At 69.9% G+C, this 55,132-nt stretch carries 56 protein-coding genes and 1 tRNA gene (1 of these 57 cut by a window edge); 24 read left to right on the top strand and 33 right to left on the bottom strand.

Going from position 1 to position 55,132, the window contains the following annotated elements; all coding sequences use genetic code 11:
- Window positions 1-295 carry the beginning of a xylose isomerase gene (gene xylA / locus ABZX61_RS42475; protein WP_355202799.1) on the bottom strand. It extends 857 nt beyond the left edge of the window, so 295 of the gene's 1,152 nt are visible here — the first part of the coding sequence; it begins with the start codon at window positions 293-295; its stop codon lies beyond the left edge, outside the window.
- Between the two features lie 88 nt (window positions 296-383).
- Here xylA and ABZX61_RS42470 point away from each other — a divergent pair, with 88 nt between their 5' ends.
- Together ABZX61_RS42470 and ABZX61_RS42465 are read left to right on the top strand one after the other, a co-directional pair.
- Window positions 384-1,496, top strand: a complete 1,113-nt coding sequence (locus tag ABZX61_RS42470; RefSeq protein WP_355202796.1) for an ROK family transcriptional regulator — start codon at window positions 384-386, stop codon at window positions 1,494-1,496.
- A gap of 23 nt (window positions 1,497-1,519) precedes the next feature.
- Window positions 1,520-1,957, top strand: coding sequence for a GNAT family N-acetyltransferase (locus tag ABZX61_RS42465; RefSeq protein WP_350732657.1), 438 nt, complete (start codon window positions 1,520-1,522; stop codon window positions 1,955-1,957).
- Here ABZX61_RS42465 and ABZX61_RS42460 read toward each other — a convergent pair.
- The 3 genes from ABZX61_RS42460 to ABZX61_RS42450 form a co-directional block, all read right to left on the bottom strand.
- Window positions 1,951-2,466, bottom strand: coding sequence for a DinB family protein (locus tag ABZX61_RS42460; RefSeq protein ID WP_350732659.1), 516 nt, complete (start codon window positions 2,464-2,466; stop codon window positions 1,951-1,953). The genes ABZX61_RS42465 and ABZX61_RS42460 overlap by 7 nt on opposite strands.
- A gap of 86 nt (window positions 2,467-2,552) precedes the next feature.
- Window positions 2,553-3,005: a VOC family protein gene (locus ABZX61_RS42455; RefSeq protein ID WP_355202792.1), complete on the bottom strand. Its 453-nt coding sequence runs from the start codon at window positions 3,003-3,005 to the stop codon at window positions 2,553-2,555.
- 111 nt (window positions 3,006-3,116) lie between these two features.
- On the bottom strand, window positions 3,117-4,136 hold the full coding sequence (locus tag ABZX61_RS42450) for a LacI family DNA-binding transcriptional regulator (protein WP_350732663.1): 1,020 nt from the start codon (window positions 4,134-4,136) through the stop codon (window positions 3,117-3,119).
- A gap of 165 nt (window positions 4,137-4,301) precedes the next feature.
- Here ABZX61_RS42450 and ABZX61_RS42445 point away from each other — a divergent pair, with 165 nt between their 5' ends.
- Entirely contained in the window at window positions 4,302-4,976 is a 675-nt protein-coding gene (locus tag ABZX61_RS42445; protein ID WP_355202789.1) for a polysaccharide lyase family 7 protein, read from the top strand.
- A gap of 56 nt (window positions 4,977-5,032) precedes the next feature.
- Window positions 5,033-6,001 (top strand): DUF2332 domain-containing protein, encoded by a 969-nt coding sequence (locus tag ABZX61_RS42440; RefSeq protein WP_355202786.1) that lies wholly within the window; start codon window positions 5,033-5,035, stop codon window positions 5,999-6,001.
- A gap of 11 nt (window positions 6,002-6,012) precedes the next feature.
- Here the strand turns inward: ABZX61_RS42440 and ABZX61_RS42435 are convergent, their stop codons facing one another.
- Together ABZX61_RS42435 and ABZX61_RS42430 are read right to left on the bottom strand one after the other, a co-directional pair.
- Window positions 6,013-8,346 carry an FtsX-like permease family protein gene (locus ABZX61_RS42435; RefSeq protein WP_355203277.1) on the bottom strand — a complete coding sequence of 778 codons (2,334 nt, stop codon included), beginning with the start codon at window positions 8,344-8,346 and terminating at the stop codon, window positions 6,013-6,015.
- Complete coding sequence (locus tag ABZX61_RS42430) at window positions 8,346-9,077, bottom strand: ABC transporter ATP-binding protein (protein ID WP_355202784.1); 732 nt, start codon at window positions 9,075-9,077, stop codon at window positions 8,346-8,348. Before ABZX61_RS42430 ends, ABZX61_RS42435 begins: the two co-directional genes overlap by 1 nt.
- Window positions 9,078-9,167: 90 nt before the next feature.
- Between ABZX61_RS42430 and ABZX61_RS42425 the strand changes: the two genes are divergently transcribed.
- Window positions 9,168-9,776 (top strand): response regulator transcription factor, encoded by a 609-nt coding sequence (locus ABZX61_RS42425; protein ID WP_355202781.1) that lies wholly within the window; start codon window positions 9,168-9,170, stop codon window positions 9,774-9,776.
- Here ABZX61_RS42425 and ABZX61_RS42420 read toward each other — a convergent pair.
- Window positions 9,773-11,722, bottom strand: a complete 1,950-nt coding sequence (locus ABZX61_RS42420; RefSeq protein WP_355202778.1) for a histidine kinase — start codon at window positions 11,720-11,722, stop codon at window positions 9,773-9,775. The genes ABZX61_RS42425 and ABZX61_RS42420 overlap by 4 nt on opposite strands.
- Before the next feature lie 48 nt (window positions 11,723-11,770).
- A complete protein-coding gene (locus ABZX61_RS42415) occupies window positions 11,771-12,787 on the bottom strand; it encodes a hypothetical protein (RefSeq protein WP_355202775.1) in 1,017 nt (338 codons plus the stop codon).
- A 252-nt stretch (window positions 12,788-13,039) separates the two neighbouring features.
- Here ABZX61_RS42415 and ABZX61_RS42410 point away from each other — a divergent pair, with 252 nt between their 5' ends.
- Together ABZX61_RS42410 and ABZX61_RS42405 are read left to right on the top strand one after the other, a co-directional pair.
- Window positions 13,040-14,953: an amino acid transporter gene (locus ABZX61_RS42410; RefSeq protein ID WP_355202773.1), complete on the top strand. Its 1,914-nt coding sequence runs from the start codon at window positions 13,040-13,042 to the stop codon at window positions 14,951-14,953.
- Window positions 14,954-15,171: 218 nt separating this feature from the next.
- Entirely contained in the window at window positions 15,172-15,591 is a 420-nt protein-coding gene (locus ABZX61_RS42405; RefSeq protein ID WP_355202770.1) for a hypothetical protein, read from the top strand.
- Between the two features lie 4 nt (window positions 15,592-15,595).
- On the opposite strand, the gene ABZX61_RS42400 is transcribed toward ABZX61_RS42405, so the two are convergent.
- From ABZX61_RS42400 to ABZX61_RS42385, 4 genes are all read right to left on the bottom strand, one after another.
- Window positions 15,596-16,486, bottom strand: a complete 891-nt coding sequence (locus tag ABZX61_RS42400; protein WP_355202768.1) for an alpha/beta hydrolase — start codon at window positions 16,484-16,486, stop codon at window positions 15,596-15,598.
- 27 nt (window positions 16,487-16,513) lie between these two features.
- The gene (locus tag ABZX61_RS42395; RefSeq protein ID WP_350732681.1) at window positions 16,514-17,278 is read right to left on the bottom strand and encodes an SDR family oxidoreductase; all 765 of its coding nucleotides are present in this window, start codon (window positions 17,276-17,278) and stop codon (window positions 16,514-16,516) included.
- A gap of 101 nt (window positions 17,279-17,379) precedes the next feature.
- Entirely contained in the window at window positions 17,380-18,009 is a 630-nt protein-coding gene (locus ABZX61_RS42390) for a metalloregulator ArsR/SmtB family transcription factor (RefSeq protein ID WP_355202764.1), read from the bottom strand.
- A complete protein-coding gene (locus tag ABZX61_RS42385; protein WP_350732684.1) occupies window positions 18,009-18,500 on the bottom strand; it encodes a cupin domain-containing protein in 492 nt (163 codons plus the stop codon). Before ABZX61_RS42385 ends, ABZX61_RS42390 begins: the two co-directional genes overlap by 1 nt.
- A 144-nt stretch (window positions 18,501-18,644) precedes the next feature.
- On the opposite strand from ABZX61_RS42385, the gene ABZX61_RS42380 reads away from it, so the two are divergent.
- The gene (locus tag ABZX61_RS42380) at window positions 18,645-20,900 is read left to right on the top strand and encodes a hypothetical protein (RefSeq protein ID WP_355202760.1); all 2,256 of its coding nucleotides are present in this window, start codon (window positions 18,645-18,647) and stop codon (window positions 20,898-20,900) included.
- Here ABZX61_RS42380 and ABZX61_RS42375 read toward each other — a convergent pair.
- Entirely contained in the window at window positions 20,897-21,538 is a 642-nt protein-coding gene (locus ABZX61_RS42375; protein ID WP_355202758.1) for a leucine-rich repeat domain-containing protein, read from the bottom strand. The two genes, ABZX61_RS42380 and ABZX61_RS42375, sit on opposite strands and share 4 nt — an antisense overlap.
- A 511-nt stretch (window positions 21,539-22,049) precedes the next feature.
- Here ABZX61_RS42375 and ABZX61_RS42370 point away from each other — a divergent pair.
- Window positions 22,050-22,571: a hypothetical protein gene (locus ABZX61_RS42370; RefSeq protein ID WP_355202755.1), complete on the top strand. Its 522-nt coding sequence runs from the start codon at window positions 22,050-22,052 to the stop codon at window positions 22,569-22,571.
- A gap of 216 nt (window positions 22,572-22,787) precedes the next feature.
- Here the strand turns inward: ABZX61_RS42370 and ABZX61_RS42365 are convergent, their stop codons facing one another.
- The 7 genes from ABZX61_RS42365 to ABZX61_RS42335 form a co-directional block, all read right to left on the bottom strand.
- A complete protein-coding gene (locus ABZX61_RS42365) occupies window positions 22,788-23,453 on the bottom strand; it encodes an SDR family NAD(P)-dependent oxidoreductase (RefSeq protein ID WP_355202752.1) in 666 nt (221 codons plus the stop codon).
- 174 nt (window positions 23,454-23,627) lie between these two features.
- A complete protein-coding gene (locus ABZX61_RS42360; protein WP_355202749.1) occupies window positions 23,628-24,185 on the bottom strand; it encodes a hypothetical protein in 558 nt (185 codons plus the stop codon).
- Between the two features lie 109 nt (window positions 24,186-24,294).
- A complete protein-coding gene (locus tag ABZX61_RS42355; RefSeq protein WP_355202747.1) occupies window positions 24,295-25,092 on the bottom strand; it encodes a hypothetical protein in 798 nt (265 codons plus the stop codon).
- Entirely contained in the window at window positions 25,089-25,850 is a 762-nt protein-coding gene (locus tag ABZX61_RS42350) for a GntR family transcriptional regulator (RefSeq protein ID WP_355202744.1), read from the bottom strand. Before ABZX61_RS42350 ends, ABZX61_RS42355 begins: the two co-directional genes overlap by 4 nt.
- Window positions 25,851-25,925: 75 nt before the next feature.
- The gene (locus ABZX61_RS42345; RefSeq protein WP_355202741.1) at window positions 25,926-26,756 is read right to left on the bottom strand and encodes a phosphotransferase; all 831 of its coding nucleotides are present in this window, start codon (window positions 26,754-26,756) and stop codon (window positions 25,926-25,928) included.
- A 118-nt stretch (window positions 26,757-26,874) separates the two neighbouring features.
- Window positions 26,875-26,948: transfer RNA gene (locus tag ABZX61_RS42340), tRNA-Pro, on the bottom strand.
- 64 nt (window positions 26,949-27,012) lie between these two features.
- Window positions 27,013-27,876: a metallophosphoesterase gene (locus tag ABZX61_RS42335; protein ID WP_350732739.1), complete on the bottom strand. Its 864-nt coding sequence runs from the start codon at window positions 27,874-27,876 to the stop codon at window positions 27,013-27,015.
- 98 nt (window positions 27,877-27,974) lie between these two features.
- On the opposite strand from ABZX61_RS42335, the gene ABZX61_RS42330 reads away from it, so the two are divergent.
- Window positions 27,975-28,430, top strand: a complete 456-nt coding sequence (locus ABZX61_RS42330) for a GatB/YqeY domain-containing protein (protein ID WP_350732699.1) — start codon at window positions 27,975-27,977, stop codon at window positions 28,428-28,430.
- Window positions 28,431-28,687: 257 nt separating this feature from the next.
- Here ABZX61_RS42330 and ABZX61_RS42325 read toward each other — a convergent pair whose 3' ends face one another.
- Window positions 28,688-30,934, bottom strand: a complete 2,247-nt coding sequence (locus ABZX61_RS42325) for a transglycosylase domain-containing protein (RefSeq protein ID WP_355202738.1) — start codon at window positions 30,932-30,934, stop codon at window positions 28,688-28,690.
- Between the two features lie 243 nt (window positions 30,935-31,177).
- Here ABZX61_RS42325 and ABZX61_RS42320 point away from each other — a divergent pair, with 243 nt between their 5' ends.
- Window positions 31,178-31,474, top strand: a complete 297-nt coding sequence (locus ABZX61_RS42320; protein WP_090771382.1) for a WhiB family transcriptional regulator — start codon at window positions 31,178-31,180, stop codon at window positions 31,472-31,474.
- A 51-nt stretch (window positions 31,475-31,525) separates the two neighbouring features.
- Here the strand turns inward: ABZX61_RS42320 and ABZX61_RS42315 are convergent, their stop codons facing one another.
- Complete coding sequence (locus tag ABZX61_RS42315) at window positions 31,526-32,653, bottom strand: ArsA family ATPase (RefSeq protein WP_350732701.1); 1,128 nt, start codon at window positions 32,651-32,653, stop codon at window positions 31,526-31,528.
- Complete coding sequence (locus ABZX61_RS42310) at window positions 32,650-33,651, bottom strand: ArsA-related P-loop ATPase (protein WP_355202734.1); 1,002 nt, start codon at window positions 33,649-33,651, stop codon at window positions 32,650-32,652. The genes ABZX61_RS42315 and ABZX61_RS42310 overlap by 4 nt, the downstream gene beginning before the upstream one ends.
- Before the next feature lie 149 nt (window positions 33,652-33,800).
- On the opposite strand from ABZX61_RS42310, the gene ABZX61_RS42305 reads away from it, so the two are divergent.
- Genes ABZX61_RS42305 through ABZX61_RS42290 form a run of 4 tightly spaced genes read left to right on the top strand, consistent with a single transcriptional unit; the run spans window position 33,801 to window position 36,021 of the window.
- On the top strand, window positions 33,801-33,956 hold the full coding sequence (locus ABZX61_RS42305; protein ID WP_211370275.1) for a hypothetical protein: 156 nt from the start codon (window positions 33,801-33,803) through the stop codon (window positions 33,954-33,956).
- The gene (locus ABZX61_RS42300) at window positions 33,953-34,411 is read left to right on the top strand and encodes a RidA family protein (protein WP_355202730.1); all 459 of its coding nucleotides are present in this window, start codon (window positions 33,953-33,955) and stop codon (window positions 34,409-34,411) included. The genes ABZX61_RS42305 and ABZX61_RS42300 overlap by 4 nt, the downstream gene beginning before the upstream one ends.
- 6 nt (window positions 34,412-34,417) lie before the next feature.
- Complete coding sequence (locus ABZX61_RS42295; RefSeq protein ID WP_355202727.1) at window positions 34,418-35,236, top strand: NUDIX hydrolase; 819 nt, start codon at window positions 34,418-34,420, stop codon at window positions 35,234-35,236.
- Window positions 35,233-36,021, top strand: a complete 789-nt coding sequence (locus ABZX61_RS42290) for an MBL fold metallo-hydrolase (protein WP_355202724.1) — start codon at window positions 35,233-35,235, stop codon at window positions 36,019-36,021. The genes ABZX61_RS42295 and ABZX61_RS42290 overlap by 4 nt, the downstream gene beginning before the upstream one ends.
- Here the strand turns inward: ABZX61_RS42290 and ABZX61_RS42285 are convergent.
- Together ABZX61_RS42285 and ABZX61_RS42280 are read right to left on the bottom strand one after the other, a co-directional pair.
- Window positions 36,003-36,638: a Crp/Fnr family transcriptional regulator gene (locus ABZX61_RS42285; protein ID WP_225965682.1), complete on the bottom strand. Its 636-nt coding sequence runs from the start codon at window positions 36,636-36,638 to the stop codon at window positions 36,003-36,005. The two genes, ABZX61_RS42290 and ABZX61_RS42285, sit on opposite strands and share 19 nt — an antisense overlap.
- A gap of 230 nt (window positions 36,639-36,868) precedes the next feature.
- Complete coding sequence (locus ABZX61_RS42280; RefSeq protein WP_350732713.1) at window positions 36,869-37,309, bottom strand: hypothetical protein; 441 nt, start codon at window positions 37,307-37,309, stop codon at window positions 36,869-36,871.
- Between the two features lie 86 nt (window positions 37,310-37,395).
- Between ABZX61_RS42280 and nth the strand changes: the two genes are divergently transcribed.
- Together nth and ABZX61_RS42270 are read left to right on the top strand one after the other, a co-directional pair.
- Entirely contained in the window at window positions 37,396-38,118 is a 723-nt protein-coding gene (nth, locus tag ABZX61_RS42275) for an endonuclease III (RefSeq protein WP_355202721.1), read from the top strand.
- A 70-nt stretch (window positions 38,119-38,188) separates the two neighbouring features.
- Window positions 38,189-38,806 (top strand): CoA pyrophosphatase, encoded by a 618-nt coding sequence (locus ABZX61_RS42270; protein WP_355203272.1) that lies wholly within the window; start codon window positions 38,189-38,191, stop codon window positions 38,804-38,806.
- Here the strand turns inward: ABZX61_RS42270 and ABZX61_RS42265 are convergent.
- On the bottom strand, window positions 38,803-39,315 hold the full coding sequence (locus ABZX61_RS42265) for a HEAT repeat domain-containing protein (RefSeq protein ID WP_355202718.1): 513 nt from the start codon (window positions 39,313-39,315) through the stop codon (window positions 38,803-38,805). The two genes, ABZX61_RS42270 and ABZX61_RS42265, sit on opposite strands and share 4 nt — an antisense overlap.
- 81 nt (window positions 39,316-39,396) lie before the next feature.
- On the opposite strand from ABZX61_RS42265, the gene ABZX61_RS42260 reads away from it, so the two are divergent.
- Window positions 39,397-40,587, top strand: a complete 1,191-nt coding sequence (locus ABZX61_RS42260) for a MarP family serine protease (protein WP_350732719.1) — start codon at window positions 39,397-39,399, stop codon at window positions 40,585-40,587.
- A 10-nt stretch (window positions 40,588-40,597) separates the two neighbouring features.
- On the opposite strand, the gene ABZX61_RS42255 is transcribed toward ABZX61_RS42260, so the two are convergent.
- The 3 genes from ABZX61_RS42255 to ABZX61_RS42245 are packed head-to-tail and all read right to left on the bottom strand — an operon-like array spanning window position 40,598 to window position 42,388.
- Window positions 40,598-41,041: a DUF309 domain-containing protein gene (locus ABZX61_RS42255; RefSeq protein ID WP_355202715.1), complete on the bottom strand. Its 444-nt coding sequence runs from the start codon at window positions 41,039-41,041 to the stop codon at window positions 40,598-40,600.
- Complete coding sequence (locus ABZX61_RS42250; RefSeq protein WP_350732722.1) at window positions 41,038-41,958, bottom strand: alpha/beta hydrolase; 921 nt, start codon at window positions 41,956-41,958, stop codon at window positions 41,038-41,040. Before ABZX61_RS42250 ends, ABZX61_RS42255 begins: the two co-directional genes overlap by 4 nt.
- Window positions 41,948-42,388 carry a phage holin family protein gene (locus ABZX61_RS42245; RefSeq protein ID WP_192789404.1) on the bottom strand — a complete coding sequence of 147 codons (441 nt, stop codon included), beginning with the start codon at window positions 42,386-42,388 and terminating at the stop codon, window positions 41,948-41,950. Before ABZX61_RS42245 ends, ABZX61_RS42250 begins: the two co-directional genes overlap by 11 nt.
- Here ABZX61_RS42245 and ABZX61_RS42240 point away from each other — a divergent pair.
- Complete coding sequence (locus tag ABZX61_RS42240; RefSeq protein WP_355202711.1) at window positions 42,387-42,518, top strand: hypothetical protein; 132 nt, start codon at window positions 42,387-42,389, stop codon at window positions 42,516-42,518. The two genes, ABZX61_RS42245 and ABZX61_RS42240, sit on opposite strands and share 2 nt — an antisense overlap.
- Before the next feature lie 174 nt (window positions 42,519-42,692).
- Here ABZX61_RS42240 and acs read toward each other — a convergent pair whose 3' ends face one another.
- Window positions 42,693-44,666 carry an acetate--CoA ligase gene (acs, locus tag ABZX61_RS42235; protein ID WP_350732726.1) on the bottom strand — a complete coding sequence of 658 codons (1,974 nt, stop codon included), beginning with the start codon at window positions 44,664-44,666 and terminating at the stop codon, window positions 42,693-42,695.
- 311 nt (window positions 44,667-44,977) lie between these two features.
- On the opposite strand from acs, the gene ABZX61_RS42230 reads away from it, so the two are divergent.
- The 5 genes from ABZX61_RS42230 to ABZX61_RS42210 all read left to right on the top strand — a co-directional run bounded on the left by ABZX61_RS42230 (window position 44,978) and on the right by ABZX61_RS42210 (window position 51,315).
- A complete protein-coding gene (locus ABZX61_RS42230) occupies window positions 44,978-45,760 on the top strand; it encodes an oxidoreductase (protein ID WP_355202708.1) in 783 nt (260 codons plus the stop codon).
- Between the two features lie 1,210 nt (window positions 45,761-46,970).
- Window positions 46,971-48,011 (top strand): septum site-determining protein Ssd, encoded by a 1,041-nt coding sequence (ssd, locus tag ABZX61_RS42225; RefSeq protein ID WP_350732730.1) that lies wholly within the window; start codon window positions 46,971-46,973, stop codon window positions 48,009-48,011.
- Window positions 48,008-49,192 (top strand): TadA family conjugal transfer-associated ATPase, encoded by a 1,185-nt coding sequence (locus ABZX61_RS42220; RefSeq protein ID WP_355202705.1) that lies wholly within the window; start codon window positions 48,008-48,010, stop codon window positions 49,190-49,192. Before ssd ends, ABZX61_RS42220 begins: the two co-directional genes overlap by 4 nt.
- 19 nt (window positions 49,193-49,211) lie before the next feature.
- Entirely contained in the window at window positions 49,212-49,922 is a 711-nt protein-coding gene (locus ABZX61_RS42215) for a type II secretion system F family protein (protein WP_355202702.1), read from the top strand.
- Window positions 49,923-50,520: 598 nt separating this feature from the next.
- Window positions 50,521-51,315, top strand: a complete 795-nt coding sequence (locus ABZX61_RS42210; RefSeq protein WP_355202699.1) for a type II secretion system F family protein — start codon at window positions 50,521-50,523, stop codon at window positions 51,313-51,315.
- A 462-nt stretch (window positions 51,316-51,777) separates the two neighbouring features.
- Here ABZX61_RS42210 and ABZX61_RS42205 read toward each other — a convergent pair whose 3' ends face one another.
- The 3 genes from ABZX61_RS42205 to ABZX61_RS42195 all read right to left on the bottom strand — a co-directional run bounded on the left by ABZX61_RS42205 (window position 51,778) and on the right by ABZX61_RS42195 (window position 54,425).
- Window positions 51,778-52,179, bottom strand: coding sequence for a hypothetical protein (locus ABZX61_RS42205; protein ID WP_355202696.1), 402 nt, complete (start codon window positions 52,177-52,179; stop codon window positions 51,778-51,780).
- 975 nt (window positions 52,180-53,154) lie between these two features.
- Entirely contained in the window at window positions 53,155-53,802 is a 648-nt protein-coding gene (locus tag ABZX61_RS42200; protein ID WP_355202693.1) for a hypothetical protein, read from the bottom strand.
- 317 nt (window positions 53,803-54,119) lie between these two features.
- Window positions 54,120-54,425, bottom strand: a complete 306-nt coding sequence (locus ABZX61_RS42195; protein WP_355202690.1) for a hypothetical protein — start codon at window positions 54,423-54,425, stop codon at window positions 54,120-54,122.
- Between the last annotated feature and the right edge of the window lie 707 nt (window positions 54,426-55,132).

The following is a 55,132-nucleotide window of genomic DNA, read 5'->3' as shown; positions in this document are numbered from 1 at the left end:
CCTTGAAGACCGGGTGGGTGAAGAGGTTCGTGGTGGCCATCGGGACCTTCATGCCGGTCTCGTCCAGGGCCTTCCTGAACGCGGCGATGGCCTTGTCCCGGTCGGGCTCGACGGCGAGCAGGTCGTCGTCGTGGAACGTGACGCCGTACGCGCCGAGCTCCGAGAGCTTGTGGACGGACTCCACCGGGTCGAGCGGCGCCCGCGAGGCGTCGCCGAAGGGGTCGCGCGCCTGCCAGCCGACCGTCCAGAGGCCGAAGGTGAACTGGTCGGTCGGGGTTGGGATGAAATCGGTCATTTGGGGTGCTCCTCGGTTTAGTCCATAATCTGTACATAATCCTGAGGAGGTAGGCATGGCGGCGTCAAGAGGGGTTCGGCATGATTCCATGCGCGCCCGTAACCTGGCCGTAGTCCTGGGCGCCATCCACCGATCAGGACCGCACACCCGGGCCGCGCTCGCCGAGATGACGGGGCTCACCAAGACCACCGTGTCCAGCCTCGTGTCCGACCTGATCGAGGCGGGAGCGGTGGCCGAGGGCGGGGCCGTGCGGGGCGGCGAGCGGGGGCGGCCGGGCGTGGCCGTGAGCCTGAGCGGCGACCGGGTCGCCACGCTGGGGCTGGAGATCAACATCGACTACCTGGCCGCGTGCGTCGTCGATCTGACCCGGGAGGTGCGGCTGCGCCGTACCCGGCCGGCCGACAACCGCAACTCCGACCCCGTGGACATCCTCGGGAGCCTGCGCGACCTGGTGAAGGAGACCACGGCCGAGGCCGAGCTGGGCGGGCTGCGGGTCATCGGCGCCGCCCTGGCCGTGCCCGGGACGGTCGAGGGCGAGGTGCTGCGCAACGCGCCGCATCTGGGCTGGCGGGACGTACGCGTGCCGGACCTCGTCGACCTGCCCTTCGTCATCGACAACGAGGCGAACCTGGCGGCGCTCGGCGAGCTGTGGTTCGGCTCGCGGGAGACGGACTTCCTCTACGTGTCCGGCGAGATCGGCATCGGGGCCGGGCTCGTGGTGGACGGCACCGTGTTCAGGGGGACGTTCGGGCTGGCGGGCGAGCTCGGCCACGTGGTCGTGGTGCCGGACGGGCCCGCCTGCAGGTGCGGCGGGCGGGGCTGCCTGGAGGTGTACGCCGGTCAGGACGCCCTGCTGGGGCCACTGCCCTCGGTGTCCGAGCTGGTCACGCGGCTGGAGTCGGGGGAGCGCCGGGCGCTGGAGGCGTGCGGGCGGGCCGGGCACGCGCTCGGCGTGGCGCTCACCTCGGCCGTGCACCTGCTCGACCCGGGCCGGATCGTGCTCGGCGGGATCTACGCGCCGCTCTTCCCCTGGCTCGAAGGGCCGGTGGCGGAGGGGTTGGGCACCCGGCTGGGCCACATGCGGGGCATGCCGCCCGCTCTCGTGGTCTCCGGCATCGGCGCGGACGCCGCCGTGCTGGGCGCGGCGGGGCTGATCATCCAGCAGGTCATCGCCGAGCCCGCCCAGATGCTCGGCCTGTAAGGGGCGATCTCTACCATATCGGCATGCTGATCGAAGAGCGGGCCGCCGAGGACGGCGAGCTGACCGAACTGCTCGACGCGGCGTTCGCGGAGCTGGTGGCGCGTTACGGGCCCGAGGGGCGCTCGCATGTCAAGGAAGGCGCGAGGTTCCTCGTGGCGTCGGTGGACGGCCGGGCCGTCGGCTGCGGCGCCGTGCAGCCCGTGGACGACCTCACCGGGGAGCTCAAGCGGATGTTCGTGCTGCCCGAGTATCGCGGGCGCGGCATCGCCACGTCGATCCTGGGCGCGCTGGAAGGGCTGGCCTGGGACCTGGGCTACCGGCGGCTGCGGCTGGCGACCGGGCTGCGGCAGCCCGAGGCCATCGCGCTGTACGAGCGGTGCGCGTACCGGCCGATCGAGCCGTACGGGAAGTACGTGGACGCCCCGCTGACCCGCTGCTACGAGAAGCCGCTGGCTCAGTAGTAGCCCTTGGCGCCGTCGAGCAGCTCCCTGACCGTGTCGAGGTGGCCGACGTGCCTGGCGGTCTCCTCGACCATGTGGATCAGGATCCAGCGCAGGGTGGCGGCGTTGGAGCTGAAGCCGGGGAACTCGCCCACGTCGTCGAACGAGTGGGCGGCGACGATCTCGTTGGAGACCGCGCACTGCTGCTCGAACTCGTCGAGGAGCCGGGCCAGCGGGACGCCCTCGACCCGCATGTCGAGGTCCTCCGCCGTCTCGTCGAACTGCGGATTGGGGGCCGAGTCGCGGCCCAGGAAGAGGACCTCGAACCAGCAGTGCTCGGTCCAGCGCATGTGGGAGACCAGGCCCGCCACCGTCATGAGCGGCGAGGTCGGCAGGACCGGCCGGTGGGCGTCCTCCTCCGACAGGCCCTCGCATTTCCACCGCACGAGCGCGCGCTGCAGGTCGAGCCAGCCGATGAGCTGGGTACGTTCGTCTGCGACGGCGGGAGGGCGTACGCGCGAGAGGCTCATGGCCGCCGACGCTACTTCAGTGATCGTCCTGCCCGCACCGCATTTTCCCGGCGGTGGGCGGACCGGGACGGCCCGCCCACCCGCGCCTAGCCGTTGGCCGCGTTCTCCAGGCCCTGGACGTCGATCTTCCTCATCCCCATCATGGCCTTGACGGCGCGCTGCGCCCGCTCCGGGTCGGGGTCGCCGATCAGCTCCTGGAGGCGGCGCGGGATGATCTGCCAGGACAGGCCGTACCTGTCCTTGAGCCAGCCGCACTGCGACTCCTCGCCGCCCTCGGTGAGCTTCGCCCACAGCTCGTCGACCTCCTCCTGCGAGTCGCAGTCGACGTAGAGCGAGATGGCCTCGGTGAACGTGAACTCCGGGCCGCCGTTCAGCGCGATGAACCGCTGCCCGGCCAGCTCGAACGTCACCACCATGGCCGCCCCGGTGGGCCCGGGCGTGACCTCGAGGACGCGCGAGTCCTTGAAGAGCGAGGTGTAGAACCCGGCGGCCTCCTCGGCCTGGTCGTGGAACCAGAGGAACGTGGTGATCTTCTGCATGGCGTTTCCTTCCTACGAGGTCTCTCGCCAACGCGTCGAACTCCCCTGGGCCGGATCGACAGACCAGACACCGGATTTTCGTTTTTTTTCTGACACGCCACCCGCAGGCCGCTAACCAGGCGCCGGCGCGGTGCTCTCGCGGATCACCAGGCTGGTCGCCAGCTCGACCCGCGGCGTGTCGGGCTCCTGGCCGTTGATGAGCTGGATCAGCATGCGGGCGGCCATGGCCGCCATGTTGGCCAGGGGCTGGCGCACGGTGGTGAGCGTGGGGGCGATCCACTGCGCGAAGGACAGGTCGTCGAACCCGACCACGCTCAGGTCCTCCGGCACGCGCAGGCCGCGCGCGTGGGCCGCCCGGTACGTCGCCAGCGCCTGAATGTCGTTGCCCGCGAAGACGGCCGTGGGGCGGTCGGGCAGGTCCAGCAGCTCCATGGCGTGGTGGTAGGCCGGCTCGTGGCTGTAGTCGCCGTGCCGGATCAGGGCCGGGTCGACCTCGATGCCCACCTGGTCGAGCGCGGCGCGGTAGCCGTCGAGCCGGGCCCGCGAGGTCAGCCGGTGCGCGGGGCCGGTGATCATCGCGATCCGCCGGTGGCCGAGCTCGATCAGGTGCCTGGTCGCGGTGAAGCCGCCGTTCCAGCTGGTCGAGCCGACCGACGGCACGTCGGGGCCCTCGTCCACGGACGGCTGCACCACCACGAACGGGATGCCCAGCCGCCGCAGCTCGCGCTCCTGGTCGGCCGAGAGCTCGGAGATGACCAGGATCGCGCCGAGCGAGCCGCGCGTGCCGAGATCGTCGAGCCACTGGCGGGCCAGGTTGCTCCGCTTGTGCACGGCCGAGACGACCAGGCCCATGCCCTCGGCCTGCAGCGCCTCCTCGGCGCCGCGGATCAGCTCCACCGCCCAGGGATTGTCCAGCTCGTTGATGACGAACTCGATCAGGCCGCCGGGATGCTCGTAGCGGCCGGGCAGCGAATAGCCGTGCTGGCCGAGCAGCCGCTGGACCTTGCCCCTGGTCTTCGCGGAGACATCCGACCTCCCGTGCAGCACCTTGGACACGGTCGAGACCGAGACGCCGGCCTGAGCCGCGATGTCGGCCATCGTGCTCCGCCGCTCCGTCGTGATGTCGTCCACTGTTCACATCCTCCCGTCCCCTAAGTCTGCCGTCTCGGACAAGCCCTTGACGACATCCGACGTTTCGCCTACGTTTCCGGCAGATTGATGTTTCGCAACCTTTCGCAAATGCACCAGGAACCCGCCCGCTCCGCCGTACTCCGGCTCCACACCTAGGAGGAACGCATGGATCACGCACCCAGCCGCCGCGCGGTGCTCGGCGGCACGATGGCCGGCCTCGCCGTCCCGCTCCTCGGCGGCGCCCCGGCGGCCCGGGCCGCCACCGCCCAGGCGGCGGGCCCCATCGGCTCCGGCTGGACGGAGATCTTCCCCACCTACTCCGTCCACCAGCCGCCCGACAGGACCCGCCACACGTACGACGCCGCCACCGGCGAGCACCACTTCTGGGTGTACGACACCGACCCCAGCACCTTCCCCGGCCAGGACTCGGGCCCGCGCAGCGAGCTGCGCTTCCACAACGACTACACCTCGGGGGACGCGCAGTTCGAGTGCGACATGAAGATCGGGGCGGGCACGCACCGGATGTGCGTCATGCAGGTCTTCGGCGGTGCGACGTCGGCGACGGCGTTCATGACGCTGGCCATGAACACCGACAGCATCAACTACTACGACTCCACGACGCAGATCTACGCCCCCGTGTACGACAAGTACATCCGGCTCAACGTCGTCCACGAGACCGGCATCGGCAAGATCCACATCTTCGTCAACCGCCAGTACCGCACCAGCTTCAACGATCGCGGGGCGGCCACCCACTACTTCAAGGCCGGCCTCTACGGCCGGGCAGGGATGTCGGCGCGCAGCGACAACTACCTCAAGAACATCCACATCTATCGCAAGTGACACCCGGCCGGCCCGCTCCGTTCCCAGGGGCGGGCCGCCTCGTTAGAGTGCCGATCATGGAGCCGACGACCGCGGAACAGTACCGGCGCTTCGCGTCGAGGGAGGCCCGCGGCTCGTCGCCGCTGTACGAGCAGCTCGCCTCCGGGGTGGCCGACGACCCCGACCTGATCGCGCTGCTGTCCGGCCTCCCGCCCGCCAAGCGGCAGCCCAACCTGCTGTTCGCCGCCGCCCGGTACGTCGCGGGGACGCCCGCCGGCTATCAGGAGTTCCGCCGATCCGTGCTCGACCACCGCGACGCGGTCGTCGCCACGATGCTCGCCCGCCGTACCCAGACCAACGAGGCGGCCCGGTGCGCCGCTCTCTACCCGCTGCTCGCCTCGCTCCCGCAGCCGCTGGCGCTGCTGGAGGTCGGCGCGTCGGCCGGGCTGTGCCTGCTGCCCGACCGCTACGGCTACGACTACGACGGGCGCCTGGCCGGGGACGTGGACAGCCCGCTACGGCTGCGCTGCCGCACCGAGGGCGAGTCGCCCTTCGCCGAACCGGGCGGCGCGGTGACCGTCGCCTGGCGGGCCGGCATCGACCTCAACCCCCTCGACGTCACCGACCCCGACGACGTCCGGTGGCTGCGGACGCTGGTCTGGCCCGGACAGCACGACCGCCTGCGGCGCCTGGACACCGCCATCGACGTGGCGCGCCGGGATCCGCCCCGCATCGTGCGGGGAGACCTCAACGCGCTGGTCGGCGAGGTGGCCGCCCAGGCGCCCGCGCACGCCACGCTCGTCGTCTACCACACCGCGGTCCTCTACTACGTTCCGGACGACGGGCGCGCCACGTTCGTGGAGCAGGTCCGGCGGCTCGCCGGCCACTGGATCGCCCAGGAGGACCCGGGAGTCCTACCCGGCGTGGACGCCCGGCTCCGCGAGCGGCCGCCGGCGGACGTCCTCACCTACGCGCTCGCGCTCGACGGGCGTCCCGTCGCGTTCTCCGCGATGCACGGTGGCTGGCTCCGCTGGCTGCCCGCCTGAGACCTGGCCCCTCACTCGCGCGCCGCGAGCGTGTCCGCCGGACGGGAGCTCAGCGCGAACCTGCCCGGGACGGCCGTGGCCACCAGCGCCAGGGCCGCCACGGCGGCGACCACCGCGAGGTACGCGACCGGCGGCACGTACGGCAGCGCCGACCCCGTCATCCCCGCGCTGAAGGCGACCAGCGTCACCAGCGAGATCGCCGTCCCGAGGGCCACCGCCACGACCGTCGCCGTCAGTGTCTCCGCACGCAGCATCCGCGCCGCCTGCCGCCGCGTCGTGCCCACCACCCGCAGCAGGGCGAGCTCCCTGGACCTGGCCAGGGTGGACATGGCCAGCGTGTTGACCACGGCGATCGCGCAGAAGGCGATGATCAGGCCCATGGCGACGTACGTGACCGCCGCGTTGGGGCTCTCCACCTGCGCCGTTCCGGCCCCGTCGAGCACCGGCACGCCGGACGCCCGCCGGAGCGCCTCCCGGTCCCCGCCGGAGACCAGGACGGTGCCCCGCGGGTCGTCCACGTGGCCCGCGACGAGCCCGCGGGAAAGGGTCAGGTCGCCGAAGCCGAGACCGCGGGCGTAGATCGCGACGACCCGCACCTCGGCGGGGGTTCCGTCGCCGAGCACCAGCTTCAGCCGGTCTCCCAGGCCGGCGTCCAGGCGGTCGGCGGCGGTGCGGCTGATCGCCGCCGACGTGTCGCCGAGCCCGTCCAGCGAGCCCGCCACCACGTCCAGGTCCATCGTCCGGTCCAGGCCGCCGGGCGTGACGGCCTGGACGGCGTACTTCTCGAGGTCGATCCTGACCGACGTGCGCAGCACCTCCGTGACGGCACGCACGCCGGGCACCTGGCGCGCGGCGGCGGCGGAGGCGCCGGGCCCGAGCACGTGGTCGGCCCTGACACCCGCGCTCAGCTCGCCCTGCGCGGCGTGTCCCATGGTGGTCTGCACGAACAGGATCGTGCACGTCATCGCGGTCATCAGGGTCAGCGGCACGATCACCGAGGCCAGCCGTCCGGTGCCGGCGCGCAGGCTCTTGCGCGCGAGGTAGCCGGCCACGCCGGGCGCGCGCAGCGGCAGCGCCGTCACCGCCCGCGCGACCACCGGCCCGAGCAGGGCGACCGCGATCGTCCACACCAGCGCGGTCAGCATGGTGACCGGGCTGGAGGCCGCCTCCGTGTTCAGGCCGGACAGCACGATCGTCAGGACCACGCCGCCGGCCAGGGCGAGCAGGCCCGCGACCAGCCGCACCGGCGGGATCCCGGCGGCGGGCATCGCCGTCTCTCCCAGCGCCTCCACCGGCCTGATCCGCGCCGTACGGCGGGCGGAGACGCGCGCCGCCACCCACGCGGCCACCAGCGTGGTCAGGACCGCGACGATCGGGGGGAACGGGCTGACCACCAGTCGCAGGTTCGCCGGCATCGCGCCCAGGTCGACGAACCTGGACCGCAGCCAGAACCCGAGCAGGATCCCGGCCCCGGAGCCGAGCGCCCCGGCGACCGCGCCGATGAGCAGGGCCTCGCCGCCGACAAGCCTTCTGACCTGCCCGGGGAGGGCGCCGACGGCCCGCAACAGGGCGATCTCACGCCGGCGCTGCTGCATGGACAGCGCGAACGTGCCCACCACGACGAGGATCGCCACCAGCAGCGAGGTGCCGCCGAGCGCGCCGCCCAGGCTGATGAGCTTGACCCGGGCGTTCTCCGCCTCGGGGAACTCGACCGCGCCGCGCTCGTCGCCGGTGTAGGCCACGGCGCCCTTGACGGCGACCTCGATCCCGGGCCAGACGCCGATCGCCGTCACCAGGCCCGCGCGTCCGGCCAGGCGGCGGGCCTCGCCGGTGGCGAAGAAGATCGTGTCCTGGCCGGGCAGCGCCTGCGCGGTCACCCCCACCACGCGGTGGCCGGGGATCGCCCGGCCGGCGTGGCGGGCGTCCACGACCACCTCGTCCGCGGCCTTGGGGGCGCGCCCCTCGGCGAGCGTGAACGGGGTGAGCGCGGCCGACTCCCAGCCGTGGGCGGTGAACCCGGCGTAGGGGAAGGTCACCTCGGTGACCACCTTCGTCACGCCGGGCTCGCGGGCGAGATCCTGCGCCAGGGAGGCCGGGATCCACCTGCGCTCGGACAGGAGCTTGGCCTTCTCCTTGCCGCTCTCCTTGGCCTGCCGGACATACTGGTCGCCCGCCACGATCACGGGGGCGCCGGCGTACCGCTCGGGCGCCACCCCGCCGCGCAGGCCCGTGTCCAGCAGCATCCCGCACGCCGTCACCAGAGCCGCCGCGCACAGCAGGGCCACGAACGCGCCGGCGAACCCGGCCTTGCGGTGGCGGAGCATCCTCAACGCGAAGGAGATCATCAGTTCCACGCCCCCAGCCCGGTCATGCGCCCGGCCACCTTCTCGGCGGTGGGAGCCGCCATCGCGTCCACGATCCGGCCGTCGGCCAGGAACAGCACGTTGTCGGCGTACGAGGCCGCCACCGGGTCGTGGGTGACCATCACCACGGTCTGGCCCAGCCCGGAGACCACCTCCCGCAGGAGGGTCAGCACGTCGCGGGCGGTCATCGTGTCCAGCGCGCCGGTCGGCTCGTCGCCGAACACCACCTCCGGCCTGGTCACCAGCGCCCTGGCGATCGCCACGCGCTGCTGCTGGCCGCCGGAGAGCTCGGCCGGGCGGTGCCCGGCACGGCCGTCGAGGCCCACCCGCTGCACGACCTCCCGCAGCCAGCCCTGGTCGACCCGGGCGCCGGCCAGCATGAGCGGCAACGTGATGTTCTCCGTCACGGTCAGCGCGGAGACCAGGTTGAAGGCCTGGAACACGAAGCCGACGCGCTGCCGCCGGAGCTCGGTCAGCGCGTTCTCGTCCATGCCCGCCAGGTCGGTGCCGCCCAGCCGTACCGATCCCGAGCTCGGGACGTCGAGCCCGGCCGCACAGTGCAGGAACGTGCTCTTGCCCGAGCCCGAGGGGCCCATGACGGCGGTGAAGGTGCCCCGGGGGATGGCGATCGACACCTCGCGCAGGGCCGCCACCGCGCTCCGGCCCCTGCCGTACACCTTGCTCACCGCGTCCAACCGCACTGCCTCTGTCATGCCTCAAGCCTGCTGATCTGCGCTTTCAGCCACCAGAGAGCCGGTCACCACCCCGCCATGACCTCATCATGATCCGGACATAATGGTCAGGTGATCCGCATTCTCCTGGCCGAGGACCAGCACGTCATCAGGGAGGCACTCGTGGCCCTGATCAGCATCGAGCCTGACATCGAGGTGGTCCAGGCGGTCGAGTCCGGGGACGCGGTGGTCTCCGCCGCCCTGGTCCACCAGCCGGACGTGGCCGTCCTGGACGTCGACATGCCCGGCGCGATCGACGGCCTCGACGCCGCCGGCGAGCTGCGCGCGAAGCTGCCGGGCTGCCGCACGCTCATGCTCACCGGCCACGGCAAGCCGGGCCACCTCCGCCGCGCGCTCGCCTCCCAGGTGGACGGCTTCCTCCTGAAGACCGCCTCGCCGGAGGAGCTGACGGGCGCGATCAGGAAGGTGGCGCGGGGCGAACGGGTTCTCGACCCGTCGCTCGCCAGCACCGCGTGGAACCTGGCCGACAACCCGCTCACCTCGCGCGAGGCCGACGTCCTGCGGCTGGTCGCGGCGGGCGCCGAGGCGACCGAGATCGCGGGCCAGCTCTTCCTGACCGCGGGGACCGTCCGCAACTACATCACCGCGATCGTCGCCAAGCTCAACGCCCGCAACCGCACCGACGCCGTACGCATCGCCACCGAGGCGGGCTGGATCTAGATCGGGACCGTGGCGGTCAGCTCGAAGCAGCCGTCCTCCTGGGACACGGCCAGCCGCCCGTCGAGGGCCGTCAGCCGGGTGGTGAGGTTGCCGATCCCGGCCGAGCCGCGGCGTCCCTCCGCGGCCCGTGCCCCGTCGTTGCGCACGCTCAGCCGTACGGCGCCGTCCCGTACGGACGTCGTGATCGTGCACCGGCGGGCCGAGCTGTGCCGCAGGACGTTGGTGACGGCCTCCCTGAGCACGATGCCGAGCGTGGTGTCGGCCTCCCCGGCGAGGGTGTCGTGGCCCAGGTCGAGCAGGACGTCGATGCCCGCGGTCGCCAGCAGCGAACGGGCCGACTCCGCCTCGGTGGCCAGGGACAGCTCCCGATGCCCGCCCGACACCGTCCGCAGGTCCCGCATCGCCTGCTCGGTCATCGACAGGACGTCGTCCAGCTCCTTGCGTGCCCGCTCGGCGTCGAGGCGGCGGGCGAGCTCGCACTTGAGCAGGATCGCCGCCAGGGTGTGCCCGAGGAGGTCGTGCAGGTCCCGGGCGGCGCGCAGGCGTTCCTCGACGACGGCCGCGCGGGCCGGGCCGTCCCGCGACTCGTGCAGCTCCCTGGCCAGCTGGGCGAGCTTGAACAGCCCGTACACGACCAGGCCGGTCACGACCGTGCTGATCGGGTAGTTGACGATCAGCGGGACCGGCAGGCCGAGCAGCACGCCGGCCGCCGCGACCACCGCGACGATGGCCGCCACCAGCGGCAGCGCCGCCGCCCACGGGAAGGCCAGCAGGATCGGCCCCGCCAGGAACCCCGCCACTCCCAGCCATGCCTGCCCGAACAGCGGGATCGGCGCGAACGTCAGCACCGCCATGATCGACAGCGCCACCGGGTGCCGCCCCTCGACCGATCGCAGCTGCATGAAGACGATGACGGCCAGCGGGATCGCCGGCCACGGCGAGCCGGCCACCAGCAGCGCCTTGGCCGAGAACCCCACCAGCACGGCCGCCAGCAGCGCCATCGGCAGCACGCTGCCACCCGGGTCGGGCACGGGCTCGGTGACCGTGGCGGGCAGCCTCGCCTCCACCGTCACCAGGGCCTCGTCGGTGAGCCCGACGGTGAGCGTGCCGCCTGCCTCCTCGACCTGGGCCGGCAGGTCGCCCAGGCTCTCGTCGCCGGCCGTGCGCGCGCCGTCGTGGGAGACGCGCAGCCGTACCGTGCCCGCCTCCGTGAAGGTCTCGATGCGGCAGGTGGTGGCCGTGCGCCGCCGTACGATCTCCGTCACGGCCTCCCGGAGCACCGCCGCCAGGAGCGCTCCCGCGGGACCCAGTGGCTCGGCGTGCCCGACGCGCACGTCCACGGTGACGCCCGCGGCGGTCAGCATTGCTTTGGCGGTGGTGGTCTCGGGGGCCAGGGACATGGCCCGGTAGCTCGCCGCCGCGGCCCTGGCCTCGGCCAGCGAGCGGCGGGCGGTCTCCACGTCGGGCTCGCCCGTCCGGGCGCCGTCGGCGATCGCGGCCAGCGCCCTGCCCAGGCCCGCGCTCAGCTCGGCGGCGATGCGCAGCCGCTCCTCGGCCGCCGCCGTCACCGCCAGCGCGAGCCTGGCCGCGTGCACCTCGTCGATCCGGTCGATCATCTTCGTCAGGCCGTAGACGACCAGGGAGATCAGCACCATGCTGATCACCGGGTCGGCGGGGCCGAGCAGCGCGGCGCTCGCCGCCACCGCCAGGGCGAGCGGCCACAGCCGGGTCAGCAGCAACGTCCCGCCGACGAAGCCGAGCACGCCGACGGAGGAGCCGGACAGCAGGACCGACCCGTACGCCAGGACGGCCTGGAGGGGGACCAGCCACCACGACCGCCACCGGGCGAAGGCGACCTGCACCCCGAACACGGCCAGCGCCAGGGGCGAACCGGCGGCCACGTAGATGCTCGCGAAGCCCGCGAACACCACGACAACGATCAGCATCGCCCGCTTGTGCACCCGAGCAGCCTAGGAGACGCCGGGTGCCGGGGATCAGGCGGAGGTCCCGACCGCGGCGGCGGGGACGCGCGGCCCGGCCGACGCCCTGGGCCTGCGGGCGGAGACGGCCAGGACCGCGGCCGCGCAGACCGAGACCAGCCCGGCGAGAGCGGCGGCGGCGCCGAGCGTCGACGCGTCGGGGTGGACGAGGGCCTGCCCGCGCTGCGCCTGCCACAGCACCAGCCCCGTGAGCCCCGCGTACCCGAGCGCGGAGACGACCACCAGCGCGGTACGGGTGCCGGCGCCCGCGAGGACCGGGAAGCGCCGGGCGAGCAGGCGCAGGCCGATCGCGATCAGCGGGAGCACCTGCAGGGCGTGCAGGCCGACGAAGTGCGCCACCCGCAGGTCGCCCGCGCCGGTCTCCCACCCGGTGACCGCCATGCCGGCGCCGCCGTCGGGCGCGCCGACGCTGTGCGCGCCGATCGTGGTCAGGCTCAGCCCCCTGGCCAGCCCTTCCGCCTGGCCGGGGGTGGGAGCGGTCATCAGGTAGCCGACGGACATGCCCGCGAGCGAGATGGCCAGCCCCAGCGGGATCGCCCACGCCATCGCCAGGTCCAGGCGGCGCTGCGCCATCAGGAGGATCCCCATCGCGAAGGTCAGCAGCCAGCCCAGGTACGCGGCGCCACCCATGATCATGAACACCGTCTCGTCCAGCCCGGTGGCGAAGTTGAAGTGGCTGCGCACGCCCCGTGCCGCCTGGAAGGTGATGGCCGTGATCTCCGGGAGGAGGAAGCCGCCCACGGTCACCGTGCCCAGCCACCACAACGTCCGCCGCCACCGCCGGGCCTGGCCGATCATCCAGGCCAGCGTGAGCGCGTAGAGCCCGAGGGAGATCGCGAACTTGATCGGCTTGAGCCACACCCCCTGGCCCATCAGTGTCCGCCCGTCCACCGCGAGCCCGATCGCGCAGCCGACGGCCAGCACCGCCATCGCCGCCGCGCAGTAGCTGAGCGGACCATGCCACGCGGACGTGGCCTTGCGAAAGTCCCGGCGCTGTAGCAGGGCACCCATGACGACTCCTTCACATCGACTGAGTGCAACTCTGCTGGTCAGCGGCCTGCCTAACCAGAGACGTGATCACCGGCCGGGCATGACCTCGTCACGAACCGGGCATCTTGTTACGGCCGGGCCGATAGTGCCGAGACGGTACTGGTCAGTCTCCGATTTATACGTTTTCTTGACGCCCTGACCAGGCTAATCACCTCTTTGGCCTGGATAGTGTGCGATGCGTATTTATGCGGCCATTTCGGAGGGGTGACCGTTATGGTGCTGGCGAAAAAGCCGGCCCCCACGGAAGGGACGCTGCGTTCCTGGTTGCTGGAGGGTTTGCAGACCGACCGGAAGCAGATCGAGCACGGTCCTCATGTGAAGCACCCGTGGTGGCGGGTGATGTGCCTGACCGGCGTGGACTACTTCTCCACGCTGGGCTACCAGCCGGGCATCGCGGCGCTGGCGGCCGGGCTGCTCTCGCCGCTGGCCACGTTGTTCCTGGTGGCGCTCACGTTGCTGGGCGCGCTGCCGGTCTACCGCCGGGTCGCGGTCGAGAGCCCGTACGGGCAGGGCTCGATCGCGATGCTGGAGAAGCTGGCGCCGCAGTGGTGGGGCAAGCTGTTCGTGCTGGTCCTGCTCGGCTTCGCGGCCACCGACTTCGTGATCACGATGACGTTGTCGGCGGCGGACGCGACCGCCCACATCCTGGAGAACCCGTTCGTGCCGGGCTTCCTGGCTGGGGAGCGGGTCATCGTGACGCTCGTGCTGCTGGCCCTGCTCGGCGGCGTGTTCCTGATGGGCTTCACCGAGGCGATCGGCATCGCCGTGGTGCTCGTCTTCGTCTACCTGGCGCTGAACGCGGTCGTGGTCTCGACGGCCATCGTGCACGTGCTGGAGGCCCCTCAGGTGGTCGTCGACTGGAAACGTGCGCTGAGCCTGGACTTCTCCAGCCCGCTGGCCATGATCGGCCTGTCTCTTGTGGTCATGCCGAAGCTGGCGCTGGGCCTGTCCGGGTTCGAGACCGGTGTCGCGGTGATGCCGGTGGTCAAGGGCGAGATCCAGGAGCGGATCAAGGGCACCAGGCGGATGCTCACCACCGCCGCGCTGATCATGAGCGTCTTCCTGATCTTCTCCAGTTTCGTCACCACCGTGCTCATCCCGCATCAGGAGTTCGAGCCCGGCGGCAAGGCGAACGGCCGGGCGCTGGCCTACCTGGCGCACGAATTTCTGGGCAACTGGTTCGGCACCGTGTACGACATCTCCACGATCGCGATCCTGTGGTTCGCCGGGGCCTCGGCGATGGCCGGGCTGATCAACCTGGTGCCGCGCTACCTGCCCCGGTACGGCATGGCGCCGGAGTGGACGGGCGCGATCCGGCCGCTGGTGCTGGTGTTCTCGGTCATCGCGTTCGCCATCACGATCATCTTCGACGCCGACGTGGACGCCCAGGGCGGCGCGTACGCCACCGGCGTGCTCGTGCTCATGCTCTCGGCCGCGGTCGCGGTGACGCTGTCGGCCGGGAAGCAGGGCCAGCACAAGGCCATGGCCGGGTTCGCGCTCATCTCGTTCGTCCTGGCCTACACCCTGATCGACAACGTCTTCGAGCGGCCGGACGGCGTCAAGATCGCTTCGTTCTTCATCGCGAGCATCGTCGGCCTCTCGCTGATCTCCCGCGCCACCCGCTCCACCGAGCTGCGGGTCACGGCGGTCCACCTGGACCCGCTGGCCGAGCAGTTCGTCAACGAGGCGGCGTGCGGCGAGATCCACGTGATCGCCAACGAGCCGCACGAGCGGGACCAGGCCGAGTACAACGACAAGTTGCGCGAGGCGTGGGTCACCCACCGGCTGCGTCCCGCGGAGCCCGTCCTGTTCGTGGAGGCGACGGTGCCGGACGCCTCCGAGTTCGAGTCGGAGCTGCACGTCAAGGGGGAGGAGCGGTTCGGCCACAAGATCCTGTCGGTCGAGACCTCCGCGGTGCCGAACGCGCTGGCCGCGCTGCTGCTGCATCTGCGCGACCGGACCGGCTCCGTACCGCACATCTACTTCCACTGGACCGAGGGCAATCCGGCCGTGGCGATGCTGCGCTACCTGGTCTTCGGCGGCGGCGACGTGCCGCCGGTGACCAGGGAGGTGCTGCGCCAGGCCGAGCCGAACCCGGAGCTGCGGCCGCGCGTCCACGTGGGCTGACCATGGGGCGGCGGCTTCAGCCGCCTGCCCGCCCAGGATCACCGCGGCGACCACGACCGCCGTCACGCGCGCCCCGACCGCCGCGCCCCCGACCGGCCGCCGCACTGCGTGAATAACGCGTCAACGGCCGTGGCGAGTGCGAAGTAATGCCGTAGAAGATATCGCCCCCGCGGGCCCGGGCGGGTTTTATGAAATTGCTCCCACAGAAAGGATGGTCGATGCGCGGGCGTCCTGTGGAGATGCTGCTTCCGGCCGGGTTCGTGTGGGCGGTCGGCGCTTGCGTCGTCGCCGCGCTGGCTTTCTCCGAGGCCACGGCACGCATCATCGTGATGGCGGTGGCGGTCGGCGTGTTCGGCGCCTGGGTGCGGCGCTATTTCGCCGCACTGGCGACGGGCGCGATGTCGTGGTGTTTCGCAACGGGCTTTCTGGCGCATCCCCAAGGCCAATTGGCCTTCGGAACCGACGACCTGCTCCGGCTGGCCGCGTTCACCGCCGTGGCGCTCGTGGGCTGCGCCTGGGGATACGTGTGCGGCGCCCGCCGCCGGCACCGCCTGATGCGGGCGGACCTCCGTCGTGCCCCCGTGATCCTCGGGCGATTACACGGGCGTCCCGAGGAGCTGCCGCACGAGGCGCAGTGACGGTTCAGACCTTCTCGATCAGGTCCTGGATGCCCTTCAGGACGGCGTCGGCCCCTTCGATGTGGATCCAGCTGTGCGAGGCGTTCTCCAGCACGCGGTTCTCGCCGCGGGAGACCGAGGCGGCCAGGTCGGTGTACATGGCGCGCTTGGCCTCGTTCTGCCGGTGCAGCATCTCGGCCGGCAGGTACAGCTCCTGGCCGGGGTCGATGCCCTGGGCGGTGAAGGCGATCAGCGGCACGTCGGGCACCTGGCCGCCGTTCCTGACCTCCTCGGCCAGCTCGGCGAGGTTCGCGCGCTCCCGCATGCCGTCGGCGAACGCGGCGGGGTCCAGGTGCCGGGCGACGAGGGCCTCGCGGGTGTCCGCAGGCCAGCTCGCGAACATGCCGTTGAGCAGGGCCCGCGCGCCTTCGACCAGCTCGGCCGGGATCTCGGTGACGGTCTCGTCGAGCGCCTGCGCCTGCGTGAGCCGGAACGGCTCGGGCACGTAGGCGTCCCACTCCTCGTAAAGGATGTCCAGGGCGACCAGCCCGGCCACCTCGTCGGGGTGGAGCTGGGCGAAGCGGCGCGCGTGCAGCCCGCCCAGGGAATGCCCCACCAGCACGTACGGCCCCGGAACGCCGGCGACCCGCAGCAGGTCGTACAGCTCGTCGGCGGCCTCGGCGGCGGTGCGCGGCAGCCGGGTGGGGTCGCTCCAGCCGGTGCCGCCGCGGTCGTAGATCACGCTGGTGGTGAACTTGCCGACCTGCTGGTGGAGGTTGAGGTAGTCCAGGCCCATGGCGGCCGCGCCGGGCAGGATGACGACGGCGGGACCGCCGGCGCCGGCGCGGTCGAGGAACAGCTGCCTGCCTCCGACCTCGTAGCGGCGGCCCAGCGGGGGCGTGATGTTCTGGCTCATGAGAACTCCTGTGGTCGAAACGCCAGGTCAGGTGAGAGGGCCGAGGTACGTGCCGCCGGACACGTCGATGGTCTGGCCGGTCACCCACCGGCCCTGCGGCCCCGCCAGGAAGCCGACGACGTCGGCGACGTCCTCCGGCTCGCCGAGCCGCCCGAGCGCCGTGATCGACTCCAGCCCGGCCACCACCTCGGGGATCGAGGTGTAGCCCGCGGTCATGTCGGTCCGCACCGCGCCGGGGGCGACCGTGTTCACCGTGATCCCGCGGCTGCCGAGCTCGTTGGCCAGGGTCGGGGCCATCGACGCGAGCGCCGCCTTGCTGATGGTGTAGCCGATCTGCGTGGTGACCGCGAAGCGGCTGGCCGTCGAGCCCATGTTGATGATGCGGCCGCCGTCGTTCAGCAGCGGCAGCGCGCGCTGGATCACGAAGAACGGCGTGCTGACGTTGATCGCCAGCACCCGGTCCAGCTCCTCCGGGGTGGTCTGCGAGATCGGCTTGGCCGGGCCGATGCCCGCGTTGTTGACCAGGACGTCCAGCCCCCGTCCCGCGAGCCCGGCGGCCAGCCCCTCGAACAGCTCGTCCACCGCGCCCGCCTCGCCGAACCGGGCGCGGACGGCGAACGCCTGGCCGCCCGCCTCCTCGATCCGGCCCACGGTCTCCTTGGCGGCCACGTCGTTCCCGCCGTAGTGGACGGCGATCAGAGCGCCCTCGGCGGCCAGCCGCAGCGCCACCGCCCGCCCGATGCCTCGCGACCCGCCCGTGACCAGCGCCGTCTTGCCCGCCAGAACGCCCATCTTCTGCTCCTTGCCAGCGGCCGGTCCTCGGTGCGGATCCGGCGATGGCTCAACCCTGGCGGCACCGCCTCACCGCGTACTCACCGCACGCTCACCACGCCTCACCGCCATTGCCAGCTGGGGTAGCCGCCGTCGAGGGCGCGGGCCGCGTAGCCGTGCTCGCTCAGGACGCGTACGGCCTCCGAGGACACCGCGCAGTACGGCCCGCCGCAATACGCCACGATCTCCCTCTCCCTGGGCAGCTCGTCCAGGCGTTCGCGCAGCTCGGCCATGGGCAGGGAGATCGCCCCCGGCACGTGCCCGGCCGCGTGGTCGGCGGCCGGGCGCACGTCCACGACCAGCGTGCCGGGATCGGCCAGGCGGGAGGCCAGCTCGTCGGCGGTCACCCCCTCAAGGGGCCCGAGCCGGGTCCGTACGGCGTCGCGCAGCTCGGCCAGCCGCCCCTCCGCGAACCCCCGCAACTCCGCCAGGAACCGCGACACCCGCTCGTCCGCCAGCCGGTAGTAGACCCGCTGGCCGTCCTTCCTGCTGGTCACCAGATGGACGGCCCGAAGCTGCTGGAGCTGGGCGGAGGTGTTCTTGAGCGCCACCCCCGCCGCCTGGGCCAGCTCCTCGACCGTGTGCTCGCGCCGGCCGAGCACGTCCAGCAGGCGCAGCCGCACCGGGCTGGCCAGGGCCTTGCCGATGCGGGCCAGCTGCTGGTAGATCGGCTCCTCCGGGGACTCGGACATCAGACCATGTACTGGTCGTGACGCAGGTACAGCTCGGTCCACTCCTCGGGGCCGAGCTCGCGGCCGGTGTTGGAGATGTCGGCGAGCTCCTCGAAGTACGCCTCGCGGGGCGCGCCCGGGGTGAAGAGGATCAACATGGAGGCCGGCTCGCCCGATTCGTTGCGGAAGGCGTGCACGCCGCCCTCGGGCACGTACAGGAAGTCGCCGGGCTTCCCCTCGGCCCACTTCTCGCCGTTGAAGAGCCTGATGGTGCCGGACAACACGTAGAACGACTCGGTCATCGTGCGGTGGAAGTGCGCGCCGGGACCGGACGGGCGCGGGCCCATCTCCCATCGGTACAGGCCGAACGCGCCGTTCGTCGAGCCGCCCGTGCCGAGGTAGTGCACCTGCGTGCCACTGGCCATCGACAGGTCGGGCGGGGTGTCCGCCGTGCGCAGGACACCACTGTGCTCGCCGGACTCTGCCAGGTATCGGGGCTCGGGGTAAGACATGTCCACTCCTTCTCATGTTCTAAGGAACCTTAGAATATCTCCTTCACTCCCGGCCGGCCAGATCACGATTTGGCGAAGCGCGCCGCGCCTCAGTGATCACGATCACTAGGTTCTGACCGAGCGCGAGGAGAGGAACAGCGCCCGATGCCGCTCGATCTCACCGCACTGTACGAGGCGGAGCTCCTGCGCGGCGCGCTCCGCGGGCCATGGCCACCGGCCGTCCTCCGCGCCTGCCGCCGGGCTCTCCCGCGCCTCCTCGCTCTCCCCGGCCCCGAACGGCTCGAGTTCCTGCGCGCGACCGCCGCGGCCGAGGAGCCGGAGGCCCTGGCGGCATTGGCCGCGGCAGGGCCGGGGACGTGGGCCCTGGCGTGGGAGACCGGCGAGCGGCCCACGGCCTTCCACGTGTGCCCGGCCCGGCACGACGGCCCGGTCCGGGCGGTGGCGGTGGGCGAGTTCGGGGGCCGTACGTTCGTGGCCAGCGGCGGCGACGACCACGTGGTACGGCTGCGCGACGCGTTCGACCAGTCGGGTCCGGACCTGGAGGGCCTTACGGCGAGCGTCCGCGCCTTGGCGTTCGGCGTGGTGAACGGCAGCCCAGTGCTGGCCGGCGGCGATCACGACGGCACCATCCGTACGTGGGACCCGCTCACCGGAGCGCGCGGGTTCGCCCGAGAGACGACCGCGGGCCACCCGTCGGCCCTGGCCTTCGTCGCGGCCGAGAGCGGGCGGGTGCTGCTCGCCGTGGCGATCGGGTACGACGATGACGAGATCCTGGCCGCCGACCATGACGGGCGCGTCGACCTGCTGGATCCGGTCACCGGCGAGCTCGTACGCGAGCTGCGTGCGGAGTGGGACGAAACGGTGCTCGACCTCGCGGTGGCGAAGCTGGGCGAGCGTACGGTGCTGGCCTCCCTGGGCTACGACACGCTGTACGTGTGGGACCCGGCCACCGGCGAGCGGTTGGGCACCGCCGGACTGAACGATGTCTGGCCGGACCTGGAGAACGACGGGTTCGCTCCGCCCCTGCTCGTGGGCATGTGGAACGGGCGGCCCGAGATCGGCGTGGTGGTCCGGATCGAACACCCGCCGGACTACACGGTGCAGAGCCGCGAGTCGGTCTACCTGAAACTGGAGAACCTCGGCGACCGGGCCCGCGGCCGGGGGTTCGACCGCGACCAGGGTCCGGTGGCCATGACGACCCACGCCAGGCAGAACGTGATGCTCGTGGCGAACCACACCGACACCGGCCGGGCGTGGGAACGGCCCGCGAAGGCCGTGATCACGTACGTGGGCGACGGGACGGACGTGCATCTGGACGCGGACACCCGCCTGATCACGGCCGCCGCGTTCGGGAGCCTGGAGGGCGGCCTCTGCCTGGCCACGGCCGGGCTCGACGGAACGGTGCAGCTCTGGGACGCGCAGACGCCGCACCGGCACCGGCGGACCGGCTACGGCGGGTCGGGGCTGGCGCTGTTCACCACGGCGCAGGGCGCGCCCGCCCTGGCCGTCGGCACGCACAGTGACACCGTGCTCGTCGTGGACGCGGTGAGCGGAGAGAAGATCGGCTCGGTGGGCTGCCGCCAGAGCGGCCGCGGCCACGACTGCGACCTCTCGCCGTACGACCACTGCTGCCGAGGGCTCGCGGCCGGGAACGCGGCCGGTCGGCCGTACCTCGCGAGCAGCGGCTGCGCCGCGTACGGCACCATGCTGTGGCAGCCGCTGAGCAAGATCCGCGGGATCGCGCGGAAGGACGATGCCACGGGCGGCCGGGTCACCTTCGGCACCAGCGGCCACGCCTCACCCACCGCTCTCGCCTTCGGCGAGGTAGACGGCCGCGTGCTGCTCGCAGCCGGGGCCGAGGTGTGGGACCCGGTCACGCAGGAGTGCGTGGCCAGGCTGCCCAGGTGGGGGTTCGCGCTGAGCGAGAGCGCCTTCGGCAGGGCCGGGGACCAGCCGGTGCTGGCCACCCGGCGCGACAACGAGGTGGATCTCTGGGATCCGCTGACCGGCCGCCATCTCCAGGCGCTCGACGTGGACGACACCGGCGAGGGGCTGGCCATGGGCCGGATCGCCGACCGTGACGTGCTCGCCGTCGCCAGCGGCAGGTACGTGCACCTGTGGGACACCACCGCCTGGGAACGCCGCGAGTGGATATCGCACACCTCGACCGTCACCTGCCTGAGCCTGGCCGAGCACGGGGACCGGGCCCTGCTGGTGACCGGGACCGAGGACGGCACGGTGACCCTCTGGGACGCCGCCTCCCAGCGCCGCCTGGCCGTCCTGGGCGCGTTCGCCCGCCCGGTCCGCTCCGTCGCGGCGACGATCATCCGGGGGAGCCTGCACGTGTACGGCCAGTCCCACTACGGCCGCGTGCTCGCCTGGCGAGTCGTCGCTCCCTAGTCCTCCTCTTCGTCGTCCTCGTCCCAGTCGTCCCCGACCAGGTGCAGCGCCCATGCCGGGACCTCGTCCAGGTTGTTGCCGGAGGCGTCCAACTCCTCCAGCGAAGTCAGGCCCGCCAGGCTTTCCGGCAGTTCCCCCAGCTCGTTGTCCGCGACGTCCAGGCGCGTCAGCGACGACAGGTCGCCGAGGGAGGCCGGGAGGCTCTCCAGGAGGTTCCCGTGGAGGTCGAGAAGCGTGAGGGACGGGTACTCGCCGAGCCATTCGGGGACCAGGGTGATGTGGTTGTCGCTCAGGTCGAGCACGTTGAGCGAGCTGAAGCTCCGCAGGCAGGGCGGGACGGATGCGAAGGCGTTCCCGGCCAGACTGAGCTCTCGCAGGGAGGCGAGGCTCGCGAGCGGGTCAGGAAGGTCGCGGAGCCGGTTTCCGGTCAGGTTGAGCTCGCGCAAGGAGCCCAGCTCTCCCAGCCAATCCGGGACTTCCGCGATCTGATTGAAGGGTAAGTGCAGCTGAGTAATGCCGGTCAGCTCCCTCACGGACTCCGGAACCCGTTCGAGCCGGAGATTCCTGAGGTCCAACACGCCGGCATCGTCCGTCAGCGCCTGGGCGATGCGCTGCTCGACCGTCGAATCCAGAGACATGTGGGCGATGCTCCTTTGGCGGGGTTCGTTCTCACCAGTAGACGAGTGTGGCTTCGATCTTGTTCTGGTCCTGGCGGGTCAGAAGGACATACATCACTCGCCCGTCGACGGACTTCATGGCCCCGGCGAGGCAGTCCCAGCCCTCGCACGCCTGATCGCCTGGGGGAACCTCGGACCATCCTGCCGCGTAAAAACCTTTGAGGGCTTCTTTCTTGGTGTCGGAGAATACGTCGAGATCGACCGAGCCACCCTCTGCGGAGTCGCACGAACCGGAGTCGTGTATGTTGCTGACACTGTTCTTCGGGAATAGGTCGCGGGTGGCCCTCAGTAAGGCTTCGTTATCCTTTCATCTTGATGCTCAAGGAGCATTCCCTCTTTCCGCTCTGTCGGCGAGGCCTTCCTCATCGACAGCACGCCAGCCGAAATGGAGGGCCGGGCGATCTCAGTGACGACCGCCCATCCGAGCACCACGCTCGCTACCCTGTGCACACCTTCGACGTTGGGGGATTCCGTGGGCACCTGGGCCGCTTACCTCGCCTGCCAGGCATCGAGTGACGCCGAGAGGATCCTCCCTGCCGGCGTTTCCTGGGGTCCGGATCGATGGGAGGGAGCGGTTGCCCCAGGATGGTCGGTCGCCGAGACGGAGATTCTGGCGGTCGGGGATCCCGAAGCCATCTTGGCGCAGACGAGCGGGCACGCGCTGATGGCCTTTGTATTGGACAGCGACTTTGCGCACGTGATGGGGGCGGTCGACGGCCGGACTCACTGGGAGCTGTATCTCAACGGCCACCACGCCGAGGCATACGACGCTCCACTGCCCGAAGTCCCCCATGTTCAAGACGCTGATCTCCACCGCCGAATAACTGTCTGGATCAAGGCCGCTACAGGAAACGTCGTGTCACCGGACCAGGTCCGAAAGGTCATCTGTACTCGTCGCGTCTTTGCCGATGACGCCCTGCGCTCTCTGCTGTACGTTTTTGGCATTGTCACCGAGCACATGTCGTTCGGCGATGACCTCTCCGGCCTGCCCTAATGGGTACCGCACAAGAAGCTGCAGTTGATGTGCTCGCCGAGCTGCCGAGGCTCAGGAAGCTCATGAAGTAGGCGAGCAGCACCAGCGCCTGCCACAGTCCCCAGACGGGGCCTGGTGATGTACGGCCTGGACCACCGGCGCGTGCAACTCCAGGCCCAGCAGCGTCATGGCGATGGCGAACACGCCGTCGCGCTCAGCCCGGCCGGCCTGCGGGCGTCAGGTGGGCTGGCCGGTGGGGCGCACGACGACCGTGTTCACGTCCACGCCTTCGGGCTGGGCCAGCGCCCAGGCGATGGCGTCGGCGATGTTGTCCGCGCCGAGCAGCGGCCCGGCGGGACGGCCGTCCGGCCAGAACGAGGTGTCCACCCGGCCGGGCGCGATCAGCGTCACGCCGACGCCGTCGCCGGTCACGAGCATGCGGGTGTTCTCGGCGAGCGCGGTCACCGCCCACTTCGTCACCGAGTACATGTTGCCCGGCGAGTGGATGAACCCGGCGACGCTGCCGACCAGCACGATCCGGCCGCGGGTCTCGCGCAGCGCGGGCAACGCGGCCTTCACGAGCAGGGCGGGGCCGAGCACGTTGGTGAGGACCATGTCGCGCAGCCGGTCCGGGTCGGTCTCGGTGAGCGGGCCGTGGGTGGAGAAGCCGGCGTTGGCGACAACATGGTCGAGCCTGCCGTACTCCTTGACGGTCGCCGTCACGGCATCCTGTACGGCGTCATAGTCGGTGGCGTCCCCTGGCAGGCGTAACACGCCGGGCACCTGGGCGAGCCTGGCCTCGTCGCGGCCGGTGACGGCAACCGCCTGCCCGTCGGCGACCAGCCGCTTGGCGAGCGCGAACCCGATGCCACTCGCGCCACCTGTGATCAGCGTCGTTTTCACGGCGACACAGTAGGGGCACAGCCCCACCAGCAGCCAATAAATCTGCTTATGGCTGATCAGACCGAAACCGATGAGACGCGACGGGCGGGCAGCGCGATCTGGTGGGGCTGCCAGCGCGGGACTTGTCGTTGTAGACGATTGCGAGGGGTCGGGGTGGCCGGCGTGCCGGGCCAGTCACCACTTGTCCCATCCCGAGTAGGCGTACCAGGGGCCGGAGATCGGATCGAACTGCTCCACATCGCCGTCGGGCATTTGGCCCGCTGGACTCCAGATGAAACCGGCGGACGTGCGCACCCCCGGGTCATCGACGGTGAACCTCGCTCCACCGCCGGGTGTCGCCTCCGACCAGCAGGTGGGGTAGAGGCCCACTCGATGGCACTCCCACGAGACGGTGCCGCTCCGGGCAACGGCCTGGGCATGGGCGATCAACGCGGGCTCCGACAACGCGAACCGCACCCGGAACGGCGCATCGAGAGCCACGGCCACAACAACGCCGCAGACGATGAGCCACGGCATGAACCAGCGGAGCTTGCGGTCCCGGATCGCATCGGCATCGCCGATGAGCGCGACGACGGCACGTACGGTCCAGACGAGGGCAAGCGCGCCGCCGACGAAGAACACCCAAAGCCTGAACTCGACGTATACGTAGGGAGCGCTGGCCCACCACAGGGCTACCAGAGCCGCGAGGGAAAACGCCGTCAGTAATGGCCATCCGGGGGGTTTGGCGAGCACGGCGCAACCTTAGACCGTGGCGGCGGGCAAACGCAGCGACGGGACTCCTGACGGTACGGGTCTGGAGCCTGGGGCCTTGAGAGCCTGGCTGTGGGAAGCCCTCATCCGGCTAACGTGACGGCAGGTCCACCAGGCCGGGCTGTGACATTGTGCGTCGCTCCGCCGGGAAAAGCCGGTAGATCGTGTCACGGAGCGCCTCGTCCCGTACGGACGCGACGAACTCCTCGGCCGTGCTCCCGCACAGACGACGCAGCTCAGGGGACTCGTCCAGCAGGCACTGGATGAGCGCCCGCTGATCCGCGAGCCGTCTGGCAGCACCGGTCTCGTCCACCAGGCACCCGTGCCGGCCGACGTAGACGAAGCAGCGCGGGAGCGGAGCTCCGGATTCGAGGGTCACGGGATGGCGCTCGGCGGGCAGGCGGCGGCGCCAGTAGTTCGGTTCGGTGAGGTCGAGCGCGGCCAGCTCGCGTTCGTCGAGCCAGAGCACGAAGAGCCGCGAGGTCTCGCCCGGGGCCTCCACCGGCACGGCCGGCACGTAACCCCACCGGTTGACGTGCGCGGAGAAGCCCGGAGCGATGCCGTCCACCTCGGCGAATGTCATGGGGATGACCGGCGGGATCCCACGGCCGGCGAACTTGCGGCGCATCTGACCGGGCGAGGCATTGGAGCCCACGGCGACGACCGGATGGCGCTCCGACATCGGGGAGCGGTCGAGCCGCGCCAGGAGCTCGCCCAGCGTCTCGTCTCCGGCCTGCCAGTCGTCCGCCGGGGCGGCCTCCTCTAAGCGCAGCTGCAGGTACGTGTCGTCCACCAGCACGCCGGAGGTGGTGGGGGTGTGTCCCGGGTAGGTCAGCGGCTGCGTCATGGGGTTGCTGTGGAAAAGGTCCACGGCCTCGGCCACGGTCATGAAGCATCGAGTTCGTAGACGAGCGTGTGCCGGTCTCCCGGTGCGACCGTGACCATCACCCGCACCGGCCGGCCTTCGGCGTCGTAGCCGGTACGCATGTGCTCGGCCACCGGCGTGCCCGCAGGCAGCCCCAGCCGGGCGGACTCGTCCCTGGTGGGCATCCGGACCTGGATCTCGTCCACCAGCCGGTGCTGAGGGTGACCGATGGACGCGAGCAGGCCACCGGGGGCGCTCACGCTCTTCGGCTGCATCAGCGCCGTCCCCCTGGCCAGGTCTTCCGGGAAGTAGCTGTCGGCCACCTGGAAGGGAACGTCGTCCACGTACCGCACCCTGCGCCGGACCACCACGATGTCCTTCTCGGCATCGAGGTTGAGGCGTTCGGCGACCGCTTTCGGCGGGATCTCCAGGCCGACGCTCACCTCCTGCAGGGGGACGCGGCCCTGGTCCTGGACCTCGGTCGCCCACGCGTCCGCGTCGGCACTGTGGCCTCCCCGATGCTCGAAGTGGGACAGATGCCAGCGCAGGCGCGCCTGCGAGCGCACGGTACGGCCGCGGCCGCGCCCGCTGCTGAGCAGCCCCTCGTTGGTGAGCTGCTGCAACGCCTGTCGCACCGTCTGACGCGACACACCATGTCTCTCTGCCAATTCCTGCTCTGGCGGCACCGTGTTACCTGGCGCCAGTTCGCCTCGCTCTATCGACGTGCGCAGGGTGTCCGCGACGCGTTCGTACAACGCGCGGGGGTCGGATCCGGCCGGCACTTGAGTTCTCCTTGGGTCACTTGTACGTACTCACCGTACCAAGAGACCCTATGGTGACCGCAAAATCACAGACCGTTAGGTTTGCGTCTCGAGCCAGGCGACGATGCTGCGCACGTACCCGTCGACGTTCACCAGCGGACGGCCGTCAAGGATCCCGACGAGATGCCCGACCCCGAACGGGGCGTCGTAGGCGCGGGCGCGCCGGTAGGTCTCGGGGTCCACGGCCAGCCTGATCGTGTCCCAGCCGTGCCAGGCCATCAGGGCCGCGTCGACGGCGGGGTCGAACAGATGGGCCTGGTCCCAGTCGAGGACGCCGACCAACCTGCCGTCCCGGCCCCAGTGCACGTTGGCGCCGCCCAGGTCGCCGTGGACCAGCGCATCCGGTACGGGTTCCAGGGCCGATGCCGCCTCCAGGCGCCTGCGGCACTCATCCCGCCACCTGTCCGGCAGACGCGGCACCACCTGCTGCGCCAGAACCTCGGCCCAGCCCTTCTCCCTGGGGGCGTAGAGCAGTTGCCTCAGCCGCGGCGTGACGGGCACCTCCCGCACGGCGCGTAGCAACGTTCCGATCTGATCCGGGTCGCCCTGCCCCTCGGGCTGCTCCTCCCCGTCGATCCACGAAACGGCGACCGCCGCGCGCTCACCGAACCGGGTCACGGGTGTGAGCGGCTCCGGCACCGCGAAGGGCAGCCCGGCGCCGGCGATCTCCCGCAACGCCTCCATGCGGCGCGGCATCGCCTCCGCCGACGACGGTCGCTTGCTCACCCGTACGGCCGCGGTTCCCGGGAGGAGCACGACGTGATGGAGATTGCCCTCGGTGACCCGGGCGGAGTCGAGGGAGTGGCCGGGGAGGAGGGCGTCGGCGATCTCCAGCAGCTCGCCGGCGGACATGGGGCTTTCGGTCATGTTTCACCAACATCCGTGTCGCGGCGAGGCCGTCCAGAGAAAGGGCCGGATGTCTCTCCAGGCGCCCGGTCAACGAGAAAGGCCGCTTCCGAAAATCGGAAGCGGCCTTCTACCTGGGTCGGGGTGGCGGGATTTGAACCCACGACCTCTTCGTCCCGAACGAAGCGCGCTGCCAAGCTGCGCTACACCCCGGTGCACGCCGGTCTTGCGCGTGCTTGGAAAAGTCTAGCGGACTCCAGAGGTACTTGTGACCGCCTTAACGGCGAGGAACAAGGGTAAGCAGTGACGCCTCCGGGAAGCAGGCGAAGCGGGCGGGGGCGTAAGGGGAGGTGCCGAGGCCGGCCGAGACGTGGAGCCAGGCGTTGTCGTGGCGGCTCAGACCCTTCACGCGGGCCCGGTCGATGCCGCAGTTGGTCACCAGGGCGCCGTAGAACGGGATGCAGAGCTGGCCGCCGTGGGTGTGGCCGGCCAGCAGGAACTGGTAGCCGTCCGCGGCGAAGCGGGTCATGTTGCGGGGCTCGGGGGAGTGCATGACGCCCAGCCGGAGGTCGGCGTCGGCGGGGGCCGGGCCGGCGACGAGGTCGTAGCGGTCGCGGTTGATGTGGGAGTCGTGGATGCCCGCCACCGCCACGTCGAGGTCGCCCACCTTGATCCGGGCCGTGGTGTTGTTCATGTCGAGCCAGCCCTCGGCCGCCATGCCGGCCCCCAGCTCCTCCCAGGGCAGGGAGGGCACGTGCTGGCGGCGGTCGTTCTTGGAGGTGCGCCAGAGGTAGCGGGCCGGGTTTTTGGGCTTGGGCGCGTACAGGTCGTTGGAGCCGTAGACGAACAGGCCCGGGCGGGACAGCAGGGGCTCCAGGGCGTGCAGGAGCGAGGGGACGGCGTCCAGGTGCGCGATCGAGTCGCCGGTGTTGACCACCAGGTCCGGCTTCAGCGAGCCCAGGGAGCGGACCCAGTTGATCAGCATCGTACGGCGCGGCGTCAGGTGCAGGTCCGACAGATGGAGAATGCGTACGGGACGCTGACCGCGCTCCAGCACCGGCACGTCGAAGCGGCGCAGGCGGAACCAGTTGCGCTCCACCACAGAGGCGTAACCCAGCCCGGCCAGGCCGAGACCGAGCATGGACAATGGCACTGCGACGGCTTTCCTCACCTACTCATGATGCCCGACATCGGGTGCGCGGCGTCCGGACAGTCCGCGCAGACGGCAAGATGGAGCGCATGAGCGCATTGAAGGACAAGCTGAAGGCCGATCTGACGGCCTCGCTTAAGAGCCGGGACGAGCTGCGTCTCCGGACGATTCGGATGGCACTGGCCGCGGTGAACGTCGAGGAGGTCTCCGGCAAGGAGGCCAGGCAGCTGACCGACGACGAGGTCATCAAGGTGCTGACCAAGGAGGCCAAGAAGCGCAAGGAGGCCGCCGAGGCGTTCGGTAACGCGGGGCGGGCCGAGCAGGCGCAGGCCGAGCTGGACGAGCAGGCGGTGCTGGAGGAGTACCTGCCGGCGCAGCTCAGCGACGAGGAGCTGGGCGCCATCGTCGACGCCGCCATCGCGGAGACGGGCGCCGCCGGGCCGCAGGCCATGGGGCAGGTCATGAAGGCGGTCAACCCGAAGATCGCCGGGCGGGCCGAGGGTGGCCGCGTGGCCGCCATCGTCCGCGCCCGACTGGCGGGGTAGAGCAGCCTCCCGGGTGTTCCATCGCCCGCTGCCGGGCGTCGCGCCGCTCGGTGCCGGGGCCCGTGGCGCCCCAGAGGGCTCAGGGCTCGGGTTGGCGGCTTGCGTGGGGTCCTGGAGGGCCATCGGACTGCTGGGCCCTCAGAAAGGCCTGTAGGCGGTCTCAGCGGGCCGGGAGGCGGGGTCCCCGCCTCCCGGGTAGGCGGCGGGCCGGAGCGGGGCTCAGGCCCGTCACACGGCGGGGACCAGAAGCGGTGGAGTCAGCGGCCGCGGCCGTTGCCCGGGCCGCCGTCGTCGCGACCGTTACCGGGCCCGTCCCCACGGTCCCCGTTCGGCGGGTCGAAGATGTCGAACGGGTCGCCGTCCCCGGTGGGCGGCCCTTGCTCGTCCTTGTCCTTCTTCTCGGGCTTCTTCGGCGCGCAGTTCTCCGTGCACCCGCCGAACCGCGACTGGTCCACCGGCGTGAACTCCGCGGCCTCGACCCCCTTCAGGGCGGTCAGCATCGCGTCCTTCCAGATCCGCCCGGAGATGGAGGCCCCGTACACGTACGAGTAGTAGCGGCCCCCGATCGTGACCCCGATCAGCTCGTTGCCCCTGGTGCCACGCGGGTCGCCCAGGCTGACGGCCGACGACATGTTGGGGGTGTAACCGGCGAACCAGGCCGACGCGTAGTTGTCGGTCGTGCCGGTCTTGCCGGCCGCGTCGCGCCCGATGCCGCCCACCTCCGTCATCGTGCCCTTGGTGAACACGCCGGACAGGATGCCGCTGACCGCGTCGGCGACCTCCTCCTCCAGGACCTGGGAGCACTTCGGCTTGTACTGCTTCGCCTTGCCGTTCCTGTCCTTGATCTCCGTGATCGCCAGCGGCTTGCAGTACTGCCCGCGCGAGGCGAAGACGGCGTACGAGCTGGCGATCGTCACGGGGTCGACCTCGTTGACCCCCAGCGTGAACGTCTCCACCTCCGACAGCTTCTGCCCGTCGGCCCGCTTGACCCCGAGCTTCTTGGCCATCTTGACCACGCTGCAGAGCCCGACCTTCTCCTCGAGCTTGAGGAAGAACGTGTTGACCGAGCCCCAGGTGCCGGTCTGCAGCGTCTTGAAGCCGCCGCCGCCCTCGCTGGAGTTGTGCACGGTGTGGGACGGGTCGCCGACGTTGTCGCCCTTGCAGTTCTTGAACGTGCTGTAGGCGCCGGCCTGGTAGCCCGCCGGCGCCGGGAAGCCGTCGCCGTACTTCAGGCCCTCCTCCAGCGCCGTGGCCAGCGTGTAGACCTTGGCCGTCGAGCCCTGCTGGAACCCGCGACCGCCACCGTGTGCCGCGTCGGCCACGATGTTGTAGCTCATCTCGTTCTTCTTCTTGCTCCCGCCGAACTTCCGCGAGGCGGCCATGGCCTTGATCTCGCCGGTGCCGGGAACGACCATGGCCTGCGAGGCCACGGGCTTGTCCTTCTTGGAGACGTACTTCTTGATCGCCTTGTCGGCGGCGGCCTGCATCTTCGGGTCGATCGTGGTCTTGATCGTCAGGCCGCCCCGCTGGAGCAGCTTCTTGCGCTCGTCCTGGTTCTTGCCAAAGTCCTCGTTGTTGAGGATCTCGTACTGGACGTAGAGGCAGAAGTACGGATATTTGCTGGCCTCGCAGCCACCGGGTGCCTTGATGTTCTTCCAGCCCAGCTTCTTCGCCTTGGCCTCGTCGGCCTCCTGCCGCGAGACCTTGCCGATCTCGGCCATCCGGTCGAGCACGATGTTGCGCCGCTGCAGCAGCCGCGCCCGCGACTCGGGGCCGACGCTCGGGTCGGTGCGAGCGGGGTTCTGGACGGCGCCGGCCAGCGTGGCGCTCTCGACGAGGCTGAGCTCGGAGGCGGGCTTGTCGAAGAAGCGCCGGGCCGCGGCCTGGATGCCGTGGGCGCCCGCGCCGAAGTAGGCGATGTTCAGATATTTCTCAAGAATCTGATCTTTCGAGTACTTCTTCTCGATCGCCATCGCGTTACGCAACTCGGACAGCTTGCGGGAGAGCGTCGGGGCGATGGCCGCCGCCTGCTCCTCGGGAGTCTCGGCCGCGTTGACCAGCACCTGCTTGACGTACTGCTGGGTGATCGACGAGCCGCCCTGCATCACGCCGCCGCCCGACAAATTCTTCACGAGCGCTCTGGCCGTTCCCTCAACATCGATCGGCCCGTGCTGGTAGAAACGGAAGTCCTCGATCGCGATCAGCGCCGTCTGCATGATCGGGGCGACCTGGTCAAGGCGGACAGACTGCCGGTTTTCAAAGTAGAACTGCGCGAACTGCTTGCCGTTGGCATCCTTCAGGATGGTGCGCTCGGGAAGAGGGGGTTCGTCGAGCTCTTCGGGCTTGAGGTTGAGGCTTTCCACAGCGCTCTTCGTGGAGATCCCCGCCCCTCCGATCGCGGGCAGGGCCACGGCCGCGGCCAGCACCCCGGCGACCGATCCGGCGATGATCAGACGCAGGATGGCGAGGACGGGGTTGGAGCGATCTTTGCGCTGCGCTTGCACGCTACCAAGAGTACGTGGAAAGACTGACCGAATCGGTAGCGCGACACCATTTCGCCTTGACTGATGGGGGTGACTAGTCATTCCCGGTCAAGATGGCCGCGAGAAATTGGTCCTCTGGGGTCTGTCGGCCCGAACGTGAAGTTGCGTACGTTCTCCTCTGCGGCAACTGAATACGGAGGCTCGGCGCCCGCGCCCGTCGGCCCCAAATGACGACTGACCACCTAAGGGGAGTGGGGTCGAACAATGTGGATCACGGATTGGACCTCCCGTGCCGCCTGTAAGGGTGCGGATCCGGATGCCCTGTTCGTGCAGGGCGCCGCGCAGAACAGGGCCAAGCTCATCTGCCGGGGTTGCCCGGTTCGTACTGAATGCCTCGCCGATGCGCTGGACAACCGCATCGAGTTCGGGGTGTGGGGCGGTATGACCGAGCGTGAACGGCGTGCGCTGCTTCGACGGCGGCCTGACGTGGACTCGTGGCGAGACCTGCTCGAGTCGGCCAAGGAAGAGTACGAACGAACCAACGAGCTGATCGCGGGCTGATCCAAGCCCGGCGAGCCGTAGTACGGCCGGCGCCGTCCGCCGGCCGTACTTTCATGCGCTCGCCAGCAAGTCCCCGATCTGCCGCAGACCAGTGAGATCGTGGACGTCCTCGGACATGGCGCGAACCCGCACCACGGGCACCGTGGGGTGGGCCGAGACGAAATGCTCCTGCTCGCGATGCTCGCGAGCGGTGAGCTGCATTCGCCCGGCGTGCAGCCGCAGCACGGCGGCGGTCAGCTCATGCTCGCCCCGCGCCTCCAGGTCTTCGGCGGCCGCGGCGCTACGGGCGGCCGAGAGGACCGAGGCGGGTGACATGTGCACCCGGTTGACCACCAGGCCGGCCAGTGGCATGCGCTCTTCGGCGAGCCTTTCGACGAAGTAGGACGCCTCCCGCATGGCGTCCCGCTCGGGCGCGGCCACCACGAGGAAGGCCGTGCCGGGGGCCTGCAGCAGCTGGTACGTCATCTCGGCCCGCTGCCTGAAGCCGCCGAAGACGGCGTCCAGCGCGGACACGAACGTCTGCAGATCCTTGATCACCTGCGCGCCGAGCAGCTTGGTCATCGCTCCGGCCATCAACCCGAACCCGGCGTTGAGGAGCCGGAAGGCGCTGCGTCCGCCGGCCTTGGCCGGTGCCGTCAGCAGCCGGATGAACCGTCCGTCGAGGAAGCGCCCGAGCCGCTCGGGCGCGTCGAGGAAGTCGAGCGCGGACCGCGACGGCGGCGTGTCCACGATGATCAGATCCCACTCGTCCGACCGGCGCAGCTGGCCCAGCTTCTCCATGGCCATGTACTCCTGCGTACCGGCGAAGCTGGAGGAGAGGGACTGGTAGAAGGGGTTCGACAGGATCTGGCGGGCCCGCACGGGATCGGCGTGCGCCTCGATGATCTCGTCGAACGTGCGCTTCATGTCGAGCATCATCGCGTAGAGCTGGCCGCCGCCCTCGGGCGAGCTGACCAGGCGCGGGGTGTTGTCGAGCTCGGTCAGCCCCATCGACTGGGCCAGCCGGCGCGCGGGGTCCACGGTGAGCACGACGGCGCACCTGCCGCGTTCGGCGGCCCGCAGCCCGAGCGCCGCGGCGGTCGTGGTCTTGCCCACCCCGCCGGCTCCGCAGCAGACGATGATCCTGGTGCCGGGGTCGTCGAGTATCGCGTCGATGTCGAGTGCGGCGGGCTTCTTCACGCTGCTCCTTGGGTGCGCATGCTCTCTGCCAGCTCGTACAGGCCGGCCAGGTCGACGCCGTCGGCCAGCAGCGGCAGCTCGTAGCTCTTCAGCCCGGCCTCGCCCAGCGACTCGCGCTCGGCGCGCTCCAGCTCGGTGCGGTGGGCGTGCTCGGAGATCTCCTCCGCGAGCGCCTCGGCGATCGCCGAGGCCTCGGCCCCGTCGGCCACCCCGGCGGCCTTCAGCCCGAGCACGAGCTCCCCGGGGTCGAAGCGGCCTTTGACAGCTGTGTCAAGAGCGGCCTGTGGGATCAGTGATTCGCGCACCATATTGACGAAAATTCCCCCTGCGGGGAGCCCTGCCGAACGCAATTCGGTGATGCCGTCGAGCGTCTCCTGCACGGGCATCTCCTCCAGCAGCGTCACGAAGTGCACCGCCGTCTCAGGAGATTTCACGACCCCGTTGACCAGGTCGGAGTGGTTCTTGATCGGCCCGACCTTGGCCAGGCCCGCCACCTCCTGGGTGACGTTCAGGAAGCGCGTGATGCGGCCCGTGGGCGGCGCGTCGAGCACGACCGCGTCGTAGATCCTGCGGCCGTTCTTGCCCCGCCTGCGCACGGCCTCGGTCGTCTTGCCCGTGACGAGCACGTCGCGGAAGCCGGGGGCCACGGTGGTGGCGAAGTCGACGACGCCCATCTTGGTCAGCGCCCGGCCCGCGCGGCGCATCCCGTAGAACATCTCCATGTACTCGAGCATGGCCTCCTCGGGATCGATGGCCAGCGCGTACACGTCGCCGCCGGAGGGCGCCACGGCGATCTTGCGCTCCTCGTAGGGCAGCGGCGGCAGGTCGAAGATCTGCGCGATGCCCTGCCTGCCCTCGACCTCGACGAGGAGCACCTTGCGACCGCCCGCGGCCAGCGCGAGCGCGAGCGCGGCGGCCACGGTCGTCTTGCCGGTGCCGCCCTTGCCGGTGACGACGTGCAGCCGCACACCGGCCCAATCCGTGTCCGGAGAGTCCACTATTCGAGGCTACCGAAGGGTCACTTGCCGGATGCCGACGACCACTGTTTGAGATTGCTCACACCCAGACGGGAACTTAACGGCGACCACGGTCTTGAGCAGGCACAAGGCAGGCCGGCGGGCGGGTTTCTTATGAGAAGCTGACCTTCATGAAGAAATGGGAGTACCTCACCGCCCCGGTGTTGATCCACAACACCAAGATGATCCTGGACAACTTCGGCTCCGACGGCTGGGAGCTGGTCCAGATCGTTCAGGGTGCCTCGCCGGAGCAGCTCGTCGCCTACTTCAAGAGGGAGAAGCAGTGACCCCCGAGCAGAAGATCGCGGATCTCGGCCTGACGCTGCCCGAGGTGGCGGCGCCGGCGGGCGCCTACGTGCCGGCCGTGCGCACGGGCAACCTCGTCTACACCTCCGGCCAGGTGCCGTTCGTCGACGGCAAGCTGCTGCGGACCGGCAAGCTCGGGGCCGACCTGACCACCGAGGAGGGCGCGGAGCAGGCCCGCATCTGCGCGCTCAACGCGCTTGCCGCCCTGAAGGCCGAGGTCGGTGACCTGCAGAAGGTCGTGCGGATCGTCAAGGTCGTGGTGTTCGTGGCCAGCGATCCGTCCTTCACCGAGCAGCCCAAGGTCGGCAACGGCGCCAGCGAACTGCTCGCCGAGGTGCTGGGTGAGCCGGGCAGGCATGCCCGCAGCGCCGTGGGCGTGGCCGTCCTCCCGCTGGACGCACCTGTGGAAGTGGAGCTGATCGCCGAAGTAGCCTGAGGCACTATGACCGATGTGACCGGATTGCCGCTTCCAGCCGAGCTAGCCGCGCGGGCGCGGGACCTCCTCGAGGGGCGGGTCGAGCCGGTCCCGACCCGCGATGCCGCCACCGTGGTGATCCTGCGAGGGAGCGCCTCACCGGAGGTCTACCTGCTGCGGCGGAAGGCCACGATGGCCTTCGCGGCGGGCGCGTACGTCTTCCCCGGCGGCTCGGTGGACGCCCGCGACACCGACCAGGCCGTGGCCTGGGCCGGCCCGTCGCCGGCCGAGTGGGGCACGGTCTTCAACGCGAGCGAGCAGGTCGCGCGCGGGCTGGTGTGCGCGGCCGTACGCGAGACGTTCGAGGAGTCCGGCGTGCTGCTGGCGGGTCCCGGGCCCGATTCCGTGGTCGCCGACACGACGGGCGACGACTGGGAGTCCGACCGGCTGGCGCTGATCGACAGGAGCCTGGGCTTCGCCGACTTCCTCGCCAGGCGCGGCCTGGTGCTCCGGTCCGACCTGCTCAAACCGTGGGCCCACTGGATTACCCCGGAGATCGAGCACAGGCGCTTCGACACGCGGTTCTTCGTCGCCGTGCTCCCGGAGGGCCAGCGCACCCGTGACGTCGGCGGTGAGGCCGATCAGGTGGCCTGGAAGCGCCCCGCGGAGGCGATCGAGCTGGCGCACCGGGGGGAGATCTTCCTGATGCCGCCGACGTACCACACACTGAGCGAGCTGGCGGCCCACGACGGCATGGCGGGGATCCTGGCCGAGCCCAGGGAGATCGTGCCGATCATGCCGAAGGCCGTGGAGATCCAGGGCGAGATGCGGCTGGTGACCCGGTGAGCGGGCTGCACATCCCGATCGGGACGCCCGACGGCTCCCGTACCGAGCACGCCGAGAACCTGCTCGCGCCCAACCCGTCCGCCATGACGCTCGACGGCACCAACACCTGGGTCATCGGCGGGGACGAGGTGGTGGTGATCGATCCGGGGCCGGAGGACGAGTCGCATCTGCGCCGCGTACGCGATCATCTCGGGGAGCGGCGCGTCACCGAGATCCTGCTCACCCACGGGCACTTCGACCACAGCGGCGGCGCCAGGCGCTTCGCGGAGATGGTGGGCGCCCCCGTCCGGGCGCTCGATCCGCGGCACCGGCTGGGCGAGGAGGGGCTCGACGACGGCGACGTGGTGAGCGTGGCGGGCCTGGAGATCCACGTGTACGGCACGCCGGGCCACTCGTTCGACTCGCTCTGCTTCTGGCTGCCGCAGGACCGCGCGATGCTGACCGGTGACACCGTGCTCGGCCGGGGCACCACGATCATCGCCCGCGACGGCGGCCTGGCCGACTATCTCCGCAGCCTCGACCGGCTCAGGGCGGCCGCGGAGGGCCTGGAGGCGCGGGCGCTGCTGCCCGGCCACGGCCCCGTGCTGCCCGACCCGATCGCCGCGCTCGACGGCTACATCGCGCACCGGCGGCAGCGCCTCGACCAGATCAGGGCGGCGCGCGCCCAGGGCGCGCGCACGCCGCGGGAGATCGTCAAGATCGTGTACGCCGACGTCGACCGCTCGCTCTGGGCCGCCGCCGAGATGTCGGTCGTGGCCCAGCTCGACTACCTGGACCGGTTGTAGAGCCGGTCCATGTCGAGGATCACCACGGCCTTGGCCTCGATCCGCAGCCAGCCGCGCTGGGCGAAGTCGGCCAGCGCCTTGTTGACCGTCTCGCGCGAGGCGCCGACGAGCTGCGCCAGCTCCTCCTGCGTCAGGTCGTGGTGCACCCGCAGGCCGTCGTCCGTCTTGGTGCCGAACCGCTCGGCCAGGTCGAGCAGCTGCTTGGCCACGCGCCCGGGCACGTCGGTGAAGACCAGGTCGGCCAGCACGTCGTTGGTGCGGCGCAGCCGCTGGGCGAGCGCGCGCAGCAGGTGGAGCGCCACCTCGGGGCGGCCGGTCAGCCAGGGGCGCAGGTCGTCGTGGCCGAGCCCGGCCAGCCGCACGTCGGTCAGCGCCGTCGCCGAGGCCGTACGCGGTCGCGGGTCGAACAGCGACAGCTCGCCGAACATCTCGCTCGGCCCGAGCACGCTCAGCAGGTTTTCCCGTCCGTCGGGCGAGGTGCGGGACAGCTTGATCTTGCCTTCCAGCACGACGTAGAGCCGGTCGCCGGTCTCGTTCTCGTGGAAGAGCGTCTGTCCCTTGGAGAGCTGGACCTCCGTGATGCTCGTACGCAGCGCCGCGGCGCTCTCGCGGTCCAGCGCGGCGAACAGGGGGGCCTTGCCCAGCACGTCTTCGGTGTTCACTCTGCCTCCTCTGCTGCCATTGTGACTCACCCCACTCTGCGTGGCACACACAGGTTATGGGAATGCTGGAGTGTTCTGCGCTTTTCGGATGAGTCGTATCCAGGGGAAAGGTACCTGATGCCCTGGTTTCAGGGGCTATCGACCCTCCCCTGTGCCGCAGAAGAGTCTCAGGAGGCGAGAAGGTCTCAGGAGGCGAGAAGACCGTCCACGGAGGCCACCGCGGCCGCCACCGACTGGCCGAGCAGCACGCGGAGCACGTCGGCCGCGCGCGGGCGGGCCGTGGGGTCGGCCTGGCGGCACTGCCGTACCGCCAGGTGCAGCGCGGGAGGCAGGACGGCGGGGTCGCCGTCCGTGCGGCCCGTGGCCGCGAAGACCACCAGGTCGGCCCAGGCCAGCACGTCGTCGGCGGCCGAGCCCGGCGTGACGCCGGGCTGCCAGCCGATCAGCACCTGGCCGTGGGCGCCGAGCGCGACGCTCTCGTGGCTGAGCCGGAGCCCCACGTTGCCGCGGGCGTGCAGCTTGGCCACCGCGGAGGCGCAGGTCAGGGCCAGGCGATGCAGCGCCTGCCCCCGCAAAGGCCCCGACGTACGCACGAAGTCCGACAGCACCGCACCCTGACCGCTCATGGCCACCGCCCTCCCGTGTCGCCCCCTTGTACGCGAGCAGGGCCGTCCTGGGTTCAACGGTTCGCGGAAGCTTCTAGTCTTGCGGCATGGCCACGAACGCGGCGGGGCGCAAGCCGGAGACCCGGCTCGCATTGGTACGGCGGGCCCGCAAGATGAACCGCATCCTCGCGGACACCTATCCAGAGGCCCACTGCGAGCTCGACTTCGGCAACCCGTTAGAACTTCTGGTCGCGACCATCCTCTCCGCCCAGTGCACGGACAAGCGGGTCAACATGGTCACCCCCGTCCTCTTCGCGAAATATCCGACAGTGGAGGACTACGCCGCCGGCGACCGGTCCGAGATGGAGGAGATCATCCGCTCGACCGGCTTCTTCCGCGCGAAGACCAACAGCATCATCGGCATGGCGCAGGCGGTGTGCGAGAAGTACGGCGGCGAGGTGCCCGGCAAGCTGAAGGACCTGGTCACCCTGCCCGGCGTGGGCCGCAAGACCGCCAACGTGGTGCTGGGCAACGCGTTCGACGTGCCGGGGCTCACCGTCGACACCCACTTCCAGCGGCTGGTGCGGCGTTTCGGCTGGACGGAGGAGACCGACCCCGTCAAGATCGAGCACGTCGTGGGGGAGCTGCTGCCCAAACGCGAGTGGACGATCTTCTCCCACCGGGTGATCTGGCACGGCCGCCGCATCTGCCACGCACGGCGGCCCGCGTGCGGTGTGTGCCCGCTGGCCGCGCTCTGCCCGTCGTACGGCACCGGCCCCACGGCGGCGGCCGAGGCCGAGAAGCTCGTCAGGCCCGGCCCCTTCTCGTGATCGCGGGAAGTCCCCGGTGTCCCGGCGTGTTGGAGGATGCGTGACCCAAGTGCCCGACTGGCTCGACCGACTGGCGGCGCAGGCTCAGCGCTTCGACGTACCACGGTGGTGGACGCCCCCCAACGGCAGCGGGCGGGCCGCCGCGGTGCTGATGCTGTTCGGCGAGGGGGCGCTCGGCCCCGACGTCCTGCTCATCCAGCGCAGCACGCTCGGGCGCAGGCACGCGGGCCAGCCCGCCTTCCCCGGCGGCGGCGTCGACCCCGACGACGGAGGACCCGTCGCGGCGGCGCTGCGCGAGGCCGAGGAGGAGACCGGGGTCGATCCCGTGGGCGTCCACGTGCTGTGCACGATGCCCGAGCTGTACCTCAGCCACAGCGACAACCGCGTCACGCCCGTGATCGCCTGGTGGCGTGAGCCGTCGGCCGTGCACGCGGCCTCGCCGAGCGAGGTGGAGTCCGTGGAGCGGGTGCCGATCGCCGAGCTGGTCGATCCCGCCAACCGGGTCACGCTGCGGCATCCGCGAGGGTCGGCGGGGCCGGCGTTCCGGGTGCGGGGGATGCTGGTGTGGGGGTTCACCGCGATGGTGCTCGACACCGTGCTGCGCGAGGGCGGGCTGGCGCGCCCGTGGGATTCCGCGCAGGTGGAGGACCTCCCGCAGGAAGTGATCGACCTGGCGTCCAGGGGTTAGCGGGACGAGCGCAGGGTCACGCCCAGGGAGGCCCAGCCCGCCACGTCCTTGTCGCTGTCGGCCGCCAGCGCGCGCAGCGTCTCCAGGCCGGCCCGGTCGGGGGGATCGCCGAGCACGTGCTGCAGCGCGTACGCGGCTCCGTAGCGCACCCTCGCGTCGTCGTGGCCGGCCAGCTCGATCACCGACGGCAGCGACCGCGGGTCGGCCAGGTGCCCGAACGCGATCAGCACCGAGTAGAGCACCATGGCGTCGTCCTCGCTGGCCGCCAGGTAGCGCAGCACCGGCAGCGTACGGTCCACGAACGGCTGCAGCATCCCCATGATGTCCACGCCGAGCAGCCGCTCCGCCACCGTGTCCGCGGCGCACAGCCGGCGCGCCTCGATGAAGGACTCCAGATCACCGCGCTGCCGCAGCACGGAGATCACGTGCCAGCGCAGGGGGCCGTCGGGGTCGGTGTCGCACAGAGCTGCCTCGATGAGATCGCGCACTGTTTCCTCGGCCGACGGCATACCGCTCAAGGTAGCCACGCGGTGACGCCGTCCTGGCGGAAGACGTGCACACTTGACCGTATCCCTGGTTAGCTTTGAAGCGTGCGCGGTGATCTGCTTGACCTCATCTTGATCGGCCTCGTGATCGCCTTCGGCGTCTCGGGTTACCGGCAGGGCTTCATCATCGGGGCGATGAGCTTCGTGGGGTTCGTCGGCGGGGCCGTGCTCGGCGTCTTCATCGCGCCACCGATCTCCAAGGCCCTGGTCAGCGGCGACACTCCGCAGGCGCTGCTGGCGATCGTGATCGTCTTCCTGGCCGCCACCATCGGCCAGTTCGCGTCCTCGACGCTCGGCGCCGTCGTGCGCAGCCACGTCACGTGGGAGCCCGCCAAGGTGGCCGACGCGGTCGGCGGCACGTTCTCCAGCGCGCTGTCCGTGCTGGTGATCGCCTGGCTGATCGGCTCGCTGATCGTCTCCACGGCCTTCAATCCCCTCGTCGACCAGGTGAAGAACTCCGCGCTGCTGACCACCGTCGACGACGTGATCCCGCAGGCCGCGCGCAACTGGCAGCAGCCGTTCAAGAAGTTCATCGACCGGTCGGAGTTCCCGCCCGTCTTCGACGCCATCGGCGGCGGCACGATCGTCGACGTGCCGCCGCCCGACCAGAGTGTGCTGCAGGGCTCCAAGCTGAGCCGCGCCCGGCGGGCCATCGTCAAGGTGCAGGGCAACGCGGAGAGCTGCAACAAGCACATCGAGGGCACCGGCTTCGTCTACGCCCCCGGCCGGATCATGACCAACGCCCACGTGGTCGCGGGCGTGACCCGCGACCTGCAGGTCATCGACTCCAACAACACGCCGCACGCGGCCACCGTCGTGCGCTACAACCCGCGCCGCGACATCGCCGTCCTCTACGTGCCCGGCCTCGACCTGCCGCAGCTCTCCTTCGACGGCGACGGCTCGCGCGGCGACAGCGCCATCATCGCCGGGTTCCCCAAGAGCAAGGGGTTCACCGCGGAGCCGGCCAGGATCGGCGGGCAGCTCGACGCCGAGGGGCCCGACATCTACCGCGACGCCACGGTCAGGCGCAAGGTGTACGCGATCCGCGGGAAGGTGCTGCCCGGCAACTCGGGCGGCCCGCTGCTCACGGTGGACGGCCGGGTCTACGGCGTGATCTTCGCCGCCGCGATCAACGAAGAGGAGACCGGCTACGTCCTGACGGCCGAGGAGGTCGCCCCCGACGCGGCCCAGGGCCGCAACGACACCACCCCGGCCAGCACCCAGAAGTGCGACTGACGCCCGGCCCTCAGCCGGGCAGCTTGTCCAGGATCGCGGCGACGGCCTCGTCGGGGTCGCTGTCCTGGCCGAACCCCGAGGCCGCCTTGCCGACCGCGTCGTACGCGCCGCCGTACCCCTGGACCCTGGCGGCGCCACGGCCGAAGAGGGTCAGCGCCCCGCGCCCGTTGCCGCGCTGCAGGTGCGTCAGCCCGACACAGATCTGCGCGAGGCCCTGCCACAGCTCGCGCTCGTCCTCCGGCGCGCATTTCCAGCGGCCCTCGAACACCTCGTGCGCGTTGAACGGCAGGCCCTCGCCGAGGAAGCCGCGGGCGTCGGCCAGGGCCTGTTCGGTGGTGGGGGCGTAGTCGTCGGGGACCCGGGGCACGCCGGGTTCGCCGTAGGGGAGCGGCCTGCCGTACGCGTCGCGCGGCCTGGCGTTACGGGGCCTGCCCTCGGGATCGCGGTCTCTCATCGGTCGGGCTCCGGATCGGCCAGCCAGCCGAGCAACTCGGTGTCGAACACGTCGGGGATCTCCTCATGGGGGAAGTGGCCGGCTCCTTCGAGCAGCCGCCACCGGTACGGGGCCGCCACGTAGCGGCCCGAGCCGTGCGCCGTACGCGGCAGGGCACGCGGGTCGAGCGCCCCGTGCAGGTGGAGCGTGGGGGCCTCGACCGCGGTGCGCATGGCCCTGGCGTAGCGGCGGCCGTCCGGGCGCAGCTGGGAGCGGCCGAACCAGCGGTGGTACTCCAGCGCGCAGTGTGCCACGGCGGGGATGCGGAACGCCTCTCGGTACGTACGCGCGGTCTCGGGATCGGGCCAGCCGGGCCGCGACCAGTCGTCCAGCAACCGGCCGACCAGGGCCCCTTCGCGGCGCCTGAGCCGGTGCTCGGGCAGCAGCGGCAGCTGGTGGCCCAGTGACTGCCGGCTGGCCTTGAGCTGGCCGAACGGGTCGCCCAGCAGCGCCTTGCGCAGGCGCAGGGGATGCGGGGCGGACACGGCGACCAGCCGGTGCACGCACTTGGGATCGAGCACAGCCATCGTCCAGGCCAGCAGCCCGCCCCAGTCGTGCCCCACCACGATCGCGCCGGTCTCGCCCAGCGCTCTGATCAGGCCGGTCGCGTCGGCGGCCAGCGTGGGCAGGTCGTAGCCGCGCGGCGGCTTGTCGCTGCCGCCGTAGCCGCGCAGATCGGCCGCGACGGCCCGGTAACCCGCCTTCGGCAGCGAGACGAGCTGGTTGCGCCACGTCCACCAGAACTGCGGGAACCCGTGCAGCAGCAGCACCAGCGGCCCCTCGCCCGCCTCGACGACGTGGAAGCGGGTGCCGCCCGCGTGGACCGCGCGGTGCGTCCAGGGTCCCTCGATCTGTACGACCGACTCGTCAGGTGCCATCACGTGTCACCGGCTCACGATCCGGACGAACCGCCGGCAGCGTCTCGTCCTCGGGCGTGGCGATCTCCTTGAGCCCCTTGATCGACCTGGCGGTGCGCTTCATCCCGGCCAGTCCCTTGAGCCGCCTGACCCCGATGAACACCAGCAGACCCGCCACCACCAGGTAGAACACCGTCACGATGAGGAAGGCCAGCCAGTTGGGCAGCCACTGCGCCAGCACGAACGCGATCGTGAACGAGGCGAGGATCAGGCACAGGTGCGCCATGAAGGCGGCGGCGGCGAACAGGCCGCCCGCCGTGCCGACCCGCTTGGCGTCGAACCTGAACTCGGCCTTGGCCAGCTCGATCTCCGAGCGGACCAGGTCCGAGATCTGACTGCTCGCCTGGGCGACCAGCGAGCCCAGGGATTCTTCCTCGGGAGTCTGCGGCATGAACGTCTCCTATCGAGGCCTGGTGGCCGTGTCAAACATCATCCAGCGCGATGCGACGCTCGCGTACCGTGTGAAGCGGTACCGCCGCCAGGAGCCCTTCCGACAGTTTCGCCAGGCCGAGCCGCGCTGACAGCCAGGCGCCCCGAACACGCCGAAACTTGTCGAGCGCGAGTCCCGCTATCACTCCCAGAACTACCCGATCGAACAAGATAGCGCCCGCGCCGGGTACTCCGGGCTTCGCCCCAGGCTCTCAAGAGCCAGGCGCATGTCCCCATATTTCGGGACATGCGCCTGGGATGTGGGATCAGTCCTCGGACTTGGCGGACGGGAGCTTCTCCGAGATCAGGTTCATCACCGTGCTGTCGGCCAGCGTGGTGACGTCGCCGACGCTGCGGTTCTCAGCGACGTCGCGCAGGAGGCGGCGCATGATCTTTCCGGAGCGGGTCTTGGGCAGCTCCGGCACGACCAGGATCTGGCGCGGCTTGGCGATCGGGCCCAGGGTCTTGGCCACGTGGTTGCGCAGGTCGGCGGCGATGTCGTCGCTCTCCTCCGCCGAGCCGCGCAGGATCACGAACGACACGATCGCCTGGCCGGTGACCGGGTCGGTCGCGCCGACCACCGCCGCCTCGGCCACCTTCGGGTGGCTGACCAGCGCGCTCTCCACCTCCGTGGTGGAGATGTTGTGGCCGGAGACGAGCATGACGTCGTCCACGCGGCCGAGCAGCCACAGGTCGCCGTCGTCGTCCTTCTTGGCGCCGTCGCCGGGGAAGTACATCCCGTCGAACCTGCTCCAGTACGTGTCGATGTAGCGCTGGTCGTCGCCCCAGATCGTGCGGAGCATCGACGGCCACGGCTCGCGTACGACGAGGAAGCCGCCGCCCCCATCGGGGACGCTGTTGCCCTGGTCGTCCACCACGTCGGCGGCGATGCCGGGCAGCGGGCGCATCGCGGCGCCCGGCTTGCCGGCGGTGACGCCGGGCAGCGGGCTGATCATGATGGCGCCGGTCTCCGTCTGCCACCAGGTGTCGACCACGGGGCAGCGGTCGTGGCCGATGTGCTCGCGGTACCAGACGTACGCCTCGGGGTTGATCGGCTCGCCCACGGAGCCCAGGATGCGCAGGCTGGACATGTCGAACTTCGCGGGGATGTCGTCGCCCCACTTCATGAACGTCCGGATCGCGGTGGGCGCCGTGTAGAGGATCGTGATCTTGTACTTCTGCACGATCTCCCAGAACCGCCCGCGGTGCGGGGTGTCGGGGGTGCCCTCGTAGATGACGCTGGTGGCGCCGTTGGCGAGGGGGCCGTACACGATGTAGGAGTGGCCGGTCACCCACCCGATGTCGGCCGTGCACCAGTAGATGTCGGTGTCGGGCTTGAGGTCGAAGACCGCGTGGTGCGTCCAGGCGGTCTGGGTGAGGTAGCCGCCGGTGGTGTGCAGGATGCCCTTGGGCCTGCCGGTGGTGCCGCTGGTGTAGAGGATGTACAGCGGGTCCTCGGCGTCGTGGGGCTCGGCGGTGTGCTGGTCGCTCTGCCGGTCGACCAGGTCGTGCCACCAGACGTCCTTCTCGCCGAAGGCGACGTCCTGGCCGGTACGGCGTACGACGAGGACGTTCTCGACCTGCGGGCACTCGGCGACGGCCTCGTCCACCGTGGGCTTGAGCGCCGACGGGTTGCCCCTGCGGTAGCCGCCGTCGGCGGTGATGACGAGCTTGGCGTCGGCGTCGTCGATCCGGCTCTTCAGCGCCGTGGCCGAGAAGCCGCCGAACACCACGGAGTGGATCGCCCCGATGCGGGCGCAGGCCAGCATCGCGATCGGCAGCTCGGGGATCATCGGCATGTAGACGGCCACCCGGTCGCCCTTGCCGACGCCCAGCTCCTGGAGGGCGTTGGCGGCCTTGCTGACCTCGCGCTGGAGGTCGCTGTAGGTCAGGGTACGGGTGTCGCCCTCGGGCTCACCCTCCCAGTAGTAGGCGACCTTGTCGCCGCGGCCCTCCTCGACGTGGCGGTCGACGCAGTTGTAGGCCACGTTGAGCTCGCCGCCGACGAACCACTTGGCGAAGGGGGCGTTCCACTCGAGGGTCGTCTCCCACCGTTTGGCCCACGCCAGCCTCTCGGCCGCACGCTCCCAGAAGGCGAGACGGTCGGCGGCGGCCTCGTCATATGCGGCGGCGGTCACGTTCGCGGCCGCCGCCAGGTCAGCCGGCGGTGCGAACCGGCGGTTCTCCTGTAGCAGGTTCGACAGCGCCTGGGTCTCGTTGCCGGGGGTCTCCGGGGCCACCTCGTGCTCCTTCTATGGCCAGATTGGATAGGTCGTGTCCCACTTCACCAGCTCACGGCCTCCACACACAAGAGGTCTAGACAGGTCTGTACCGAGGGGTCCCCGCTTATCAGGTCGCATGACAACCGCTATTGAAACGTTGTCATCTTGAAATCTGGCGGGGACCCATAAAGGGCTCCGCATATTCGGCGCCCGGTGATTTCTCAACCCACGGTCACCTTTTGAGCGCGCCCTGCCTCCCCTCGAGGCGCTGGTACGGTCGTCACCCGGTGGAGCGAGAGCGGTCGTACCCGCCGGTAAGGTCGGTTTCCGTGAGTGACCCACTGGCTGTCATCGCGGAGTTCCCCGGCGTCCCCGAGGCGGTCGACGCCGCCAGGGAGGCCGTCGACCGGCTGTACCGCCACCGTGTCCTGCGCCGGGCCAGCCCGGCCGTCTCGACGGAGTCGTCCCTGCGCGGTGCCCGGGCCTCGGCGTCCCTGGAAGGCGTGGACGTGTCCCTCGACGCCCTGCGCCGGGACGAGGTCCACGACCCGCTGGTCCAGGGAGCCCTGCGGGCGTCTGCGGAGCTGGGCCGTCTGGGCTCGTTGTGGCGGACGGCACCGAGGCAGGTGCTGGCCCGCCTGCACACGGTGGCGGCCGCCGGCCTGGCGCCGCAGTCCGCCCTGGGCCGTCCGCGGGCGGTGGACGAGGCGCCGGACCCGCTGGGGCTGGGGCCCGCGCCGGGCGCTTCGGAGACGGCGACGCGCATGGAGGGGCTGCTCGGGCTGCTCGAACGGCCCACGAAGGCGCCCGCGATCGTGCTGGCCGCCGTCATGCACGCCGAGCTGGCCGTACTGCGTCCCTTCGGCGCGGCGGACGGGATCGTGGCGCGCGCGGCCGAGCGCCTGACCCTGGTCGAGTACGGCCTGGATCCGAAGTCCCTCGTGGCCGTGGAGGTGGGGCACCTGGAGCACGCCTCGTACGCCGGGGGCCTGAGTGCGTACCTGAGCGGGACCCCGGAGGGCGTCGCCCAGTGGGTACAACAGTGTGCCTCCGCAGTAAGTCTCGGGGTGCGCGAAGCGACCGCCATCTGCGAGGCGATGCAACGAGGCTGAGGTCGCGGCGGCGGAAGCGCAGGTGGGAGCGTTGGGCCGGGCCGCCGACATAGCTGACGGCGTCTCAGTCAAGAGACGCCGTCTGCTGGCGCATCACACCGGGTTACCAAGCGTGCACCTCTATTCGTCGGAGCGGGTCAAGCCCGTCACGACGCGCCTCCCGCGGCTGGTCGCGCGTGGGTACCCGGCTGATGCACCCGGACAAGAGGTCCGTGACACCTTTCTACGTCGGATCCGCCCTGATGGGAAGCCCTCGGACCAAGACCTTTACCCGCCTATGAGCGGGGCCCCGGCATACGTCGCCATCGCCACCCTCCGTGATCTGGTTACCAACCTGTGATGATTACAGAGAGTAACCGTCTTTATGTGATCGTTATGGCGCAGACAAAAAACTTGGCGAAAATGCGAGATTGCTCCTCGACGAAACTCGAGTCCATCGGGCAGCATACGGGGGTATCGCCCGAAACTGGAGCAACCGTGCACGGGGACCTTTGCCAGTCCCTTGCCAGGCTCTGGTGAAGTGATGAAAGCTTTCTTCTGAAACGGGACCGGCTCTACCCCCCCGGAGCCGGACCGATCAGGCGACCCCCGCTCTCCCCCCCGGCGGGGGTCGCCCCTTTTCCACCCCAAGTCCATACACCACGCCCTCCACACCGCCACTCGCCCTCCCACGGCCCCGGCGCCTTCCCACGGCCTGCCTCTCACCGAGCGTCGCCACCACCGCGCTCCCTCCCACGGCGTCTCACTCGCCAAGCGCACTTCGCTACGGGCCTTCGCCAGCGCCTCCCACCGAGCGCTCTCCGACACGGCGCCCTCTCACGGCGTACCTCACCGTGCCCCCGCCAGTGCGCCTTCCCACGGATCGCCGCTGACTGAGCGACCCCGCACGCCTCGCACATCCCCCTACGGCGCGTCCCCACCACTGCGCCCTTCTACGAGGCGCTTCTACCAATCGCACCCTCCACCGCGCCCTCTTGCGGATGCCGCTAACCGAGCGCCTCCCGCACACCCCGCACCCTCCTGCGGACACCTCCCACCGCCTTCGCGACAGCAGCACCACAATCCCCACCGACGCCTCCAGGCCAGGCCACTTATCCACAGGCCCACCACAACCCCCACCCAACAATCCCCAGAACCCCGTTCACCCTCTCCCCACCCCACCCACCTCCAGCAAGGTGAGCCTCCCGACACCACCCCCGGAGAGGCCGACATGCACCGCCCCCTGGTCATCACCGAAGACCACGCCCTGCTCGACGACCTGGTCCGCATAGCCGCCGCAGCAGGCGCCCAACTCGACGTGGCCCACGTCCCCGCCCACGCCCGCCCGTTCTGGAACCTTGCCCCGCTGATAGCAGTAGGCGCCGACCAAGCAGACGCCGTGGCCGCGAGCTCACCCCCCACCCGAGACCAGGTAGTCCTCGTGACCCGGGCCCCCGACGACCCGGACACCTGGCGAAAATGCGTGGCCGTGGGCGCCCAGGCCGTCGTGACCCTCCCCACCGACGAGCGCCACCTGGTGGAGCGGCTGGCGGACGCCATGGAGCCCGACCCCCGTTCAGGATCCGTGATCTGCGTGATCGGCGGCCGAGGCGGGGCAGGCGCGAGCGTGCTGTCGGCGTGCCTGTCCCTGCGCGCCTCGGGAGACCACCTCCGGACCTTGCTGGTGGACGCCGACCCGCTGGGCGGCGGCATAGACGCCTTGTTGGGCCACGAGGAGGCATCGGGCGCCCGCTGGGGAGACCTGGTCGCCAGAGAGGGCCGGATCAACTCCAGCGCACTTCAGGCCGCGCTGCCGTCGTTCGGCGACCTGGCGGTCCTCTCCTTCCACAGAGGGGAGGTGGCGGCCATCCCCGCCCAAGCCATGCGCTCCGTCCTCGAGGCAGGCCAGCGAGGCTTCGACCTGATAGTCGTCGACCTCCCCCGCCACCTCGACCCAGCCACGATCGAGGCCCTCACCAGGGCGAAGACCACGCTGATGGTCGCCACGGCCGACGTACGCGGCATCCTCTCGGCCGTACAGGTGCTGGGCGAGACCCGCAAGCACACCTCGGACATCCGCGCGATCCTCCGCCCAGGCGTGGTGGACGACGACATGGCCGCGGGCGCCCTGGGTATCCCGTCCGCCGGCACCCTGCCCGACCAGCCGAGACTCACCGCCACTCTCAACCGGGGCGAGCTGCCCAAGCTGGGCCCCCGCACCGTGATGGGCGCCCTGTGCAGCACACTCCTACAAGATCTCCTCCCGACATGAGCACCCCGAAATCGCCCACACCCGCAGGGGCGGTGTCCCAGGAACTGGTCGAAGCAGTCCGCGTACGCCTGGCGAGAGCGGGCGTGGAACCCAGCGCCGCCCAGGTGGCAGTGGCCCTGCGAGCCGAGAAATCCGTGTACGGCGACGCGGAGATCCTCGCGGTGGCCAGGGCACTCTGCGCCGACCTCATCGGTGCCGGCCCTCTGGAGCCGCTCCTGGCCCGGCCAGACGTAACAGACGTCCTGGTCAACGGCCCGCGCGAGGTGTGGATAGACGATGGCGGCGGCCTACGCCGTACCTCTGTGACCTTCGCGGACGACGGGGCCGTACGCCGGCTGGCCCAGCGCCTGGCGTCCGTCGCGGGCAGGAGACTCGACGACGCCTCCCCGTACGTGGACGCCAGACTCGCCGGCGGCGTCCGCCTCCACGCCGTGCTTCCGCCGGTGGCGTCCGGTGGCACCTGCGTCTCGCTACGCCTTCCGCCACGCCGTACGTTCACCCTGGACGACCTGGTGTCGGCGAGCACGATCACCCCATCCGCCATCCCGGTGCTGACCGCCATGGTGACCGCCAGGCTGGCGTTCCTGGTGACGGGCGGCACAGGCACCGGCAAAACGACACTCCTGTCCGCCCTGCTCTCGCTCGCCGACCCGGCAGAACGCCTGCTCCTGGTAGAGGACTCAGCCGAGCTCCGCCCCCTCCACCCCCACATCGTCCGCCTGGAAACCCGCCCGGCGAACCTGGAGGGCGCAGGCGGTGTGAGCCTGCGCGACCTGGTACGCCAAGCGCTGCGCATGCGCCCGGACCGCTTGGTGGTCGGGGAGGTCAGGGGCAGCGAGGTGGTGGATCTGCTGGCCGCCCTCAACACAGGCCACGAAGGCGGCTGCGGCACCCTTCACGCCAACACCGCCGCCGACGTCCCCCCTCGCCTGGAAGCACTGGGCTGCGCAGCGGGTCTGACCAGGGAAGCCGTACACAGCCAACTGGCCGCGGCGCTCGACGCGGTCATCCACCTGATCCGCGGCCGCCCGGACGGCCGACGCCGCATAGCCGAGATCTGCCTGCTATCCCGAACGTCAGCCGGCTTCGTCGAGTCGATCCCGGCCCTGACCTTCGACGCGAAGGGCAACTCCCAACCCGGCCCCGCCTACGACGCCCTCTCCCAAAGAGCCCAGCCATGATTCCCACCACCAAGGCCACATGATGACCGGCGCCCTCATAACGGCACTGTCCACAGCCTGCGCAGTGTGGCTGTGGACGGCCCCGGACACCCCCACCACCCGCCTGACCAGGCTCGTCACAGGCAGGGACAAACCCCGCTGGACATCCCTGACCACCCGCCTCACCCGCCCTACCCCCGCCCGCCGCGCGCAGCTCTGGCGACACGCATCAATCGAGCTGTGCCAGTCCCTGTCAGCAGAGCTGTCGGCCGGCCGCACGCCAGGAGAGGCACTGACCAGGGCAATCGCCTCAGTGGACTTCCCAGCCGCAGAAACCCTGCGCCCGGTCATCGCCGCGGCAAGAGACGGCGGCGACGTCTCCGCGGCCCTCACCTCATCGGCCCCGCAGCAGGGCGGGGAGGGCCTCCGCCAACTGGCGGCCTGCTGGGAAGTAGGCGTCACGGTAGGCGCGGGCCTGGCCGCACTGGTCGAGCGAGTCGCGAGCACGCTGCGTGCGGCCCAAACTCACCGCCAGGACGTCGCCGCCCAACTCGCGGGCCCCCGCACCACAGCCCGCCTCCTGGCCGTACTCCCAGCCCTCGGCCTCCTCATGGCCGCCGCCCTCAACATGCACCCTCTGGACTTCCTCCTGGGCAGCTTCCCCGGCCTCATGTGCCTGATAGCAGGCATCGCCCTCGACGCTTGTGGCCTGTGGTGGACCAACCACATGGCAACCCAAGCGCAAACCTAACCAACACCCCAATCACAGCCCCAAGCCCAAGCGAGCAACCCAAGCACAGGCCGAACAGCCACCCACCGGTATAGCACCGCCACCTACACGAAGCAGGCCCCACGGCATCGCCAATCACACAGCACCATCACCCATTCAGAACCGCCCACACGCTGGGAAGCCCCCGCCCACTCGCAACCAACCACTCACCTTCCTCCCCCAGCTGGAAAGGCCCCAGCAGAACCCACCGCCCACCAATCCCCATCCACCATTCCCACCACCGCCCAGCCCCGACTACTGCCAGTCCCGGCCACCGGCCCAGCGGCTACGTCCATCAGGCCCAGCTGTCCACCAAGCGCCCTACACCCAGGCCACTCATGAGGCCTGACCACCGCCCAGGCCTGACGACCGGCCAGGCCTGACGACCGGCCCGGCCTGACGACCGGCCAGGCCCAGTCACCAAGAGCCCCACCCACCAGGCCACTCATCAGGTCCGCCATCGCCCAGGCCTGGCCACTCACCAGGCCTGGGCCCCACCAAGCGCGCCACCCACCAAGGTGGTCACGGTGGTCACGGTGGTCACTCACCAAGCCCCACCGAACCGATCGGACCCCGCCCAATGCTCGAATGGCTCTCCGCCTTGCTCGCCGGCCTAGCCATATGGCTGTGGGCCTCTCCCCGAACCCCAACAGAACGCCTCTCCCGACTACGCCCGCCAGCCAAGCCCAAGCCCCACCCTCAAGGGCCACATCCAAACCAGCAAACGCAAGCTCGCACTGACGAGCCACTCTGGCAAGATCCCCCTCCAGCCGGCATCACCCGCAAGACAATCACCATCGCCACCTGCACCGGCCTGTTCATCGCACTCCTGATCGGCGGCATCCCCGGAACCATCGCCGGCCTCCTGATCACCCCAGCCGCCGCAGCCTTCCTCCACAAGAGACAACCCCAGCAGACCCACCACGACCGCCGCCGAATCGCGGCCGACCTCCCATTCGCCGCCGACTTGATGACCGCATGCCTGCTCGCCGGCCGCCCGGCGAGCGACGCCACTGAAATCGCCGCCAACGCGATCGGCGGGCCTCTCAGCCAGCGGCTGAAATGGGTCAGTACCCAACTACGCCTGGGCGCCGATCCTGACCCCACCTGGGCCACGCTCGCCAAGGACCCGGCCACGGCCCAACTCTCCCGAGCCATGAGCCGAGCGGCTCAAAGCGGCGCACCGGTAGCGGACGTGCTCACCCGCCTGGCCGACGACGCCCGCGAAGCCGCCAGAGCCGATTCCGTCGCCTCAGCCAGAAGCGTCGGCGTAAAAGCAGTAGCCCCGCTCGGCCTCTGCTTCCTCCCGGCATTCGTCCTGCTGGGAATCATCCCCGTAATAGCCGGCCTGGCCTCCACAATCATCATCCCCTGAAGCTCCTACATTGCCAGAGCAAGCTGATCAAGAAGAGCTGACGAATCACCCCGTCAACCCCGGACTCGCGAAAATCAACCCTCAACATCAAGTCCGCTCAGCACACCGGAAGAAGGCCACACAACCCCACCCCTCTTCCGAGTTCCCCGGACCACGGGGTCGCTGATCACCAATGAGGGGTAACACCTGCGGCCCAGCACCGAGCCTCGTGATCGAGGAACACAAGGTCATCCAGACAAACGACCATGCCAGGCCGCCTCCACATCACCCACCAGCATGGAGTCCTCGCCAACGCAGCGACCGCCGAAGAATCCTTCCCGGCGGGCCCGCCGTCGAATGGGCAGCCAACCAAACGCAACCACCCCTATATCGGGTACGGCCTGAGCTTTCGGTGTAGACCGGAGAGATCAGGCCGATCCGCATGCAGGTTCGGCCAGCGATTGAGCCTGAGTCGTCAATCGATCACTGCGCTCGATCGTGAGTGGGGTCTTTGCAGCATCGTGGTCGGTGGGATGTGACGTGCTCATTCATATGCCGTCGTAGAGCCGCCATCTCGTCGCTCTCGCTGCCAAGAGCGGCGAGGTCTTGTCTTATCACGATCTGGACGTTGCTGATCTCGGCCTTCAACTGAGCCATGCTGGTCGCGGTGCCGTCGTTGCTGTGGCACTGGCCCGCTTTGAGCGTGCGGAGGTGCAACAACAACTCGAGGATCTGTGCCTCTAGGTCCATGAATTCCTGCCTTTGTGTCAGCTCAGACGGATTGTAGGGTCTGGTGACGGGCCGGATTTGGCTGTATGAGCATACGATGACAGAAAGCCCACGCCCACGACAGCCATCGCCTGTAGCAAAGGTGGAGTTCTTCATGCGCAAGCTGCTGTTGTTTCTCCCGCAGGAGATAATCGGACACCGTAGGTGCGGACGTAAATAGGCCCATGACCGGCCAAAGCGGAGAGAAGTGACGAACTCCTAGCCTGGCGGCGCATCGAAGATCCACAACAAGAAGGGTCTGCTTCGGATACGTCAAGGAGCAAGAGACCCATCCGCCGAAGACCTCGCCGACACCTTGAAGACCGGTGTTCGCGGAGAACTCACTGGCACATTGTCGATGGCGAGGCCAGGCGGATCTGACTGACGCGCAGGGCCAGTGCCGGAGGGCGGCCACCCGCCCACGGATCAACATAGGTCATCTGTGGACGCTGGAAAGAGAGCGTTGCGGCCCTGATCAGGGGGTTGTTGGCTGTCTGGCCTGGGAAAAGGCGGGAAGGGCGAAATCAGGGCGTCCCACGGAGTCTCACGGATGCTCACTGTCGCTGACTATTCGCGGGCCATACACGGGCCAAGCTATTCGGGTGGTGTGCAGGGGTTTTCCCGGCGACAAGGGCCCTCCTCCTAGCCTTCCCCCCTGGCCATGACATGGTTGGCTGAGCCCTGGGTGATGGCTGACGGGAAGGCGGTCCCACTGCACCCACTTGCTACTCGCGCTAAGCGATCACGGCCATCCCGGAGTCGGAGCCCCCGCCGGGGGCGGGTCCTAATGGTCTGCATGGGGCTATGACGAGTCCAGTGGGCCAGAGGCACGCAGTGCGGCGGCCAGCCCGAGGGGGTTTCCAAAAACGCTTTCAAGTTTGCGTTTGTGGGCTTATTGCTCCAGTGACACTTCGCGATCATGGTAGGGACTGCGCTGATACTGTAGTGGCTGTGCCGTGCTATTTGATGGTCGCGGTACCAGTGTGACCCGCATAGGACGCTGGTGATCCTGTCACTGGAGTACTAAGCTGCTCAACCGATACCGCTATCTGTTACGCGGTCATTGCGAGCAGGTCCGAAGCTGTCCGAGGCTCACGTCAGCACAGGTTGCACATCGACTTTGTAGGTGATGTGGTAGGTCCACTGACGGCTCGCGAATTCCCCTCTTTCTTTATCGTGCTTCCAACTCTGATCTGCGAGCGTCCACATATATTCGTTGTCCCCATCCGGCCAGTCGGCTACGTTCACTCTCTTTTGCACTGTCCCAAAGATGGTGTCACCCTCACCGAGAGTCGGCCGAATGGCCAGCGCCGGTGACGTGGCGGCAAGAATAGCCCCGGCAACCGCGCCGTTGGCGACGGAGGGCAGGGATTCGACCGCAGTTTCGATGTGTGCAGTAAGCGTAGAAGCCAACGACCGCAGCTTGTCTTCGTCACCAAAGTCGGTGGTGTACGTGCGGAATTGGAGGCCAAATTCGACGAAGTCATCGACATATACGTTGTCGTCGAATATTATACAATCTCCACCTTCGAAACGGCCAGAACCCGCAGTGTCACGACCGACGTCGTCAAGCGTGACCGGATAGGTCAGAAGTGCCTTACGCTTGGAGCCGGACCGGGGGCCGGTGGCCGCTCCGCCCGCGACGTAGAACGCGCTGCCATAGTCGTAATCGGTGTCCTCGGTGGCCACGTATTCCAGCGTGATGGTGACACGTTTCTGCCTGTCGTTCGACTCTGCCATGAGTTTCTCCTATCAGGAAATCGTCTGAAGCGCGTCCACGGTCGGCATCCAGTAGCCCATCTGGCGTTGGACCGTGCCAGACAGGCCTGACGATGCCGATGAAGCCAACCCCCAGGCTCCGCGAACGGCAAGAGCCGTTCTCTCGTATGCCCAAGGGCTTACGTGATCGTGCCCAGTCCGATCGAGGATTGCAAGGAGTGCCCAATGGATGCCCCAGCGACTCTCTTTGATGAAGGTGCAACCCCACAAGAAGAAGGGCCGCGCTGCCGCTACCAGCGCAGATCCGAGCGGTGATCGCGAAGTGTCTCTTGAGTAACTTAGAGGGTGACGCCGACGCGCCGGGCGAGTCCTCGTAAGCCGGAGAGCTTGCTGTGAGGATCCCGGCGAAGCAGCTCAGTGATGACCTGACGGGTACCGGTGCGCCTTACTTCGGAGGGCGCTATCTTCTCGGCGATGAGCAAGGCCCGGATAGCGCGGTCGGTCTTGGCCCAGAGTGCGTATGCCTCGGCTATGCCGGTGTAGTAGCTGCCTCGTCGCTCTAGCGTCGGGATTTGGTTGGGGATGACTGCCTTGGCGTGTTCGATGGCTGTGCCTGCGTCTCCCAGCACGATGGAGACGCCCATCTTGTAGATGGGTACGTGTGTCCATAGCCCAGAGTGAGATTCGGGGCGTGATGGGCGGCCTCGTGAGCTTCGGTGAGCAGGTTGAGCGCTGAGTGTTGGTCCTCAAGGCGAGCGGCGGCAATAGCGCCGGTAGAGAGCAGAGCACTGTAGGCCCCCCACGCGTGAGGTGTTGCTTCGGCGAGCTGGGGCCGGAGGGATTCTGCGGCTGAGATAGCGACGTCGCGAGCCTTGCGATACTCGGCGGCGCAATAGAAACAGGCTGATCAGATCGCGCCGGCATTCCCCTATGGCTTGGAAATCGGAACTTGCTTGCGCGACTTCGACGCCTTTGTGGGCGGAGATCCACGCGTAGGCGGAGCACTGAGCTTGATCAGGGTGCGCGTGGTGAGGTGGTAGATGCGTGCGGCGGTGGCCATTTCGACAGGGGTTGAGGCGGTTGAGGCAACGGGGAGGAGCGCGGCGAGTTCGTCTGCCAGTGGTAGGTAGCGAGCAGCGGCGAAGTCGCGCTGAGCACGAGTGAGGGAGCGGGCAAGCGATGCTACGGGGGTAGCTGCCTGAGAAGTTGGCGCAGTCGGGATAAGAGCATCCCGAAGCCGTGCGGCGGCGGCTGTACTAGGGCCTGTTTCAGAAGTGGATCATCTGGGTCCACTTCCGAGATGATCTTTGCGTGGGTCGGGGAGATTTGACCGCGGCGCAGTGGGCGATGC

The organism is Nonomuraea sp. NPDC003709 (assembly GCF_040610775.1).
Lineage (GTDB): Bacteria > Actinomycetota > Actinomycetes > Streptosporangiales > Streptosporangiaceae > Nonomuraea > Nonomuraea angiospora_A.
The sequence above is the reverse complement of the archived record's forward strand: the minus strand, read 5'-3'. Positions and strand labels throughout refer to the sequence as shown.

Bases quoted from the DNA above. Each gene is read 5' to 3' on its own strand.
- ABZX61_RS42470 (WP_355202796.1), top strand. From the start codon at position 384: ATGCGCGCCCGTAACCTGGCCGTAGTCCTGGGCGCCATCCACCGATCA.
- ABZX61_RS42465 (WP_350732657.1), top strand. From the start codon at position 1,520: ATGCTGATCGAAGAGCGGGCCGCCGAGGACGGCGAGCTGACCGAACTG.
- ABZX61_RS42460 (WP_350732659.1), bottom strand. From the start codon at position 2,466: ATGAGCCTCTCGCGCGTACGCCCTCCCGCCGTCGCAGACGAACGTACC.
- ABZX61_RS42455 (WP_355202792.1), bottom strand. From the start codon at position 3,005: ATGCAGAAGATCACCACGTTCCTCTGGTTCCACGACCAGGCCGAGGAG.
- ABZX61_RS42445 (WP_355202789.1), top strand. From the start codon at position 4,302: ATGGATCACGCACCCAGCCGCCGCGCGGTGCTCGGCGGCACGATGGCC.
- ABZX61_RS42440 (WP_355202786.1), top strand. From the start codon at position 5,033: ATGGAGCCGACGACCGCGGAACAGTACCGGCGCTTCGCGTCGAGGGAG.
- ABZX61_RS42435 (WP_355203277.1), bottom strand. From the start codon at position 8,346: ATGATCTCCTTCGCGTTGAGGATGCTCCGCCACCGCAAGGCCGGGTTC.
- ABZX61_RS42430 (WP_355202784.1), bottom strand. From the start codon at position 9,077: ATGACAGAGGCAGTGCGGTTGGACGCGGTGAGCAAGGTGTACGGCAGG.
- ABZX61_RS42420 (WP_355202778.1), bottom strand. From the start codon at position 11,722: ATGCTGATCGTTGTCGTGGTGTTCGCGGGCTTCGCGAGCATCTACGTG.
- ABZX61_RS42415 (WP_355202775.1), bottom strand. From the start codon at position 12,787: ATGGGTGCCCTGCTACAGCGCCGGGACTTTCGCAAGGCCACGTCCGCG.
- ABZX61_RS42410 (WP_355202773.1), top strand. From the start codon at position 13,040: ATGGTGCTGGCGAAAAAGCCGGCCCCCACGGAAGGGACGCTGCGTTCC.
- ABZX61_RS42405 (WP_355202770.1), top strand. From the start codon at position 15,172: ATGCGCGGGCGTCCTGTGGAGATGCTGCTTCCGGCCGGGTTCGTGTGG.
- ABZX61_RS42400 (WP_355202768.1), bottom strand. From the start codon at position 16,486: ATGAGCCAGAACATCACGCCCCCGCTGGGCCGCCGCTACGAGGTCGGA.
- ABZX61_RS42395 (WP_350732681.1), bottom strand. From the start codon at position 17,278: ATGGGCGTTCTGGCGGGCAAGACGGCGCTGGTCACGGGCGGGTCGCGA.
- ABZX61_RS42390 (WP_355202764.1), bottom strand. From the start codon at position 18,009: ATGTCCGAGTCCCCGGAGGAGCCGATCTACCAGCAGCTGGCCCGCATC.
- ABZX61_RS42385 (WP_350732684.1), bottom strand. From the start codon at position 18,500: ATGTCTTACCCCGAGCCCCGATACCTGGCAGAGTCCGGCGAGCACAGT.
- ABZX61_RS42380 (WP_355202760.1), top strand. From the start codon at position 18,645: ATGCCGCTCGATCTCACCGCACTGTACGAGGCGGAGCTCCTGCGCGGC.
- ABZX61_RS42375 (WP_355202758.1), bottom strand. From the start codon at position 21,538: ATGTCTCTGGATTCGACGGTCGAGCAGCGCATCGCCCAGGCGCTGACG.
- ABZX61_RS42355 (WP_355202747.1), bottom strand. From the start codon at position 25,092: ATGACCGTGGCCGAGGCCGTGGACCTTTTCCACAGCAACCCCATGACG.
- ABZX61_RS42345 (WP_355202741.1), bottom strand. From the start codon at position 26,756: ATGACCGAAAGCCCCATGTCCGCCGGCGAGCTGCTGGAGATCGCCGAC.
- ABZX61_RS42335 (WP_350732739.1), bottom strand. From the start codon at position 27,876: ATGCTCGGTCTCGGCCTGGCCGGGCTGGGTTACGCCTCTGTGGTGGAG.
- ABZX61_RS42330 (WP_350732699.1), top strand. From the start codon at position 27,975: ATGAGCGCATTGAAGGACAAGCTGAAGGCCGATCTGACGGCCTCGCTT.
- ABZX61_RS42320 (WP_090771382.1), top strand. From the start codon at position 31,178: ATGTGGATCACGGATTGGACCTCCCGTGCCGCCTGTAAGGGTGCGGAT.
- ABZX61_RS42305 (WP_211370275.1), top strand. From the start codon at position 33,801: ATGAAGAAATGGGAGTACCTCACCGCCCCGGTGTTGATCCACAACACC.
- ABZX61_RS42295 (WP_355202727.1), top strand. From the start codon at position 34,418: ATGACCGATGTGACCGGATTGCCGCTTCCAGCCGAGCTAGCCGCGCGG.
- ABZX61_RS42280 (WP_350732713.1), bottom strand. From the start codon at position 37,309: ATGAGCGGTCAGGGTGCGGTGCTGTCGGACTTCGTGCGTACGTCGGGG.
- nth (WP_355202721.1), top strand. From the start codon at position 37,396: ATGGCCACGAACGCGGCGGGGCGCAAGCCGGAGACCCGGCTCGCATTG.
- ABZX61_RS42265 (WP_355202718.1), bottom strand. From the start codon at position 39,315: ATGCCGTCGGCCGAGGAAACAGTGCGCGATCTCATCGAGGCAGCTCTG.
- ABZX61_RS42255 (WP_355202715.1), bottom strand. From the start codon at position 41,041: ATGAGAGACCGCGATCCCGAGGGCAGGCCCCGTAACGCCAGGCCGCGC.
- ABZX61_RS42250 (WP_350732722.1), bottom strand. From the start codon at position 41,958: ATGGCACCTGACGAGTCGGTCGTACAGATCGAGGGACCCTGGACGCAC.
- ABZX61_RS42240 (WP_355202711.1), top strand. From the start codon at position 42,387: ATGAACGTCTCCTATCGAGGCCTGGTGGCCGTGTCAAACATCATCCAG.
- ABZX61_RS42245 (WP_192789404.1), bottom strand. From the start codon at position 42,388: ATGCCGCAGACTCCCGAGGAAGAATCCCTGGGCTCGCTGGTCGCCCAG.
- ssd (WP_350732730.1), top strand. From the start codon at position 46,971: ATGCACCGCCCCCTGGTCATCACCGAAGACCACGCCCTGCTCGACGAC.
- ABZX61_RS42220 (WP_355202705.1), top strand. From the start codon at position 48,008: ATGAGCACCCCGAAATCGCCCACACCCGCAGGGGCGGTGTCCCAGGAA.
- ABZX61_RS42215 (WP_355202702.1), top strand. From the start codon at position 49,212: ATGATGACCGGCGCCCTCATAACGGCACTGTCCACAGCCTGCGCAGTG.
- ABZX61_RS42210 (WP_355202699.1), top strand. From the start codon at position 50,521: ATGCTCGAATGGCTCTCCGCCTTGCTCGCCGGCCTAGCCATATGGCTG.
- ABZX61_RS42205 (WP_355202696.1), bottom strand. From the start codon at position 52,179: ATGAAGAACTCCACCTTTGCTACAGGCGATGGCTGTCGTGGGCGTGGG.
- ABZX61_RS42200 (WP_355202693.1), bottom strand. From the start codon at position 53,802: ATGGCAGAGTCGAACGACAGGCAGAAACGTGTCACCATCACGCTGGAA.
- ABZX61_RS42195 (WP_355202690.1), bottom strand. From the start codon at position 54,425: ATGGGCGTCTCCATCGTGCTGGGAGACGCAGGCACAGCCATCGAACAC.